The organism is Streptomyces sp. NPDC059142, assembly GCF_042755665.1.
Lineage (GTDB): Bacteria > Actinomycetota > Actinomycetes > Streptomycetales > Streptomycetaceae > Streptomyces.
This window is the reverse complement of sequence record NZ_JBHZDA010000021.1, coordinates 1-51,857: the sequence shown is the minus strand read 5'-3', so window position 1 is coordinate 51,857 and position 51,857 is coordinate 1. Positions and strand designations below refer to the sequence as shown.

Annotated in this window: 24 protein-coding genes and 1 pseudogene; 13 read left to right on the top strand and 12 right to left on the bottom strand. The window is 72.9% G+C overall.

Annotation, left to right across the window (positions count from 1 at the left end; genetic code table 11):
- Positions 1–161 precede the first annotated feature (161 nt).
- Genes ACFXPK_RS11080 through ACFXPK_RS11070 form a run of 3 tightly spaced genes read left to right on the top strand, consistent with a single transcriptional unit; the run spans position 162 to position 4,303 of the window.
- Positions 162–1,010: a DUF6039 family protein gene (locus ACFXPK_RS11080; protein ID WP_385074084.1), complete on the top strand. Its 849-nt coding sequence runs from the start codon at positions 162–164 to the stop codon at positions 1,008–1,010.
- Between the two features lie 49 nt (positions 1,011–1,059).
- A complete protein-coding gene (locus tag ACFXPK_RS11075; RefSeq protein WP_385005849.1) occupies positions 1,060–3,345 on the top strand; it encodes a PfaD family polyunsaturated fatty acid/polyketide biosynthesis protein in 2,286 nt (761 codons plus the stop codon).
- 34 nt (positions 3,346–3,379) lie between these two features.
- Positions 3,380–4,303 carry a DUF6039 family protein gene (locus tag ACFXPK_RS11070; protein ID WP_385005847.1) on the top strand — a complete coding sequence of 308 codons (924 nt, stop codon included), beginning with the start codon at positions 3,380–3,382 and terminating at the stop codon, positions 4,301–4,303.
- A 128-nt stretch (positions 4,304–4,431) separates the two neighbouring features.
- Here the strand turns inward: ACFXPK_RS11070 and ACFXPK_RS11065 are convergent, their stop codons facing one another.
- Positions 4,432–4,794 (bottom strand): VOC family protein, encoded by a 363-nt coding sequence (locus ACFXPK_RS11065; RefSeq protein WP_042163773.1) that lies wholly within the window; start codon positions 4,792–4,794, stop codon positions 4,432–4,434.
- Between the two features lie 161 nt (positions 4,795–4,955).
- Here ACFXPK_RS11065 and ACFXPK_RS11060 point away from each other — a divergent pair, with 161 nt between their 5' ends.
- Positions 4,956–5,666 (top strand): PIG-L deacetylase family protein, encoded by a 711-nt coding sequence (locus ACFXPK_RS11060; protein WP_385005844.1) that lies wholly within the window; start codon positions 4,956–4,958, stop codon positions 5,664–5,666.
- A 36-nt stretch (positions 5,667–5,702) separates the two neighbouring features.
- Here ACFXPK_RS11060 and ACFXPK_RS11055 read toward each other — a convergent pair whose 3' ends face one another.
- Positions 5,703–6,452, bottom strand: a complete 750-nt coding sequence (locus tag ACFXPK_RS11055; protein ID WP_385005840.1) for a class I SAM-dependent methyltransferase — start codon at positions 6,450–6,452, stop codon at positions 5,703–5,705.
- A gap of 76 nt (positions 6,453–6,528) precedes the next feature.
- On the bottom strand, positions 6,529–7,785 hold the full coding sequence (locus ACFXPK_RS11050; protein WP_385074005.1) for an alpha/beta fold hydrolase: 1,257 nt from the start codon (positions 7,783–7,785) through the stop codon (positions 6,529–6,531).
- Positions 7,786–7,914: 129 nt separating this feature from the next.
- On the opposite strand from ACFXPK_RS11050, the gene ACFXPK_RS11045 reads away from it, so the two are divergent.
- From ACFXPK_RS11045 to ACFXPK_RS11020, 6 genes are all read left to right on the top strand, one after another.
- Positions 7,915–8,160 (top strand): phosphopantetheine-binding protein, encoded by a 246-nt coding sequence (locus tag ACFXPK_RS11045; RefSeq protein ID WP_385074002.1) that lies wholly within the window; start codon positions 7,915–7,917, stop codon positions 8,158–8,160.
- Between the two features lie 5 nt (positions 8,161–8,165).
- Positions 8,166–9,743 carry an AMP-binding protein gene (locus tag ACFXPK_RS11040; RefSeq protein WP_385074000.1) on the top strand — a complete coding sequence of 526 codons (1,578 nt, stop codon included), beginning with the start codon at positions 8,166–8,168 and terminating at the stop codon, positions 9,741–9,743.
- A 72-nt stretch (positions 9,744–9,815) separates the two neighbouring features.
- Positions 9,816–32,144: an SDR family NAD(P)-dependent oxidoreductase gene (locus tag ACFXPK_RS11035; RefSeq protein ID WP_385073997.1), complete on the top strand. Its 22,329-nt coding sequence runs from the start codon at positions 9,816–9,818 to the stop codon at positions 32,142–32,144.
- On the top strand, positions 32,141–33,391 hold the full coding sequence (locus tag ACFXPK_RS11030) for a hydroxymethylglutaryl-CoA synthase family protein (RefSeq protein WP_385073994.1): 1,251 nt from the start codon (positions 32,141–32,143) through the stop codon (positions 33,389–33,391). The genes ACFXPK_RS11035 and ACFXPK_RS11030 overlap by 4 nt, the downstream gene beginning before the upstream one ends.
- A 23-nt stretch (positions 33,392–33,414) precedes the next feature.
- Positions 33,415–33,660 carry a phosphopantetheine-binding protein gene (locus tag ACFXPK_RS11025; protein WP_042163787.1) on the top strand — a complete coding sequence of 82 codons (246 nt, stop codon included), beginning with the start codon at positions 33,415–33,417 and terminating at the stop codon, positions 33,658–33,660.
- Positions 33,661–33,671: 11 nt separating this feature from the next.
- On the top strand, positions 33,672–34,883 hold the full coding sequence (locus ACFXPK_RS11020) for a beta-ketoacyl synthase N-terminal-like domain-containing protein (RefSeq protein ID WP_384993923.1): 1,212 nt from the start codon (positions 33,672–33,674) through the stop codon (positions 34,881–34,883).
- On the opposite strand, the gene ACFXPK_RS11015 is transcribed toward ACFXPK_RS11020, so the two are convergent.
- From ACFXPK_RS11015 to ACFXPK_RS10980, 8 genes are all read right to left on the bottom strand, one after another.
- On the bottom strand, positions 34,849–35,595 hold the full coding sequence (locus ACFXPK_RS11015; RefSeq protein WP_384993926.1) for a thioesterase II family protein: 747 nt from the start codon (positions 35,593–35,595) through the stop codon (positions 34,849–34,851). The genes ACFXPK_RS11020 and ACFXPK_RS11015 overlap by 35 nt on opposite strands.
- Positions 35,592–36,029 (bottom strand): hypothetical protein, encoded by a 438-nt coding sequence (locus ACFXPK_RS11010; RefSeq protein WP_385074081.1) that lies wholly within the window; start codon positions 36,027–36,029, stop codon positions 35,592–35,594. The genes ACFXPK_RS11015 and ACFXPK_RS11010 overlap by 4 nt, the downstream gene beginning before the upstream one ends.
- A gap of 60 nt (positions 36,030–36,089) precedes the next feature.
- The gene (gene serA / locus ACFXPK_RS11005; protein ID WP_384993073.1) at positions 36,090–37,682 is read right to left on the bottom strand and encodes a phosphoglycerate dehydrogenase; all 1,593 of its coding nucleotides are present in this window, start codon (positions 37,680–37,682) and stop codon (positions 36,090–36,092) included.
- A 303-nt stretch (positions 37,683–37,985) separates the two neighbouring features.
- Positions 37,986–39,185, bottom strand: a complete 1,200-nt coding sequence (gene ilvC, locus ACFXPK_RS11000) for a ketol-acid reductoisomerase (protein ID WP_384993076.1) — start codon at positions 39,183–39,185, stop codon at positions 37,986–37,988.
- Positions 39,130–39,654, bottom strand: coding sequence for an acetolactate synthase small subunit (gene ilvN / locus ACFXPK_RS10995; protein WP_329822124.1), 525 nt, complete (start codon positions 39,652–39,654; stop codon positions 39,130–39,132). The genes ilvC and ilvN overlap by 56 nt, the downstream gene beginning before the upstream one ends.
- Positions 39,655–39,683: 29 nt before the next feature.
- Positions 39,684–41,555, bottom strand: coding sequence for an acetolactate synthase large subunit (locus ACFXPK_RS10990; protein WP_385073989.1), 1,872 nt, complete (start codon positions 41,553–41,555; stop codon positions 39,684–39,686).
- A 203-nt stretch (positions 41,556–41,758) separates the two neighbouring features.
- Positions 41,759–44,629 carry a putative bifunctional diguanylate cyclase/phosphodiesterase gene (locus ACFXPK_RS10985; RefSeq protein WP_385074078.1) on the bottom strand — a complete coding sequence of 957 codons (2,871 nt, stop codon included), beginning with the start codon at positions 44,627–44,629 and terminating at the stop codon, positions 41,759–41,761.
- A gap of 418 nt (positions 44,630–45,047) precedes the next feature.
- A complete protein-coding gene (locus ACFXPK_RS10980) occupies positions 45,048–46,031 on the bottom strand; it encodes a 2-hydroxyacid dehydrogenase (RefSeq protein ID WP_384993082.1) in 984 nt (327 codons plus the stop codon).
- A gap of 184 nt (positions 46,032–46,215) precedes the next feature.
- Between ACFXPK_RS10980 and ACFXPK_RS10975 the strand changes: the two genes are divergently transcribed.
- From ACFXPK_RS10975 to ACFXPK_RS10965, 3 genes are all read left to right on the top strand, one after another.
- Positions 46,216–47,232, top strand: coding sequence for an aldo/keto reductase (locus tag ACFXPK_RS10975; protein WP_385073986.1), 1,017 nt, complete (start codon positions 46,216–46,218; stop codon positions 47,230–47,232).
- Positions 47,233–47,371: 139 nt separating this feature from the next.
- Positions 47,372–48,547, top strand: coding sequence for a PQQ-dependent sugar dehydrogenase (locus ACFXPK_RS10970; protein ID WP_385073983.1), 1,176 nt, complete (start codon positions 47,372–47,374; stop codon positions 48,545–48,547).
- 57 nt (positions 48,548–48,604) lie between these two features.
- Positions 48,605–48,799, top strand: a complete 195-nt coding sequence (locus tag ACFXPK_RS10965; protein WP_384993090.1) for a DUF6191 domain-containing protein — start codon at positions 48,605–48,607, stop codon at positions 48,797–48,799.
- 10 nt (positions 48,800–48,809) lie between these two features.
- Here the strand turns inward: ACFXPK_RS10965 and ACFXPK_RS10960 are convergent.
- Positions 48,810–51,788 (bottom strand): annotated as a pseudogene (locus ACFXPK_RS10960) (ATP-binding protein); the annotation flags it as partial.
- Positions 51,789–51,857: the final 69 nt, after the last annotated feature.

Genomic DNA, 51,857 nt, shown 5'->3' with positions numbered 1-51,857 from the left:
CAGTGGCGCTTGTGGTGGGGGCGCCGGTGTGCGCGCCCGTGCATTTAGGTCCTTGATTAACCGCCGGATCGCGCCAAAACTGTGCGTCGCCGCTACCGCCCTTCCTCCTAGTGTCGGCACGACAAAGCCGACGAGGAATTGAGGTCGTGGTGAACGACGTTATGAAGCCGGCCAGCCACCAGGTAGACCGCCCCGAAAGTGAACTGCTGCACTCTGGAAATGCGGGTTTCATCATCTCGCGTTACGCCCATTTCAAGCCGGGCCATGAGCAAGAGGGAATCAATTTCGTTTCCGAAGTGCTCAAGCATATGAACAAGGCCGACCTCAACGGCATGACGTTCTTCTTCTTCCAGAAGGCGCTCGGCGACCAGGCCAAGCACCACTGGTTCATCAACATGAAGAGCCCGGCCGACTACGCGGCCAGCCTGGAGATGGTCGACCACGACGAGACCACCAAAATCCTGCTCGAGGACGACGTGGTCGCCGACGACCGCGGCTTCGGCAGCTGGGGCAAAGCCGTGGTGCAGGGCAGCATCACCGAGCAGATCCTGGTGCCCCAGCACGGACTCGACTACGGCGAGGACGAGGCCCACGAGGCCTGGGTGCCCGAGGCCTGGCGGCAGACGCCGGTGCCCCCGGAGGAGCAGCTCAACTCCGCCAACGCCCCACTGATGGTGCACCGCGTCGCCTACGCCCGGTACCCCACCCGCAAGGAGGCGCGGTACTACGCCTTCGCCTGGCAGAGCTACGTCAACGAGCACCTGCGGGGCAAGGTCACCGCGTACCTGTATGAGGAGACCTTCGGCGCGATGGACCGGCTGCACCAGTTGATCCACCTCTCCTCGTACGAGGCGTGGGAGGAACTGCGCAACCTGCCGTACCGCGACCCGGAGTTCCGCAAGCTGCTGGAGCGCCAGATGATCGCCCCGGAGAAGGGCGGCGGCACCGGTGCAGACGCCTTCGTTCCCGGCGGCGTCACCGACACCCTCCTCGTTCCCCGACAGCTCTGACCCCGTGCGCGCGTTGCTCTTCGCCGGGCAGGGTAGCCAACGCCGGGGGATGGGAGCCGACCTCTTCGACGCCTTCCCCGACCACTGCGCTCTCGCCGACGACGTCCTCGGCTACTCGATCCGGGAGCTGTGCCTGGGCGACGACGACAGACTGCGGCTCACCCGCTATGCCCAGCCCGCGCTGTTCACCGTCCACGCGCTCACGTATCTGGCGCAGCGTGCCGAAAGGGGAGAGCCCGACCTGGTCGCCGGGCACAGCCTCGGCGAACTCAACGCGCTGATGGTGGCCGGAGTCCTGGACTTCGCTACGGGACTGCGCCTGGTCGCGGAGCGTGGCCGGCTCATGGGCGAGGCCGACGGCGGCTCCATGGCCGCGGTCGTCGGCGCCGGTCTCGCCGAGGTGGAACGCGTGCTTGCCGACTCGGGCCGGGACGACGTCGAGGTGGCCAACGACAACTCGGCGACGCAGGTGGTGATCTCCGGCGCCCCTGCCGGTGTGTCGGAGGTCTCCCGCCTGCTGAGAGGGGGAAATCCGGCGCTCCGGTGCGTGCCGCTGCCGGTCAGCGCCGCGTTCCACTCCTGGGACATGGCGTCGGCGGCGCAGCGGTTCGCGGACGTGCTGGCCGAGGCGCAGCTGGCGCCCCCGAAGCTGCCGGTGATCGCGAACGTGACGGCCGCGCCGTACCCGCCCGCAGAGCCCGTGGCGGCGCTGCTCGGCCGCCAGATCCGGTCCCGGGTCCGCTGGCGGGAGACGATGGACCGTCTGCTGGACGTCGGGGTCGACGAGGTGTGGGAGATCGGCCGCGGCCGGACGCTCACCGGTTTCTGGCGCGAGGCCGACGCAGCCCGTCGGCAACCCGCCGGAGGGTGGCGACCGAGTCCCCGTACCACTGCGGCACCTGTCGGCCATGCGACGGTCCAGCCGTCGCAGCCCGTCGTTTCCGCGACCCCGCCGGCCGACTCCGTGGCCGCGCATCCCGCGCCGGCGGGGCGGAGAGCCGGCACCGCCCTCGGGTCGGCCCGGTTCCGTGAGGTCTACCGCACCCGCCACGCCTATGTCGCGGGGTCGATGTACCAAGGCATCGCCTCCACCAACATGGTGATCCAAATGGCGCGGGCCGGCTTGTTCGGCTTCTTCGGCACCGGGGGACTGTCTCTCGCCCGGATACGGGAGGCGCTGGACGACATCGGACGACGGCTGCCGTCCGGCGCCGGGTACGGCATGAACCTGCTGCACGACATGACCGACAGCGTGCTGGAACGCGCCACGGTCGAGCTGTACTTGGAGCGCGGTGTGCGGTACGTCGAGGCTGCGGCGTTCACCCGGGTCACCGCGCCGCTGGTGCTGTTCCGGGCCAGGGGCGCACATCTCGACGGGGCCGGCCGGCCGGTGGCGGTCAACCAGGTGCTCGCCAAGGTGTCCCGGCCGGAGGTGGCGCGGCAGTTCCTGGCCCCGCCGCCGCCGGAGCTGCTCGCCCGGCTGCTCGCCGAGGGCGCGTTGACCGGCGAGGAGGCGGCGGTCGCCGCCCGGCTGCCGGTCGCGTCCGACCTCTGCGTGGAGTCCGATTCGGGCGGGCACACCGACGGCGGAGTCGCGCTCGCCCTGATTCCCACCCTGCTGCGGCTGCGGGAGAGCCTCTCCGCGTCGGCGGGCGGGGAACCGGTACGGGTCGGCGCGGCGGGAGGCATCGGCACCCCGGAGGCGGTGGCGGCCTGTTTCCTGCTCGGCGCGGACTTCGTCCTCACCGGCAGCGTCAACCAGTGCAGCCCGCAGGCCGGCACCTCCGACGCGGTGAAGGACCTGCTGGCCGGACTCGACGTGCAGGACGTCACGTACGCCCCCGCCGGTGACCTGTTCGAGATCGGCTCCCGGGTGCAGGTGGTACGGAGGGGCACGATGTTCGCCGCCCGCGCCAACCAGCTCTACGAGCTCTACCGCAGACACCACCGGCTGGAGGACATCGACAGCAGGACGCTCGCCACCCTCGAACGCACCTGCTTCCGCAGGCCGTTGGCTGAGGTGTGGGAGCAGACCGGCCGGTACTACCGGGACACCGGCCGACCGGAGATCGCCCGCGACGCCGAGCGGGACGCGAAACGGCGTATGGCGCTCGTCTTCAAGTGGTACTTCGCCGAATCGTCACGGGCTGCGCTGGACGGCGCGAAGGACAACGCGGCCAACTTCCAGATCCACTGCGGCCCCGCGATGGGCGCCTTCAACCGTCTGGTCGAGGGGACCGCGCTGGAGTCGTGGCGGCGGCGCGACGTAGACGCCGTGGCCGACCTGCTGATGACCGGTGCCGCGGAAGTCCTCGCCGCCGCCCGCGTCCGCTGATTCACCCACCACCCCCGAGTGAAGGGACCCACCGATGAACGCCTTCCCGCCCGCCGCGGCAACCGCCCAGCACCAGGTGCGCACGCCCCCGGACAAGACCCTCGACACCGCCTCGGCCGAAGTCGTGCTGTGGCGCTCCGCGCAGATCCGGGCCGGTCACGGCCCCCGCGCCCGCGCCGCCACCCGGGCCCTGGCGGAGGACTTCAACGAGCGGAACGAGGGCATCGCCACCGCACTCAGCTTCGAGGACGCCTTCGGCACCCGGGGCCGCCTGCACTGGCTGATCCACCTGCGCACCCTGGGGGACTACACCGCGCTGACCCAGCGCGGAGCCGACCGAGGGAGCGGTGTCTTCGGGCGCGACGCCGGCGAGGACGACGGCTGGGAGGAGCTGTTCGAGGCGGGCAGCGTGCGGGAGACCGTCCTGCTGCCGCACCGCTGGGGCATCTTCGGCACCGCCACCGAGGCGATGGCGCAGCAGGAGACGACGCGGCAGGACCTGAACCCGGTCGAGACGGTGGACGGCCGGGCCCGGTTCCAACTGTTGCCGGCCGCGCGGCAGAGCTCGCTGCCCCTCGAGAGCCTGCTGACCAGCGCGTCGTCCGGGCTGCTCATGCACCGCACCGCCCAGGTGCACTACGCGTACCGGGCGGAGGCCCGGGTGCTCGTCCGGACGCTCGCCGAGACGTACAACCTGAACGCCAAGGGCCGGACCACGGTCCTGCTGTTCGAGGAGGCGTTCGGGCAGATGGATCGCCTCCACATGTTCATCCACATGGCGGACATCGAGGCATACCAAGAGCTGATGGCGCTGGACGCGAGCCCGGACCCGAGCGCGCCCCGGGCGTCCTACATCCAGGAGTGGATCTCGCCGGAGCGTGGCGGCGGCACCTGGGACAAGATCGTCATCCAGGACAGCACCAGGGACGGTCTGCTGGTGCCCCGGACGTTCGGCTGAGCGTCAGACACACGCAAGCGTCCCCGCTCCGGGAATCCGGGGCAGGGGACGCGTACGTGGGTGCGCGGGACGGAACCTCATGGGCGGCGGGTCAGGAAACCGCCGGGACCGGTGGGTCCGGACGGCGGTCAGGCCATCGCGGTGATGCAGAAGGGGTAGCCGACCGGGTCGAGCAGGACTGTCCACTTGCCTTCGCCCGGCTGGTCCTCGGGCTTGGTGGCGCCCAGTTCCAGGAGTTCGGCCTCGGCCTTGTTCAGGTCCGTGACGCTGAAGTCGATGTGTACGCGATGGGCCGCGTCCGGCCAGGTCGGGGCTTTGAATCCGTCAATCTTGACGAATCCCATACGCATGCCGTTCTCGCCTGCCAGATATGCCGCCGACTCGCTGGTGAAGATCTTCTGCCAGTCGGTTGCCCGAGCGTAGAAGTCGGCCAGTGATTCCGGGTCGGGACAACTCAAGGTGATGGCTCCGGGCTGAGTGATCGCTGCCATTGATCCACCCTTTCAGGAATGTGGTTGGGGGCCGGGATGCCCGCACGCAGTCTTCCACGAAGGTGCCACGGCGGGAGCCGAACCAACGATCTTCCGGACTACGTCCCACGGCAGCACACTATTGAGCATTCGGCGCCTTTGCCCGGCCGTACCGTCGGATCATGACGGATAACCTGGAACGTATGCCCGAGGACTGGGAGAACGCGCTCGTACTGGCCGCGCACCCCGACGACGTCGAGTTCGGTTCCGCGGGAGCGGTCGCGGTGTGGACCCGCAAGGGACACGCCGTGTCCTACCTGCTGGCCACTCGCGGCGAAGCGGGGATCGACAGCATGCCCCCCGCGCGGGCGGCCGAGGTGCGCGAGGCCGAGCAGCGGCAGGCCGCCGCCCACGTGGGCGTCACTGAAGTGGAGTTCCTCGACCACCCCGATGGCGCGGTGCGCGCCGGCGAGGCGCTGCGGAGCGGCCTAGTGGCCGCGATCCGCAGGCTGCGCCCGCAGCTCGTAGTCGTCTTCAACCACCATGAGCGCACCGGCACCGGACGGTGGAACGCCCCCGACCACCGCGAGTTCGGGCGATGCGCGCTGGACGCCGTCATGGACGCCGGGAACCGGTGGATACTGCCGGACGCGGGTGAGCCGTGGTCGGTGAAGTACCTCGCCGTGGCGAACTCTCCCCAGCCCACCCACGCCGTGGACATCTCCACCGGCCTGGACGCCGCCGTCGCGTCACTCGGAGCTCACGAGACCTACCTCGCGAGCCTGGGATACACCCGGGAAGCTGTGCGGCCCGCCGTCAACGGCCAGGCGCAGGCGACCGGCGCGCGCTTCGGGGGGGTGCCTGCGGTGGCGTTCGAACTGATCCCCTGCTGACCGGGTTTCCCCGGCGCCACCGCGGGCCCGGTCCGGTCAGACCGGCTTCTCCGCGGCGGTCAGCCAGCACGACCACGCCTGCCGGCGCACCCGCTGCGGTTCCGGCAGGGCACGCAGCTGCTCCAGGATCGGCGCGACGACCTCCGCCGCCTGCCCGGGCTCCAGCCGCTGGAGGAACGGCACCTGCCGGTTGGTGATCAGCGCGATGAAGGTGTCGGGGTTCATCCCGCTCTCGTACTCCGGCTCCAGGCCTTGCCGGAGCAGCCGCAGCCCGGCCGCCTCGGCCGCCGCCCGCACCGCGTCGGGCTCGTCGGGGCGGGCCGGCTGCATCGCCTGAACCTGGCGCAAAATAAGCACCAGGTCGTCGGCGTCGGCTACGGGGTCACCGTGGCGTATCACCACCCGGCCGCCGGGCCGCAGCACCCGCGCCGCCTCGGTCAGCGCCGCCGTCATGTCGGCCATCAGGTGCAGCGCGTGCACGTACACGACGTTGTCCTGCGAGGCGTCGTCGAACGGAAGCGCCATCCCGTCGCCGATCAGCAGCTCGCCGTCGAAGCGTTTCGCGGCGACGTCGAGCATCGGCTGGGAGACGTCCACGCCGCGCACCGTGCGCCCCAGAGCGGCCAGGCCGGCCGCCACCACACCGGTTCCCACGCCGACTTCGAGCACCGGGCCGGGGGCGAGATGCGGTGAGATCGTGGCAGCGGTCATGTGTCCGCGCCCCTCACCTCCGCGAGCCGCGTCGTAGTGGGCGGCGAGCTTGTCGAACTTCACGGAACTGGTCATGGCGTCACTTCCTTGCGGAATGGGGTCATGCCCTCGTGGGCGTACGTATGGGACGAACTGGACGTCGGAGGCGGGTTCACGGGCACGGGGCCCAGCGGATCTCCGCCGGTCCCGTGGCGAGGGGCGCACCGCCCGACGGGTCGTCGAGAAAGGCTCCGCAGACCGCCGCCACCACCTCGGGGCGGTCGATCATGGTGTAGTGCGTGGCACCGACGAGCTCACCGTGCCGGCCTGCCAGCAGCGGCATCAGCGCCGCCGGCGGTTCGGGAGCGGCGACCCGGTCGAGGTCCGCGGCCAGGGACAGCAGCGGCGGCAGGCCCGATGCAGGGCCTGGCAGCGGACGTTGCCACAGCTCGGTCAGCTGACGGCTGTAGCGGACCAGCGCGTCCGGATCCCGGAACGGGCGGCGCAGTAGGGACTCCACGCCCGCCGGGGCACGGGCGAGCACCTCGACGGCCGCGCGCCCCTCGTCGGCGGGCAGCGGCTCGGGCACGGCACCGCCGGTGAGCATCCTGAGAGCCCTCTGCGCCCGCCCGGGTCGCGCGGCGACGGAGGCGCACACCGCGCCCAGATCGCGTTCGTAGGCGGAGCAGGCGTCGCCCGCCGCCCTCGGGTACGAGCCGTGCAGCAGCACCAGCGCCCGGACGGAGGAGGGGCGGCTGTGCGCGTACTCCAGCGCGATCTGGGCCCCCGAGCACCACCCGACGACGTCGCACGAGGCCGCCTCTTCGGCGTCCAGTACGGCGTCGATGTCGCTCAAATGGCCGTCGAGCAGCCAGGGTTGTCCCGACGGAGCGGTTTCCCCGGCGTCCCACATCACCAACCGCCGCCCCGGCAGCAGCCGTTCGGCCAGCGGATGCCAGACCTCGTCGGTATGCCCCAGGGCGGTGAGCAGCACCAGCATCGGCCCTCGCCCGCCGACCCGGTAGCGCAGGCGGCGGCCCGCGTGCCGTACCACGCGGCGCTCCAGGGACCGGCCCAGGTGCGCGGCCCGCGCGGCCCGCAGCGCGCCCTGCCGGTCCTGCCGCTGCCGCCATGCCCGCCACGCGCCGGCCGGGACGTGGCCGGCGGCGCGGCCGGGGTCGACGTCGTCGGTGTCCTCGTCCGGCCGGGTTCGGCGCCGCCGGTCCAGCAGCTCGTCCACAGCCGTGAACGCCGCCGGATCCGTCGCCGTGAGCGTCACACCGAACGCGTCGGCCACTGCCTCGGCGGCACCCGTCGGCGGGTCGCCCGCCCGCAGCGGGCGCGTGGCGAAGTAGCCGGGCTCCCGGCGCGTCACCTCCGTGTACGTCCGGTGCACGGCGCACAGGAACGACTCGATGGTCTCGGGCATGGTCCTCCCACTCTCGGCCGCGTTCCGAGCATGATCGGACCTTCTTTGCCATGCCGCTCAGTTGTGAGCAGCACGGGCAGCCCGGCACCGGTTCGCTGACAGGCCCACCGAGGGAGAGGGCATCTGGACATGATCGGGTACGAGACCCTGGAGCAGATACTGCGGGCTCAACTGCCCGCGCTGGCACAGGAGGCGGCGGTTCCCAAGGACCTGCCGCTGGCCACCGTCGGGCTGGACTCGGTCGCGGCGGTGGTGCTGATGGACACCCTGGAGGACATCCTGGGCGTGACCTTCCCCGACCACACCATCACGCCGACCACGTTCCGCACGCCGGGCACGCTGTGGGCGGTCCTCGGGCAGCTGGCGAACGGCTGACCGGGATGCCCGCCGACGGATTGCTGCTCGACCAGTGGTTCGACCGTGGGCGTTCGCTCGCCCCCGGCGGACCGGCACTGCGGGTCGGACAACAGACCCTGACCTACGAGGCGTTGGACCGTGAGGTGTCGGCGCTGGCCGGTCCGCTCGTAGCGGACGGGCGGCGCCGGGTGGGCGTCCTGGCCGCCAAGAGCGTGACGGCGTACGGCGGATTCCTGGCCGCCCTGCGCGCCGGCGCCTGTGCTGTCCCGCTCGCCCCCGACGCGCCGCCGGACCGGCTCACCGCCGTGGCCGCGGCAGCCGGGCTGGACGCGCTGGTGGTGGATGCCACCGGTGCCGCCGCGCTGCCCGCCCTGCTGCCGCTGCTCGGACCGGGCACCCTCGTCACCGCCGACCTGCCCGAACCGCCCTCCCCGGCCGGCCCCTCCGGGACCGGCCCTCAGGTGCGCAGGCCCGGGCCGCCCGGCATCGTCCGGGTGCCCGGACGATGCCCCGACGACCTCGCCTATCTGATGTTCACTTCGGGCAGCACGGGGGTGCCCAAGGGGGTGCCGATACGGCACCGCAACATCAGTGCCTTCGTGCGTACCGCCCTCGAACGCTACGACTTCGGCCCCGGCGACCGGTTCAGCCAGATCTACGAGCTGACCTTCGACCTGTCGATGAGCGAGCTGTTTCTCGCCTGGGGCTCCGGCGGCTGCCTCTGCGCCCTCAACCGGCTTCAGGCGCTGGCACCGGCCCGGCTGGCCGGTCAGCACATCACCGTCTGGCATGCCACCCCCAGCCTGGCGGCCTCGCTGCGCATCACCGGCCGCCTCGACCCCGGTTGCCTGCCGGACCTCCGTACGACGATCTTCTGCGGCGAGCCGCTCACCACCGGCACCGCGCGTGCGTGGCGCACGGCAGCTCCCCACTCCGTCATCGACAACCTGTACGGACCGACCGAGGCCAGCGTCGCCTGTACGGGACATGTCTGGGACGGCGCCGACGACACGCCGGACGACGCCGTCGTGCCGATCGGCGAGCCGTTTCCCGGCGTCCACACCCTCGTCGTCGACGAGGACGGCACACCGGCGAGCAGCGGCGAACTCTGCCTGCGCGGCGCACAGGTGTTCAGCGGCTATCTGGACCCTGCCGAGGACGCGCAGAGGTTCCTTGACCTCGACGGACACCGCTGGTACCGCACCGGCGACCTGGTGCGCCGCGGCCCGGCGGGTATGACCCATCTGGGCCGCTCCGACAGTCAGCTCAAGGTCCAGGGCTACCGGGTCGAGACGGGGGAGGTCGGCGAGGCCCTGCGCGCCGCCGCCCCGGGCGCGGAGGTGGCCGTCCTCACGGTCGCCGGAGACAGCGGCCCGCAGCTCGTCGCCTGTCTGATGGGCGGACCGGCCGTCAACCAGGCCGAGGTCCTGCGCCGGGCCGCCCTACGGCTGCCCGCGTACATGCTGCCGCGCCTGCTGTGGTGGGTGCCGGAGCCCGTCCTCAATGCCAACGGCAAGGTCGATCGTCCCCGTCTGCGCCGGGTCGCCGAACAGCGCCTGGCCTCGATGCAGTTCTCAGCGCGCCGGCCCGCTCAGATCTGAGCGGGCATCGGCGCCGTCGCCAGTGATGCTGGGCCGGTCCGGGCCCTGCCGGATCGTCCACGGGAGGTAGTCATGCTCAGTCCGGGTTCCCGCGTCGAAGCAGAGGTCGCTCTGGAGCCGACCGACTTCGTCGTCCACGAGCACCGGCTCCGCGACGTCTGCCTGCTGCCGGGCAGCGCCCTCTTCGACGTGATCTGGCGGATGCTGGAGGCCCGTGGTCTCGACCCGGCGCGGGCGGTGCTGACCCGGGTGCTGTTCGCCGAACCTGTCACCACCGCGCCGGGCATCGGCCGGGAGCTGCGCGTGGTGTTCGAGGCGGACGACACCGGCCGGGTCGGTGTGCGCGTCACCAGCCGCCCCGTCGGCGAGCTCACACTCGGTGCGCCCTGGGTGGAGAACCTCCGCGCGCAACTCGACTGGTCCGGGCGGGCGCTGCCCGGGCTGGCCCCGGACGTCCGGGACGCGGCCGACGCCACCGGCGACATGGCGCAGGTGTACGGCAGGGCGCGCGCCCAGCAGGTGCACCATGGGCCGCGCATGGCCTGCACCGGTACCGTCCGGCGCGGCCCCGGCGGTCTGCTCGCCGAGATCGACCTCGGCACCGGTGCCGGGAGCGAGGACTTCTACCTGCACCCCGCCCGCCTGGACGCGGCCACGCTGCTGGGGTTCTGTCAGACGCCGCCGGAGGACGACCCATTCGTGCCGATGTTCGTTAGCAGGTTCCGTGCGGTCCGGCCCCTGCGCGGACCGGCCCTGGTCCATGTCCCCGAGGCGGAACGGCTCACCGATTCCGGCGAGTTGCTCAGCAATGACGTCCGCATCTACGACCTGGACGGCGAGCCGATCGCCGAGATCGTGGGCTTCGCGTCCAAGCGGCTGCGACCGGGCGCGGCGGTGTCGGCCCCGGAGGCTCCCGTGCCGGTGGCTCCGGAGCGGGCCCCGGTCCCCGCTGTCTCGTCGGCAGTGGCTCCCGAGGTGGGAGAGCGGCGGGCGACGCCGGTGAGCGGAGCGATGCCCGACCGGGTGCGCGCGGTGGTCGCCGGGCACCTCGGCCGGCCCGCCTCCGACGTGCCCACAGGAGTCGGCTTCTACGAACTCGGCCTCAACTCGGTCGACGTGCTGCGGATCGCGGAGCAGCTGGAGGAAGTGGTCGGCTCGACCCTCTACCCCACAATGCTCTTCGAGCACACGACAGTGGACGCCGTCGCCGCTTTCCTCGTCTCCGAGTACGGGGAGACCTCCTCGTCCGAAGACGTGTCCCCGGATGCGGAGACCGGTTCGGCCGAAGCGGCCCCCGGGACCGGCGACGCCCGGCTGCCGGGTGAGCTCGTCGCCTTCGAACCGGTCTGGACCCCGGCGCCCGCCCCCGTGCCGGGGCACGGGTACGGGGACATCGTGGTGTTCGGCGCGGCGTGGGCCCAGGCATTGCGGGCCGCTCGCCCGGACCGCCGGGTCGTCACGCTGGTGCAGGACGGGCCGGCGCCGGCCGGCGGCTACGTCGTGGACCAGTGGGACCGGGCGGACCTGACCGGCCTGCTGCACCGGATGGCCTCCGACGGGATCGAACCGTCCGTGTTCATCGACGCCACCTGGCCCGCGCCCGCGCCGTACCCCCGGCTGTGGGCACTCGCATCGGCCCTCGTCGACAGCCGCAGACCCGGCCCGCACCGGTTACTGGTGGTGCACGGGCCGAACGCCGACGCCGGGTACCAGGCACTCGGCGCGTTGCTGCGCACCCTCGGCACGGAGGTGCCCGCACTGCGCTGCCGCGTGGTCGCCCTGCCGACCGGCACGCCCGACGCGGCAGTCCTGCTCGCCGAGGCCGACGACCTCACGGACGACGTGGAGGTGCACCACTTGGGCGGCCGGCGGCTGGTGCGCCGCCACCGGCCCGTACCCCTCCCGCCGCCGGAACGGGCGCCGATCCGGCGGGGCGGCTCGTACCTCGTCGCGGGAGCCGGCCGGATCGGTCTGCACGTCGCCAACTGGCTGGCCCGCGAGTACGGGGCCGAGCTCACCCTCGCTGCCCGTCGCCCGGAGCCGCCCGAGACCTCCAGGCTCCTCGCCGAGTGGCGGGAACTCGGTGTGACGGCGCGTTACGTGCGGGCCGAGCTCACCTCGGCGGCCGATGTGGCACGTCTGACGGAGGCCGCCCGGCGCACCCAGGGGCGTCTCGACGGGGTGTTCCAGTGCGCGGGCGCGGTCGAGGACGCGGTGTTCTTCCGCAAGCGGCCGGAACGCGCCGCCGCCGTGCTCGCAGCCAAGATCGACGCGGTCACCCTCCTCGACGAGGCGACCTCGGCCGACGACCTCGGCCTGTTCGTGGCGTTCTCCTCGCTCGCGGCCACTCTGCCCAGCCCCGGCCAGTGCGACTATGCCTACGCCAACGCCGCCCTCGGCGCGCTGATGCGGCGCCGCACCGGGCCGGGCCGCAGTCTCGCCGTGGAGTGGCCGTACTGGTCGGACGGCGGAATGACCGCGCCCGCCGACGCCCTGCGGCACGACCGGCAGACGCACGGACTGGCACCGATGCCCACCGCGGCCGGACTCCGCGCCCTCGGCGGCGCGCTGGCCTCCGGCGCGTCCCATCTGCTGATCGGTTACGGCGAACCAGACCGGATCGCGATCGCGCTCGGCACCGCGACCGAACCCGGGTCCGCCACCACGGCCACATCCGGTACGGCTCCCACGACCGGGACCGCGGCCGGGACCGGCACGGAGCCCGGTGCCCCGTCCGATACCGATCTCGTCCTCGCCCCGGCCGCACCTCCCGCCGAGGCAAGGGGCGGGGTGGACGATGATGCCATCGCCGTGATCGGCATGGCCGGCCGCTACCCGCAGGCCGCCGACGTGGCGGAGTTCTGGCGCAACCTCAGCGCGGGACGCGACTGCATCACCGAGGTACCGGCCGACCGTTGGCCGCACGAGCAGTTCTTCGACCCCCGGCCGAACACACCGGGCCGCACGTACGGCAAATGGGGCGGGTTCCTCGACGGTATCGACCGTTTCGACCGCGCCTTCTTCGGCATCTCCCGCCGCGAGGCCGAGCGGATGGACCCGCAGGAACGGCTGTTCCTGACCACCGCCTGGCAGACGGTCGAGGACGCGGGATACCGGCCCGACCAGCTCACCGACCGCAGCGTCGGGGTGTTCGTCGGAGTGATGTCGTCCCACTTCCAACTGGTGGACGCTGCGCCGGACGAGCCACTGCCTCTTGCCCTGCACTCGTCCGTGGCCAACCGGGTGTCCTACCGGATGGACCTGCGCGGCCCCAGCATGGCGATCGACACTGCCTGTTCGTCGTCGCTGACGGCGATCCACCTTGCCGTGCAGGCCATCCGCTCCGGCGAGTGCACCTGGGCGCTGGCCGGCGGGGTGAATGTCATGCCGCACCCGGAGAAGTACCTGCAACTCGCCGCCGGGCAGTGGCTGTCGCGCGATGGACGGTGTCGCAGCTTCGGCGAGGGCGGCACCGGTTATGTACCCGGCGAAGGGGTGGGCGCACTGCTGCTCAAGCCGCTCGCCGCCGCGCGGGCGGACGGCGATCACGTGTACGGCGTGATCCGCGGCTCCCGCCTCAACCACGGCGGCCGGGCCAGTGGATTCACTGTGCCCAGCCCGGGCGCGCAGACCGACGTGGTGACCGGAGCCCTGACCGCCGCCGGCGTCGACCCGGCCACCGTCAACTACGTCGAGGCGCACGGCACCGGCACCTCGCTCGGCGACCCGATCGAGGTCCAGGGACTGCGCGACGCGTACACGGGTGTGGACACCACCTGCGCCCTCGGCTCGGTCAAGTCGGTCATCGGCCACCTGGAGAGCGCCGCCGGGGTGGCCGCCGTGACCAAGGTGCTGCTCCAACTGCGGCACCACACGCTCGCCCCCACGCTGCACTGCGACGAGGTGAACCCGGCGCTGCGCATCGACGAGAGCCCGTTCCGGCTCCAGCGCACCGCCGAACCGTGGCAGCCGGGAGCGGCCGGAGTCCGGCGGGCGGGCGTCAGCTCGTTCGGCGCCGGCGGCTCCAACGCCCACCTCGTCCTGGAGGAGGCGCCCCCGCCCCGCGCCGCCCCCGTACCAGCCGGGCCCGCCGTACTGGTGCTGTCCGCCGAGGACGAGGAACAACTCGCCCGGGTGGTGGGGGACCTGCTGGCCGTCCTGGAACAGGGCGACGAGCAGGTCCGCCACGCGGTCGCCGGTCTCCTCGGCGTGCAGCCCGACGACGTATCGGCCACGGTGCCCCTGCGCGATCTGGGCCTGGAAGTGGTGGACCTGGAGCTCCTCGCGGCGTCGACCGGGCTTCGCGCCGACGAGCTCGCCCGGCGCACCCTCGACGAACTGGCCCCGGGCGAGGGAGCGGAGCGGCTGCACGACCTCGCCTACACCTCCCAGGTCGGCCGGACCCCGCGGGCCCACCGGCTGGCCGTGGTCTGTGCCGACAGCTCCGCCGCCCGCCGGGCGCTGCGGGCCCACCTCGCGGGCGAGGCCCCGCCACCGGGCGCCTACTGGGGGCGCGAGCCGGGCGCGGACCCGGCCGGTCTCGACGACGCGGTGCGCGAGCGGCAGTGGGACCGGCTCGCCGAAGCCTGGGCGGCCGGGGTCGATGTGCCCTGGCACCGCTGTCACCCGGCCGGCCTGCGACGGGTGCCGCTGCCGCCGTATCCCTTTCGGGGCGAGCGCTGCTGGCCGGGCCTGTGGCGCGCGGAGAACGCGGGGGGAGCGGAGACGGCTGCCGTCGCGGGCACCCCTGCCGCCACACAGGCCACGGCCGTGCCGGGCGTCCGCGCCCGGGCGGGCACCACCGCTGGGAGACAAACGGGTGCCCGGCCCCGCGTCGCTCCCAACACCGCTGCTACGACGGGAGTCACCGCTGTGACGGACACCGCTGCCGCGAACGGTGGAGCGCCGGAGCCGCCGCGGGCGCCGGATCCCGATCCGGACCGGCCCGCGTGCGAGACACGCCTGCTGCCGGACGGAATCCTCCTGGTCACCCTCGGCCGCAGCACCTTCACCGACGAGCTGCTGGACGGCTTCCGGGAAGCCCTGGTGCGGGCAGCCGCCGACGAGGCGGTGTCCTGCGTGGTGATCACCGGGAGCGGCGAGGTGTTCAGCATGGGCGCCACACCAGAGGCGATGGCCCGACTGGCCGCCAAGCAGGGCACGTTCGCCGACGTGTCCTTCCTGCACCAGCTAGTCCTCGCGTGCGACAAGCCGGTCGTCAGCGCCCTCCAGGGCCACGCCAGCGGCGGCGGCCTGGTGTTCGGCCTGTACGCCGACGTGGTGGTGATGGCGCGAGAGGCGAGTTACGGCGTGCCGTTCCTCACCTACGGGTTCACCCCTGGAGCCGGCGCCACCTTCTTCGTGGAGCGCAAGCTCGGTACGGCGGTCGCCGAGCAGTTGTTCTACACCGGACGCACGTTGACCGGTGCGGAACTGCGCGAGCGCGGCGCCTCGGTGGACATCCGTCCGCGTGCCGACGTCCTGCCCACCGCCCTGGGGTACGCCCAGTCCATCGTCCGGCAGTCCCGCACGGCCGCCGCCGAGCTCAAGCGGGAGCTGGCCGGACGCACGCTCGCCGCTCTGTCCGACGTGATCGAACGGGAGTTGCGCATGCATGAGCGAGTGCTGGGCGGCGAGGCCGTCGAACGCGTCCAGAGCCGCCTGGGACGCGAGTCCGCGCCCTCCCCGACCGCCGCGGCGACCGCACCAGCCGCGCAGCCCGTGTCTTCCGTGCCGCCTCACCCGCCCGTCCCCTCCGTGCCGCCGGCACCGCATGTGCAGCCGGTACCGCCGCCGGGAACTTCCGGGTCGGCCGGCGAAGAACTGCGTGACGTCGTCGTCGAGGTGGTGGCCGCTCAGCTCTACCTGGCACCGCACGAGGTCGATCCGCGGCAGACGTTCTCCGACATGGGACTGGACTCGATCGGCGCCGTCGAGGTCACCAACACCCTTGCCTCCCGGCTCGGCGTCCACCTGGAGTCGGTCCTGGTCTACGAGCGGCCGACGGTCCCCGAACTGGCCGATGCCGTGGCCGAGGCCGTACGCAACAAGCAACAGGTGGCCGACGCCGCCGTGGCCCCGCGCGCCGGGGCGTCGGAACCGGCCCGGCCCGCCGAGCCTGTGACGGACGGGCCGGCCCCGTCGCCCGTCGGCACAGCCGCGCCCGCCCCGGCGACGGCACCGCTCGTAATCCCCGTTCCCGCCCCCGTCGTGGCGGCCGTGTCCTCGCCGGAGCCAGGGGCCGCGGTCCCGCTCGTGCTGCGTGGCGTCGGCGCACGCGCCGGGCAGCACGCGGCCCACGCGGCACCCGCCGCGCCGGGCCCGGTCGGTACCGCCGTACCCGCCGCTTTCACCAGGCCCGCGGCGACCGTGGCGCCGGACCCCGCCCCGCCACCGCACGACGCGCACGCCATCGCGGTGATCGGGATGTCCGGCCAGTTCCCACACGCGCCCACCCTGGAAGCATTCTGGGCCGCTCTGGTCGATCGCAGGCAGCACACCGAGGAGGTTCCGGCCGAGCGCTGGGACACCAGCGTCCACTACGACCCGGCGGGGCCCCCCGGCACCACGACCAGCAAGTGGGCGGCGTCGCTGTCCGGCATCGACCGGTTCGACGCGCCGTTCTTCCGTATGTCCCCGCTGGAGGCGGAGGACATGGACCCTGAACAGCGGCTGTTCCTCACCGAGTCGTGGCGCGCGCTGGAGGATGCCGGCTACGCGGTCGGCCCCGACACACCCACGTCCTGCGGTGTCTTCGTGGGCTGCACGCAGAGCGACTACCGGCACCTCCGCCGCGCCGCCGGACGGCACGACACGGCGCACAGTTTCCTCGGCGGCGCCCCGTCGGTGCTGGCGGCCCGCGTCTCGTACTTCCTCAACCTCACCGGCCCCACCGCCGCGGTGGACAGTGCCTGTTCGTCGTCCCTGCTCGCGGTGCACCTGGCCTGCCAGAGCATCCTGAGCGGGGACTGCGAGATGGCGGTCGCGGGCGGGGTCGCGCTGATGCTGGGCCCCGACATCCATGTGCAGACCAGCGCTGCGGGCATCCTGTCGCCGACCGGCCGGAGCGCGCCTTTCGACGCCTCCGCCGACGGCATCGTACTCGGCGAGGGGGTCGGCGCCGTGGTGCTCAAGCCGCTGGCCCGCGCGCTCGCGGACGGCGATCACGTCCACGGCGTCATCCGGGCCGGCGGCGCCAACGGCGACGGCCGCAGCAACGGCATCGCCGCGCCCAGCGGACGCGCCCAGGCCGACCTGCTCACCCGGGTCTGGCGGCGAGCGGGCATCACCCCCGACGAGATCGGTCTGATCGAGGCGCACGGCACCGGCACCCCGCTGGGCGACCCGATCGAGGCGAAGGCGCTCGCGGAGGCGTTCACCCGGACGGGATCGACGACGGCGTCCTGCGCGCTCGGCTCGGTCAAGGGCAACTTCGGCCACACCACCATGGCGGCGGGCATCGCCAGTCTCCTCAAGGTGCTGCTGGCGCTGCGCCACAAACAGTTGCCGCCGACCGCCGGGTTCGCCTCGCCCAACCCCCGGCTCGACCTCGACGACAGCCCGTTCCAAGTGGTCACGGAGGTGCGGGATTGGCCGCCGGGCCCGAGCGGGCAGCGCATCGCCGCGGTCAGCAGCTTCGGCGTGAGCGGCACGAACTGCCACCTGGTCGTCGCTGAGGGCCCGGCCCGGCCGCGGCACCTGGGACCGCGCAGCTTCGTCGTACCGGTCTCGGCCCGTACCCCCAGGGAACTCGGGGAGCAGCTCGGCGCCCTGGCCGAAGCGGCGCCGTCGGCGCCGGAACTCGCTGACGTCGCCTACACCCTGTGCTTCGGACGCCGCCACCATCCGGCGCGCGCCGTCGTCGTCGCGGACAGCCTCGACGACCTCGCCGTCCATCTGCGGGCCGCAGCGAACGGTGCCCCACCGTCCCTGGCGGCGGCCACGCCGGAGCAGCGTCGCCTCGCCGACGAGTACCTCGCAGGCGGCAGCCCCGCGTTCGGGACGCAGTTCCACGGGATCGAGGCCCGCCGCACCCCGCTGCCACCGCATCCGTTGCGCGGCACCCGGTACTGGCCGAAGCCCCCGGCCGCTCCTGCGACCGCTCCCGCCGCGGGCCTCACTTGGTGGGTGGCCCCGGACGCCTGGCAGGTCGCCGACCACCGGATCGGGGACACTCCGGTGCTGCCCGGCACCGGCGCGCTGGCCCTCGCCGCGGTCGCGGCGGGCGACGACGGGACGCTGGAGATGTCCGGAGTGCGGTGGCTCCAGCCGCTGCGCGCCGGTACGGCGCAGGAGGTACGGGTCGAGATGGACGGCTCCCGCTTCAGCCTGCGTTGCGCGGGGACGGACTTCGCCACGGGCACGGTGCGGCCCGCTCCGGCGCCGGCCGCACCGCTCCCGGTCGACGACATAGCCCGGCGCTGCACCGGCCACCGGTCGGGCAAGGACCTCTACACCCGGTTCGCCACCGCCGGACTGCACTACGGCCCGGCCTACCAGGTGGTCGACGAGGTGTGGGTGGGCGACGGCGAGGCGCTCGGCCGGCTGACCGTCGCCGAACGATCCACGTGGAGCAGCGTGGTCGACGTGGCCGCACTGGACGGCGCCGTCCAAGTGGCTTCCGTCCTGGCCGGAGAGGGGGAACTGCTGCTGCCGTTCGCGGCGGCCCGGGTGGTGGTGCGCCCGGCCGACGGGGCGCCGACCTGGGCGCACGTCAGCCGGACCCCGGAGGGCATCACGGTCCGGCTCGCCGGAGCCGACGGCTGGGAGCACGCCCGCATCGAGGGCCTGGTTGCCCGTGAGGCACGCACGGAGCACCCGCGCCCGGCGCGCGCCGGTCAGTACGGCGAGGTGGCGGCCCCGGGGCAGTCCCCCCGTACAGCCCCCGAGGCACCGTCGTCGTCCCGTACAGCCGGTGCGGGGGAGGAGGACGGCGGGCCCGCGGTCTCCGTACTCGTGCCCACGTGGACGTCGGTGGGGGAGGGAGACCTCTCGCCCGCCCAGTCCGGACGTGCCCTGGTTCTCCACACGCCCGGCGCGGAACCGCTGGCCCGGGAGCTCGCCGCCCGGTGCGGCGGCGAACTGCTGCCGCTGGCCGCCGGACCGGACCGGTTGGCACGCCCCGACCTGGACTCCGTTCACGTGGTGGCGACCGGCGACAGCCCGGCCGACCCCGACGAAGACCCTACCCTTGCACAGGTGTTCGACTGTGTACGGGTGCTGGCTCAGGGCCCGGCGGCCCGCCGGCCCTTGAACCTGACGGCGGTCCTCGAAGGGGTGCTGCCCGCCGGCGGACGACCCGTCACGGCTCCCGCGCGGGCGGGCATCCTCGGTGTGCTGCGCGCCGCCGGCGCCGAACACCCCCACTGGCAGGTACGCGGCCTCGACCTCGGCGACGCGGGCGTGGAGGCGCTGCTGCGGGCCCCGGCCGGGCATCCGGCGCCGGCCTGGCGCGACGGCCGCTGGCTCACCCGGGTCTTCCGGCCCCTGACGGCCGCGCCCACCACGGCCCGGCTTCCGCAGGCCGGGACCGCGACCCCGGGCGGCCCCGCAAGCCCCGCCTCGCCCTGGCGCGACCGTGGCGTTCATCTGATCGCGGGTGGCGCGGGTGGCATCGGTTTCGCCCTGAGCCTGTACCTGGCTCGGCACACCTCCGCCGACCTGGTCTGGCTGGGACGCCGACCGGCCGACGCCGAGGTGGCCGCACGGCTGGCGGAGGTCGAGGCGGCCGGCGGCCGGGTCCGGTACGTGCGGGGTGACGTCGCGGAACCCCGCGACGTCCGGGCCGCGCTCGCCGTGGCCCACACCGAGTTCGGCCCGGTCACCTGCGCGGTGCACGCCGCCCTGGAACTGCGGGACCGGACACTGGCGTTCGCCGACGCGGACGACCTGCGGGCCACGCTGCGGCCCAAGGCCCGGGGCGTACGGGTGCTCCACGACGTGCTGCGCGACGAACCCTTGGACCACTTCGTCCTCTTTTCCTCGGCCGCCTCCGCGATCGACTCGCCCGGCCAGGCCGCGTACGCGGCGGCCAGCTCCGTCGAGGACGCCCTCGGGCAGGCGCTGCACGCCGCGGGCCCGGTTCCGGTGACCGTCGTCAACTGGGGCTACTGGGGCAGTGTCGGAGTGGTCGCCGCGCCGGAACGGGCCCGGATCATGGCGGCGGCCGGAGTGGGCTCGGTCGAACCCGCCGACGGATTCGCCGCCCTGGGGCAGATCCTCACCGCCCGCGTGCCACAGGCCCTCGTCGCCCGGGCCACCCCGGAAGCGCTGAGCAGACTCGGAGTGACTGTGCGGGAACCGGCCGAAGACAGCCTCGAATCCCTGGCGGGCGCCCTGCTGGCCGCTGAACTCACCGCCGCCGGAGTGCTGCCCGCACCAGGTGCAGGGTGCTCCGCCACGACGATGGCCGAACGGCTCGGCGTCGTACCCGCCCATCGCCGGCTGTTCGACGCCCTGTTGCCCATTCTCGAACGCGCCGGGGCGGTGCGCTGCGAGGGCGCGGACCTCATCGGCCTCGGCGGCACCGGACCGGCCGGTGCTCCCGCACGGCCGCATGCTTCCGTCGAGGCGCAGGAGCAGCTGCTGCGGCGATGTGTGGCTGCGCTGCCCGAAGTGCTGGCCGGGCGCCGCAACCCGTTGGAGGTGCTGTTCCCCGGCGGTTCGACCGACCTCCTCGCGCGGTTCTACGGCGGCGGCGCGGCCGAACGCGCCGCCAATCAGGAGCTCGCCGCCCGGGTGCGCAGCCAGGTCGACGCCTGCGGGCCCGGTGCACGAGTGCTCGAGATCGGCGCGGGCACCGGCGCCACCACGCGCCACGTGCTGGCCGCACTGGACGGCGCCGCACCGGTCGAGTACGTGTTCACCGACCTGTCGGCCTCGTTCCTGCGGCAGGGCGAACAGGCCCTGCGGGCGCACGCACCGGACGCCGTCACCCTGAGGTACGCCCGTTTCGACGCGGAACGGGAACCCGCCGTCCAGGGCTTCGGAGCCGATCACGACGCGGTGGTTGTCGCCGGTGTGCTGCACGCCACCTCGGACGTCACCGCCGCGCTGCGGCACGCCGCCGAGCTCCTGCGTCCGGGCGGCCTCCTCCTGGTGCACGAGACCACCGGGCGTTCCGACTTCCTGACGCTCACCTTCGGGCTGACCGAAGGCTGGTGGCGCTACCAGGACCCCGAGCTGCGCCAGCCCCACTCGCCGCTGCTCACGCCCGGAACCTGGCACGCGGTTGCCGGGAAGGCAGGTCTCACCGACGTCGAGGTGACCGCGGCAGCGGCCACGGGAGCGGCGGGTCCCTGTCTGCTCACGGCCCGCAGGGAACCGGCCGCCGTGACGCCGGACCAGGTATCCACGGCACCGGACCCGGCCGTCCCCACGCCCGAGGCGGCCCGCCACTACGTGCGCGCGGTGTTCGCCGAAGTGCTCCGGCACGATCCGGAGGACCTCGGCGACCACGCGGCCTTCGACGACTTCGGCATCGACTCACTGGTCAGCCTCACCCTCATCGGCCGGTTCGAGGCCGACCTGGGCGCACTGCCGTCGACGCTGCTGTTCGAGCACCTGACCATCGCAGCTCTCGCCGACCACCTGCGCGCCATGCGGCCGACGGAGCTGGCGGCAGCGACCGGAACGCCCCGCACCGGCCCTGGGACGATCTCCGAGGTCCGCCCTGACACCGGGACGCCTTCTGTGGCCCGTACCGGATCCGGGGCAGCCCTTGTGGCCCGTACCGCAGGGACGGAACCCGCTTCGCACGACGGGGCCGTGCGGCCCGACGACATCGCGATTGTCGGCGTCAGCGGCCGGTACCCCGGCGCGCCGGACCTGGACGCCTTCTGGCGGCTGCTGTCGTCCGGCGGGGACGCCGTCACGGAGGTGCCGGAGGACCGGTTCGACTGGCGGGAGTACTACGACGCCCGGCCCGGCACCCAGAACCGGCTCTACACCGCACGGGGCGGGTTCATCGAGGGTGTCGACCGGTTCGACCCCGGCTTCTTCGGCATCCTGGCCCGCGAGGCGGTGAAGATCGACCCACAGGAACGGTTGTTCCTGGAGACCTGCTGGGACCTGCTGGAACGCACCGGCAACCTCGGCGACCGCGCGACCGGGCGCACCGGGGTCTTCGCCGGTGCCATGTACGGCACCTACGGCCAGCTCGCCGCGACCGCGTGGCCGCAGGGCGAGATGACCGGCGCGCACTCGTCGTACTGGTCGATCGCCAACCGGGTGTCGTACCTGCTGGACCTGTCCGGGCCCAGCTACGCGGTGGACTCCGCCTGCTCGTCCTCGCTCACGGCGCTGCACCTGGCCTGCGAGAGCCTGCGGCGCGGAGAATGCGACACGGCGATCGCCGGCGGCGTCAACGTGATCATCCACCCCGCGCACTTCGTCTCGCTGTGTTCGATGACGATGCTGTCGCCGCACGGTATCTGCCGGGTCTTCGACGCCGAAGCGGACGGATTCGTTCCGGGCGAGGGTGTCGGCGCGGTGCTGCTGAAGCCGCTGAGCCGCGCGATCGCCGACGGCGACGACATCTGGGCGGTGGTCAAGGGCAGCGCAGTCAACGCGGGCGGCCGTACCTCCGGCTACACCGTGCCGAACCCGAACGCCCAGGCGGCGGTCATCACGCAGGCCCTCGAACGGGCCGGCGTCGACCCCGCCACGGTCGACTACGTCGAGGCGCACGGCACCGGCACCGCCCTGGGGGACCCGATCGAGATGGCCGGTCTGCGCAGGGTGTTCGACCGGGTCGCCGTGGGCGCAGCCGATGGTGCCGATGCCCGTGCCGACGCCCGGCCGCTGGCCGTGGGCTCGGTGAAGGCCAACGTCGGCCACCTGGAGGCGGCGGCGGGCATCGCCGGGCTCACGAAGGTGCTGCTCCAACTCCGGCACCGCGCCATCGCTCCCTGTGCCCACCTCCGCGAGATCAACCCCCGCATCGACGTCGGCGACCGGCTGGACCTGCCGAGGGAACTACGGCGCTGGGAGGCGGGGGCGTCGCCCCGGCGGGCCGGTATCAGCTCGTTCGGCGCCGGTGGTGCCAACGCACACGTGGTGATCGAGGAGTACGTGCCCGCACGGCCGGACCCGGTGGGCCCGCCGTCCGGAGACCAGCTGTTCGTGCTGTCGGCACGGTCGCCCGAGCTGCTGGCCCAGTACGCCGGTGACGTCGCCGCCGCCCTCGGGGGGCCGCTGCCGGTGGGCGCCGGACTGCCCGGGCTCGCCCACACCAGCCAGGTCGGGCGGCCCGCCCTGCGGGAACGTCTCGCAGTGCTCTGCGGCAGCGTGCCCGAGCTGGTCACCCGACTGACCTCGGTCGCCCGTGGCGAGAGCGCGCCGGGTGTGTGGCGCGGCAGCGCGGCACCCGGCCGCGAAACGGCTGCTGCCCGCGAGGCCGTTGCGGGCGGGCCCGACGACACGGCCGTCGGCCCGGCTGCCGAACGGTGGGCGGACGCGGCCCGGCGCTGGACCGGGGGCGAACGGGTCGACTGGGCCGCCCTGTGGCCCGTTTCGCCACGCGCGGCCGCCTTCCCGGGGCACCCCCAGCGGCGCCGGCGGATCTGGTGGGAGCCGGCCACGCCGCCGCCCGCAGCCCCCGTGTCGCTGCCCGCGACCGAACCCCTGCCCGAGGGCGCTCCCCTCCCCGCGACCGCTTCCGTCCCTGTAACCGCCCCCGTGCCCCTGAGCGTCCTCGGCGAGACCGTCCGCGGCCACCACGTCGGAGGCCGTCGCATCCTGCCGGGTGCCGCCGTTCCCCAGCTCGTCCACGCGGCTCTTCCCGGACTGTCCGGCGCCGTCCGCTTCGGCGACCTGACCTGGCAGTGGCCCCTGGACCTCGACCGCATAACCGAGGTACGGGTCGTGGCGGGCGCCCACCGGCCGGACGAGCCGGTCCCGTTCACGCTCACCGGCCCCGACGGGGTGGCGTACGCGACCGGCACCGTCGAGCCCCTGCCCGACCCCGCCCTGCCGCCCGGTACTGCGCCCGCCCCCGGCCAGGTCGGCCCGTCCGTGGCGCCCGCCGTCGTCTACGCCCGCCTCAGCGCGGGCGGGGTGCGGCACGACGGTGGCCTCCAGGTGCTCCGGGCCCTCTGGGCCGGACCGGGGGAGTGCCTGGCCGATGTGGCGGCATCGCCCGCGCCCGGCCTGTGGCTGGACCCGGCCGTGCTCGACGGCGCGCTCCAGGCGCTCGCCGTGCTCGACGACGCCAACGGCTACCTGCCCACCTCGTGCGCCGAACTGACCAGCGTTCGTCCGCTCCCGGCCCGCTGCCGGGTGCATGCCCGCGATGTCACCCCGGACGGTGCCACCGGCTTCCGCATCGTCGACCTGGACATCTACGACGGGGAGGAACAGATCCTCGTCCTGCGGGGGTTGCGGCTGACCGCCGTCCGGACCGAGGCGCCCCGTGCCGCCGTCCCCCTGGACGCGTCCGTGCCCGCAGCGGTTCGGAGCGAGGCTCCGGCGCCGTACGGCGGTGTCCGTACGGACCACGCCCCCTCGGCCGGTGCGACGGCCCGGGAGTCCGCGCCCGTCGACATCGAGATCCGCCACCGGCGGCCCCGTTGGCGGCCTGCCGGCCCGCCGGAGCCGGGCCGCCCCCTGCGCCGGGTGCTGCTGCACTGTCCGGAGCCCGCACTGCGCGCCGACCTGGCCGCCGAACTGGACCTGCGCGGCATCGCCTGGGACGTCGACGCCGATGCGGGACCCGGCGCCGTGGACGCCGTCCTCCACGTCTGCCCCGCCTCCGCACCGGACCTCACCACACAACTCAGGGAGGGCTTTGACACCACGCTGCGGCTGGCGACGAGCCACCTGGGGGCCGCCCGTTCCCGGACCCCGCTGCGGATGCTGGTGGCACACCACATCGACGAGCGGACCGGGCAGGCCCGGCCCGCGTACGCCGCCCTCGGCGCCCTGCTGCGCACCATCTCGCTGGAGCACACGGACTTCTCCGGCGTCCAGGCGCAGGTGGAGGGGGCCCCCGCAGAGCTTGCCCGGCTGCTGGTCGAGGAACTGCTCGGTGCCGGTGAGGGCGACGTCCGGCACACGGCCACGCAGCGGTACGTGCGGGAGTTCGAGGATTACGAGCCACCGTCGGCCGCTCAGGCGGCCGACCCGGCCCTCTTCACCGGCCCCGCGCGCACCTACCTGATCACCGGCGGAGCCGGCCGGATCGGCACGACGCTCGCCCGGCACCTCGCCGTGCGCGGCGGCCCGGTCAACCTCGTCCTGTGCGGCCGTCGCGCCGCCGACGCCGCAGTGACGGCGGCCTTGCGGGACCTGTCCGCAACCGGAGCCGAGGTGATCTACCACCAGGCCGACGTCAGTGACCGGCGGCAGGTCGACGCTCTCGTGGCGACGGTCCGTCAGCGGTTCGGCGCCCTGCACGGCGTCGTGCACGCGGCTGGTGTCACCCGCGACTCCCTCGCGGTGCGCAAGACCCCCCAGGAGGTGGCCGAGGTACTGGCCCCCAAGGTCTGGGGCGTCGTACACCTGGACGCGGCCACCCGGGACGAACCGCTCGAATTCCTGGCGCTGTTCTCCTCGGTGGCGGCCACTACGGGCAACCTCGGCCAGGCCGACTACGCCTTCGCCAACGCCTTCCTCGATGCCTTCGCCGACGAACGGGCCGCCCGGCACCGCGCCGGGCGGCGTCCCGGGCGCACGGTGTCCATCGGCTGGCCCCTCTGGTCGGACAGCGGCATGCTGGTCGACGAGGCCAGCCGCACCCTGATGGCGCAGCACACCGGCATGGTGCCGCTGCCCGGGGCGGACGCCCTGCGCTCCTACGACGCCTTCCTCGCGGGAGACGAGACGTGCCCCGGCGTGGTCTCCTACGCGGAGGGCCTCCGGCCGCGCAGCACGCGGCACCACACCTTGGTGCCGGACGTCGCCGGGACCGCCGAGGAGGAGCCGACCGCCGAACGAACCGGGAGCGTCGAGCGGGAACTGCGTTCCGTCGCTGCCGGATTCCTGATGGTGCCGGACGACGACGTGGACACTGGCACCGACCTGATGGAACTGGGCTTCGACTCGATCTCGCTGACCGAACTCATCACCAAGGTCAACGCGCGCTACGGCCTCGACCTCCTGCCCACCGTACTGTTCGAGGCCCCCACCCTGGAGGCGCTCGCCGAGCGCCTGGTCCGCGAGCACCTGACGGTCGGGCGGGTGGAGGACGTCCCGGAAAGGGCGTTGTCCGAAGCATCTGCCGCATCTTCCGCACCTGCCGTGTCTGATGTTCCTGGCGAATCCTCGGTGTCGCCCGTACCCGCCGGCCGGGTGTCCGGCCGCGCCGGGTCCGCGATGCCCGTCGCCATCGTCGGCATGGCCGGCCGGTTCCCCGGCTCCGATGATCTCGCAGCCCTCTGGCGGACGGTGTCGGCCGGTCGGGACCAGGTGGGGCCCGTCCCCGCGGACCGTGCCGAACTGCTCGCCGATCCGCGGATGGCCGGGGTACGCGCCGGATTCCTGGAACGTGTCGCGGAGTTCGACGCGGCAGCCTTCGGCATCTCGCCGCGCGAGGCCGGATACATGGACCCGCAGCAACGCCACTTCCTGGAGGTGACGTGGCAGGCCCTGTACGACGCGGGCCGTCGCCCCGGCGAGCTGGCGGGTTCAGCCACCGGCGTGTTCGTCGGCGTGGCCACGGGCGACTACAACGAGCTGATGACGGCATATGGCGGCGCCCCCGAGGCCCACATGGCCACCGGTGTCGCCCACGCCGTCCTCGCCAACCGGGTCTCTCATCTGCTGGACCTGCACGGCCCCAGCGAGGCGCTGGACACCGCGTGCTCCAGTTCGCTGGTCGCCGTGCACCACGCCGTCCGCGCGCTGCAGAACGGTGACTGCGACCTGGCCATCGCCGGTGGCGTTAACCTGACGCTCAGTCCCGCCCTTTTCGCGACCTTCACCAGGGCCGGGATGCTCAGCCCACGCGGCCGGTGCGCCAGTTTCGACGACTCCGCCGACGGATACGTCCGGGGCGAAGGCGTCGGCGCCGTCGTACTGAAGCCGCTGGACCGCGCACGGGCGGACGGCGACCACGTGCACGCGGTGATCCTGGGCAGCGCGGTCAACCACTGCGGCCGCACGCCGTCCCTGACCGCGCCCAACCCGACGTCCCAGGCGGACGTCGTCGTCGACGCCGTCCGGGCGGCCGGGGTGGACCCGCGCACCATAGGCTTCGTCCAGGCGCACGGCACCGGCACTCCGCTGGGCGATCCCATCGAGATCGAGGGCCTCAAGCAGGCTTACGCCCGGTTGTACGAGGACTGGAACCTGCCCGCCCCGGCCGAGCCGCACGTAGCGGTCGGCTCGGTGAAGGCCAACATCGGTCACCTGGAGGCGGCAGCCGGGATCGTCGGCCTGCTCACCACGGTGCTCGCGATGCGGGGCGGTCTCGTCCCGCCCCAGCCGCACCTGCGCGAGCCGAACCACTACCTGCGCCTGGGCGGCACCCCGCTGACCCTGGCGGACGGAGCCCGGCGCTGGGACCCGGTGACGGACGAGTCCGGGCAGCCGGTGCGCCGCGCCGGAGTCAGCTCGTTCGGCTTCGGCGGGTCCAACGCCCATGTGGTGCTCCAGGTCGAGGGAGCGGCGGAGACCCGGCCACCCTCGACCGGCGGACCGTGGGTCGTGCCGGTGTCGGCGAGGGACGCTCAGGCCCTGGCCGACTACCGCGCGCGGCTGGCCGACTTCCTCGACCGGACGCCGGCCGCCCGCCTCGACCAGGTGGCGTACACCTTGCAGGTCGGTCGGGAGGAACTCCCGCACCGCCTCGCAGTGGTGGTCCGCGACCGCGCCCAGCTCGTCGCCGCGCTGCGCGGCACGAGCCCCGACGGAGTACACCTCGGCGTGGCGACCGCCCGCCCGGACGGTGCTCGCGCGCACGTCACTCCGGAGGAGCTCGCCGCAGCCTGGTGCGACGGCCATGCCGTCGACTGGGCCGGCCGCTGGCCCGCCGTCCCCGGCCGGACACCGCTCCCCGGGCCAGGCTTCAGCCGCGTGAGGCACTGGTTTCCCCGTCCCGCCCAGCCCCTGAAGGGATCGACCGACACCATCACCGAGCCTGACAAGACCTCGGTCGAAGCCGTCGAAACCGTGGCCGTACCTGTGGGGAACCGGAGTGAAACCCGTCAGGCCGCGCCCGCAGCCGTCGCGACCACGTCCGTTGCCGCACGGGCCTCGACCGCTTCCGTGCCGTCGTCACTGTCGTCACTCCGGTCCGCCGAGGACGCGAACGAGTCCGTACAATCCGCCCCGGCACGTCGCGCGGCGCGTGGACAGGTCCGCTTGGCGCCGGTACACCGCGTGGACGCGCCGCGGCCCCCGTCCCCGCGCGTCGGCGCACCCGAGCCGTCGGCCCCGGCGCCCGCACGGGCCGCCGAGGTGACGGCGCAGGGGCTCCGCGAGCGGGTGGCGGTGGCGCTGGGCCTGCCTGCCGAGGAGATCGGCGACCACGACTCGTTGACCAGCCTCGGCCTCGACTCGATCATGCGCGTGGAACTGGTCCGCTGGCTGCACGACAAGCACGGCACTACCCTGCCGACGAGCGAGCTCTATGAGCACGACACGCTCTCCGGCCTGGCGCGCTACCTCGGCACGGTCGGTGCGCCGGACCCCGCCCCGGCTGCTCCGGACTCCGTACGGTCCCGGCCGGAGGCCGAGTCGGCCGCGGTGATGCCCGTACAGCCGGTGTCGGCGCCGCAACCGGTCGCCGCGGACGCCGTACGGCAGCCCATCCAGGAAGCGGCCCTGATGCCGGACCCGGCGACGCCTGTACCGGCCGAGTCGACTCCGGCACCGGCCGCTCCGGATGCGCAATCGGAGGCGGATGCGGAGCCGGACGACCTCGCCGCCGTCGTGCGTCGCGCCGTCGAGCGTGCCGTGCAGAAGGATCTGGGGCCCGACGGCCGGTTCACGGACGGTTCCCTCACCTCTCTCGACATGCTGCGGGCGGTACGCGCACTGGAGAAGGTGCTCGGCACGCTGCCCAAGACGCTGCTGTTCGACCGGCCCGACTGCGTCTCGCTCGCCGACCACCTGGCCGGACGGTTCGGCGCCCCGGCGGTGGCCCGGCTCGGGGAACCCCCCGCCCCCGCCGCCCCTGCCCCGCGGGACATCGCCCACACCGGAGCGGGCGCCAGGGTGGTTGTACCGCGCTCCGAGCTGGCCGACCGCCCCGACCTGCTGCGGCTCGTGCGGGATGTCGAGGAGCAGTACGGGATGGAGACCGGCCTGGCCGGTCTGAGCATCGCTCCGCTGCTGTTCTTCCCGGCCACCCGCGACGGCTACCTGGCGATCGGCCGCCGTGACGACTCCGTGCTGGTGTGGCGGTACACCGGTGCACCGGAGCAGTTCGCCTCGGCGGCCGGTGAGCTGCTGGCACACTGCCGCGACAACGGACTGCGGCTCAACCTGCTGTCCACCGAACCTCTCACGGAGCTGGCCGGCACCCCCATGCTGGCCACCGCGTTCGGGGTCGTGCAACGGCTGCAGAACCTCGACGCGTTCTCGCTCGACGGCGGTCGCCGGAGCAAACTGCGCTATCTGGTGAACCGGTTCCGCCGCGACGGTGACAACCGGGTCGGGGAGTACGTCAGCGGCTCCGACCCGGCGACCGACGAGGCGATCGCCGGTCTGGTCGACCAGTGGTCCGAGGGCAAGCAGATGGTGAACGCGTACGTCGCCGAGGCCCGCGAGCTGATCAGGGCGGGGAAGCTGCCCGACCGACACCGGATCTTCCTGACCTACCGTGACCAACAGCTGCTCAGCGCCATCGTGCTGGCCGCACTGCCCGCCGAGAAGGGGTACCTGCTCGATGTGGAGTTCTATCCGCGGAGCATGCCGCTGGGCGGCCTGGAGTACAGCCTGGTCGAGATCGTGGGGCGGCTCGCCGCGGAGGGGGCCGAGGTGCTCAGCTTCGGCGGCAGCTTCGGCGTCGAGGTGACGACCACGCCCAACCCGGCGGAGGACGTGCGCCAGGCGCTCGCCGAACTGCGCTCGGTCGGGATCTTCGACGAGGGCAACTACCGCTTCAAGAAGAAGTTCGGGCCGGTCGAGGTGCCCCTCTACCTTTGCCAGCCGGCCGCGAACCGTACCGATGCCGTCGACCTGATCACGATGATCGCCAACTCGGAGGACACGGCGGCCACTTCCCCGGAGGGCGTGGACACCGGCACGGCGGGTACCCCCGGTTCGGCCGACCACGAGGCGCCCCCCGGCGCGCCCGTGTCCGACCGCGCCGCGCAGCTGGCCCGGGTCGGGCACAACCCGGTCCTGCTCGACCACGCGGAGGTGGAGTTCGACCTGCTCACCGACTCGTGGTTCGAGCGCACCGACGCCTTCGTCACCGACCGGATGGCCGCCCTGGCTGCCCGGGTCGCGGACCCGGGCAGCGCCCCGGTGGCACCGCCCGCCTGGATGCCGCTGTCGCATGTGTCGTGGACGGCGTCCGGACGGTCCGCCGAGCTGCGGCTGTGCCGCTCCTGGCCCGGCCGACGGGGAGTCGTGCTGCACAACGACCTGTTCCCGACGTGGCAGTTCGCGCTGGCCGAGGCGGGGTTCACAGCGGTCCGGACACCGCGTCCGGACGGCGCGGCGCACACCGGCGACGCCCGGCTCGCCAGGCTGGCAGCCCTGCTGGACGAGTACGGCGCGGACGTGTCGTTCGTCTGTCTGGAGCTGAGCACCAACGCGGCCGGCGGCCTCCCGCTGACCCTCGGCGCACTCAGGGAGGCGGCCCGCACCCTGCATGAGCGCGGCGTGCCGCTGGTGCTGGACGCCACCCGGATGGTGGACAACGCGTGGGCGGCCGGCGAAGCGGCCCGCGTCGACCTCTGGCAGACGGTGCGCGACCAGCTCGACACCGCCGACGCCGTGACGGTGAGCCTGTCGAAGAACTTCGCCGTCGGGCTTGGCGGGCTGGTCGCCACCCGGCGCTCCGACCTGGCCGAGCGGATGGCCGAGGACGAGGACGCCTACGGCCGTCAACTCGGCCGCCAGCAACAGGCCGTGCTCGGTGCGGCGCTCGCCGACACACCGGTGATCGGCGAGCTGGTCCACCGCCGCGGCGAGCAGGTGCGGTCCCTGCACCAGCGGCTGGTCGAGGCCGGTGCGCCGGTGCACGGTGGGCCGGGCGCACACTGCGTGCTGCTCGACCCGCGGCGCGACGACGCGTTCGGCGGCCTCGCGCAGCCCGGGCCCGCCATGCTCGCCTGGCTCTACCGGGCCACCGGGGTCCGGGGCGGCCCGCACCTGGGCGACGACCCGGCCGGTCTGCTGCGCCTCGCGGTGCCGACGGGCCTGTCCGACGCCGACGCCAAGACGCTCACGGACCGGCTCGCCAGCTGCTTCGTCGATCGCTCCGGGGTGGTGGACCTGCACCCGACGGGACCGGTGGACTCGCCGATGGCGTTGGCACGGGCCCGGTTCGAGCCGGCGGACCGGATTCCGGACGACGTACGGGCAGCGGTTGCCGCCGGCTACGCGCCTGCGGGTGACAACCTGGCGGTGCTCAACGCGCACGCCCCGGCCGTCCAGCGGCACCTGGTGGAGCTGGAGACCGCGACCGTCGAGGCGTTCGTGCACGGCACCGGCCCCACCCTGCTGCTGATGCACCCGTTCAACATCGGGGCCGGGATGTTCGCCCGCCAATTCGCCGAACTGGGCGCGGACCACCGGCTGGTGGTCCTGCATCACCCCGGGGTAGGCGCCACCCGCACCCGGGGGCAGATGTCCCTCGACCACATCGTCGACCTCTGCACCGAGGCCCTGGAACGGCTCGGCATCGACGGCCCGCTGCACCTGGCCGGAGCGTCCTGGGGCGCACTGGTGGCCCAGACCTTCGCGCTGAGGCACCCCGGCCGCGTCGCCTCGCTGACCACCATTGGCGGCTCGTACCGGTACGCCAACCGGGTCGGCGAGGTGAACCGGCTCGAGGTCATCGTGGCCGAGGACATGGCCGCCGTGGCGGCGGCCACCGGCGACGAGGCGCGGCTGCCGGACCTCGCGGCGGAACTGCTGCGCTGCGAGAGCATGGACCCCTACGTCGGCCTGTCCTACCTGGACTTGTTCGCCGACGAACCGGATCTGCTGCGCCGACTGCCGGAGCTCGACCTGCCGGCCGCGGTGATCCAGGGACGGCTCGACTGCGTGGTGCCGTTGGACACCGCCCGCAAGCTGGCGGCCGCCATCGCGGGCGCGCGGTACGAGGAACTGGCCGACGCCGGGCACTTCCCCTGCGTGACCCACGCGGACGAGATCAGTCGGCTCTTGCGGGAGGTCGTCGCCGCGTCCGCCGACCGAGAGCCCCACACCACTCTCCGCCCCTCCGACGCCTCCGGCACACCGCGTTCCACCGACGCCCACCGGCACCCAGAGGAGACCGCATGACCACCGCACCGCGCCCCGTCACCGTGGGCGTCGAGGCGCTCGACGTCTACGGCGGCAGCGCCTGGATCAGCGCCGACGACCTGGCCGCGGGCCGGGGCCTGGACCGCGGCCGCGTCAAGAACCTGATGCTGACGGGACGTTCGGTCGCGCTGCCCTTCGAGGACCCGGTCACCCACGCGGTGAACGCCGCCAAGGGCCTGGTCGACGGTCTCGACCCGGAGGCGCGCGACGCGATCGAGGTCGTGCTGGTGGCGACCGAGTCCGGCGTGGACTACAGCAAGTCGATCGCCTCGTACGTCCACCGATACCTCGAACTGCCCTCGCACTGCCGGCTCCTGGAGGTCAAGCAGGCGTGCTACGCCGCCACCGCGGCCCTGCAGCTCGCCGTCGGCTATCTCGCCTCGGGCGCCTCACCGGACGCACGGGTGCTGCTGATCGCCACCGACGTGGGCCTCGCCGACGAGCGTGCCGAGTACGCCGAACTGGCCACCGGCAGCGGCGCGGTCGCGATGCTGCTCAGCGAGCACCCCGACATCCTCGAACTGGATCTCGGAGCGTTCGGCCTGCACAGCTTCGAGACGATGGACACCGCCCGGCCCGGTCCCGACATCGAGGTCGCCGACGCCGACCAGTCCCTTGTGGCCTACCTGGAGTGCACGGTCCGCAGCTTCGCCGACTACCGAACCCGGGTCGCCGACGTGACGTTGGACGGCACGTTCGACCACCTGGTCTTCCACACACCATTCGCCGGCATGGTGCGGGCCGCGCACCGCCGGGCGATGCGCGAGTTCACCGGGTTCGGCTCGGCCGCGATCGCCACCGACTTCACCCGCAGGGTCGAGCCGGGCCTCACCTACCCGGCGCAGGTCGGCAATCTCTTCTCCGGGTCTCTCTACCTGGCGCTGGCAAGCCTGGTGGACCAGTTGCCCGGAGCGACGGATCGGGCCCGGGTGGGCCTGTTCTCCTACGGGTCGGGGTGCTCCTCGGAGTTCTTCAGCGGCACCGTGCGCGAGGAGTCCAGGCAGGCCATGGCGGCCCGGAAGATCGGGCCGCGGCTGGCCGCCCGTCGCCGCCTCGGCTTCGCCGAGTACACCGAGCTGCTGCCGGAGAGCCGGGCCTGTCTGCTGCCCCGCGCACACCTGGCCGTCGGCGCCCACACCGATTGGCGCCCCGACTCCCCCGGCGGGCCGCCCCTGCTCGCTCTCCAGGGCGTGGAGAACTACCACCGTCACTACGACTGGATCTGAACCGGAAGGACGTCAACGACACCATGGAACACACCGACGGAGCGGTGCTGGCCGCCATCCGCCACCACGCGACCGCGATCCTGCCGGACCTCGCGCCCGCCGACATCGTGCCCACCCGGACGCTCGCTGAGCTCGGCCTCAACAGCGTGGACCGCAGCGAGGTGGTCACCAACGTGATGGACGACCTGGACGTGCTCGTCCCGATCACCGAGTTCCGCCAGGCCATGCCGGTCGGCGACCTGGTCGCCCTGTTCGAGCGGTACCGGTGACGCCGGCCGGCATGCGGGCGGCGGTCACCGGACTCGGCGTGCTGTCGCCGCTGGGGCCCGACGCGGACCGGTTCACCGCCGCGCTCCGCGCGGGCCGCACCGCGATCGCCCGGACCGGGGCGAACGACGCTCTGCCGTACCGGGCCGCGCTGTCCGACGACGCGCTGAGCGAGGCACTCGCGGCGGCGTCCCTCCCGCTCGGGGCGCTGAGCCGCACGTCCCGAACCGTCCGCGCGTCGCTGGCCGTAGCGGGTCAGGCATGGCGGGCGGCCGGACTGCACCGGCGCGACCTCGACCCGCGGCGGCTCGCCGTGGTGGTCGGGGGCAACAACCTGAACGGCGCCCAGAGCGCCGCCGCCGCGGGACGCCTGGGACGGGACCCGCTGCTGGTCCCGCCCCGGCTGGCTCTCCAGTACCAAGACACCGACCATGTGGCGACACTCAGCGCGGCGTTCGGCATCAGGGGGGAGGGGCTAACCGTGGGCGGAGCATCGGCCGGTGGCAACCTCGCTCTGATCCAGGGCGCCCGGCTGATCGCGTGGGGGGTCGCCGACGCCTGCCTGGTCGTCGGTGCGCTGGCCGAACCCGCACCGGCCGAACTGCGCAGTTTCCTGAACCTGGGCGCCATGGTGCCCACCGAGGGCAGCGGGCCCGGCGGTCCCTTCGACCGCTCGCACCGCGGGTTCGTGCACGGGCCCGCGGCAGCCGCGATGGTGCTGGAGAGAGCGGACGCGGCGATGCGCGACGGAGCCGACGTACTGGCTGAACTGGCGGGGCACGCCGCCGCGCTGGACGCGAACAGCCAGCCCGATCCGACCGTCGACGGGGAGGCCGACGCCATGGCCCGGGCCCTGGCGGACGCCGGCATCGCCCCGGCCGACGTGGACCTGGTCAGTACGCACGGCACGGGTTCCCCGCTGGGCGACCGGGTCGAGGCCGACGCCATCGCCCGGGTGTTCGCCCACGCCTCGCCCTGGGCCAATGCGGTCAAGGGACTGGCCGGGCACGCGCTCACCGCGGCCGGCCTGGTGTCCGCTGTCGCCGCCGTGGTGCAACTGCGCGGCGGCTTCGCGCACCCCGACCCGTGGCTGCGCGCACCGATCGACGGTGCCCCCAGGCTGGTCGGGGACACCGCCGTCGCCACCCCGCTGCGCTGGGTGGTGTCGAACGCCTTCGGCTTCGGGGGGTTCAACTCCGCCTTGGTGTGGCGGGCTGCTCGATGAGGCGCCCCGTCGCGTCCAGCAGGGTACGGCGCAGGGACTCGGGCAGCCCTTTCAAGTAGAAGTGGTCTCCGGGGAAGACGTGCAGGCTGAAGCCCCCGGCCGTGAGATCGGCCCAGCGTGCCATCTGCGCCGGGTCGACCTCCGGGTCGGCGTCGCCGGTGAGGGCCGTCACCGGGCACGCCAGGGGCGGCGTCGACGTCGGCTGGTACGTCTCCACCAGCCGGAAGTCGGCCCGCAGCGACGGAAGGAACAGGTTCGCCAGGTCCGGCGAGTCGAGCACCGCCGACGGTGTGCCACCGAGCCCCGTCAGCACCTCCAGGAACTCGCGGTCGCCGAGCAGATGACGTACTCCCGTCCCCCCGGGCACCCGCCGGCCGGAGACGAACACCATGCCCGGCGCCGGGCGCAGCCGCTGCGCCGCCTCATAGGCCACCATCGCGCCCATGCTGTGCCCGAACAGCGCGTAGGGCCTGTCCAGCAACGGCTCCAGCGCGGGCACCAGGTCCTCGACAAGATCCGACATACGGGTGTACGGCGTTTCGTGGTATCGCCGTTCCCGGCCGGGCAGCACGATCGGGACCACGTCGATGTCCGGCGCCAGCATCCGGCGCCACGGCAGGAAGAGCGTGCTTCCCCCGCCGGCATGCGCGAAGCAGAACAACCGGACGGGGGCGTGCGGATCTCGTGTGCCGACGGTCCAGTCCACGGTCATCGGGACCCTCCTGCTTCTCGTACCACCAGGTGGCCGTAGGAGCCGCCCGAGCCGACGGCGTTCACCAGGGCCCGCCGTGGCGTGCCGGACCGTTCCCAGCCGATGGCCCTCCGGGGCACGTACACCGGCCCGTCCGCCCAGTCCACCAGTGGATTCGGCCGGTCGGAGACCAGGGTCGGCGCGATCCGGCCGTGCCGCAGTTGCATCAGAACTTTCATCAGCTGCCCGAGCCCGGCCGCCGCCTCGGCGTGCCCGATGTTCGGCTTGACCGTGCCCATGGGGACCGGGACTCCGCGGCCGACCAGCAGCTCGGCGAAGGCCGAGACCTCCGTCGCGTCCGCGAGGCTCGCGCCCGCCGCGGAGCTCTCCACGTAGGACAGCGCCGCCGGATCCAGCCCGGCTGTCCGCAGCATTTCCCCCAGCGACGCGGTCAGTTGCGCCGGGCCGGGGGGGCCCCCCCCGGGCCCCTTCGGTCGGGATCAGAACGGGGAGCGTCAGTCCGTGAGGTTCACCGAACGGGCCGAGACCGCGCCGATCTCGGCGGCGATCTCCGTGAGCACGGCCTGCGGGACCGTGTCGTCGACGGTGAGGACGACCAGCGCCTCGCCGCCCTCCTCCGCGCGGGAGACCTGCATGCCCGCGATGTTCAGTCCGGCCTCGCCGAGGATCCGGCCGACCGTGCCGACGACGCCGGGGCGGTCCTCGTACCGCAGGACGACCATGTGCTCGGCCAGCGCCAGGTCCACGTCGTACTCACCGATGGCGACGATCTTCAGCAGGTGCTTGGGACCGGCCAGCGTGCCGGAGACCGAGACCTCCTCGCCGCCCGCGAGCGTGCCGCGCACCGTCACCACGTTGCGGTGGTTCGGGGACTCGCTGGAGGTGGTGAGACGGACCTCGACACCGCGCTCCTGCGCGAACAGCGGCGCGTTCACGTACGAGACCGTCTCCGCGACGACATCCTCGAACACGCCCTTGAGCGCGGAGAGTTCGAGCACCTTCACATCGTGCTGGGTGATCTCGCCGTAGACCTCGACGTCGAGCCGGGCCGCGACCTCGCCCGCGAGGGCGGTGAAGATCCGGCCGAGCTTCTCGGCGAGCGGCAGCCCCGGGCGTACGTCCTCGGCGATGACCCCGCCCTGGACGTTGACCGCGTCCGGGACCAGCTCACCGGCGAGCGCGAGCCGTACGGAACGCGCGACCGCGACGCCCGCCTTCTCCTGCGCCTCGTCGGTGGAGGCGCCGAGGTGGGGCGTACAGACGACCTGGTCGAACTCGAAGAGCGGGGAGTCCGTGCAGGGCTCCTTCGCGTACACGTCGAGACCGGCGCCGGCGACCCGGCCCTCCTTGAGGGCGGAGGCGAGCGCCGCCTCGTCGACGATCCCGCCGCGCGCGGCGTTGACGATCCGGACCGACGGCTTGACCTTGTGCAGCGCCTCGTCGCCGATGAGACCGATCGTCTCGGGGGTCTTGGGCAGGTGCACGGTGATGAAGTCCGACACCTCCAGGAGCTCGTCCAGCGTCAGCAGCTTGACGCCCATCTGCGCGGCGCGGGCCGGCTGCACATAGGGGTCGTACGCGACGATCTTCATGCCGAAGGCGGACATGCGCTGTGCGACGAGCACGCCGATCCGGCCCAGACCGACGACACCGAGGGTCTTCTCGCTCAGCTCGACGCCCGTGTACTTGGAGCGCTTCCACTCACCGTTCTTGAGCGCGGTGTTGGCCTGCGGGATGTGGCGCGCGGTGGCCACCAGCAGACCGCAGGCCAGCTCGGCGGCGGTGACGATGTTCGACGTCGGCGCGTTGACGACCATCACGCCGGCCTTCGTGGCGGCGGAGACGTCGACGTTGTCCAGGCCGACACCGGCGCGGGCGACGACCCTCAGCTTCCTGGCCGCGGCCACGGCCTCCGCGTCGACCTTGGTCGCGGAGCGGACGAGGATCGCGTCCACGTCGGCGATGGCAGGAAGCAGCTCCGCGCGGTCGGCGCCGTTGCAGTGCCGGATCTCGAAATCCGGACCGAGCGCGTCGACGGTGGCGGGCGAAAGCTCTTCAGCGATGAGTACGACAGGTTTCGAGCTCACGTGAGTCCTCACAAGTCCCATTGCGGACGGCCGTCCCGACGGCCGCATGCGGTGGAGGGGTCCTAGGGCGGAGCGCGCCCTAACCGCGTGAAAGACGCACGACGCTGTGGGCCTGACGCGTATGTGTTGAGCAGTGTAGTGCTGCCATGGGCTGCGTTTCCGCCCGTACGGCAGGATCACTCGAACGTGCGGCCAGGCGGCGGTGCGCCGTGCGTCGACGAGGGGCGGGCGGCCCCGGCCCGGCCCTCTCCCCCGGTGTGTCCGGAGGAGAGGGAGCCGGTCCGGGGCCGCCCGCCCACGGTGTTACGCGTCCTCGTCGTCGACCCAGCTCATGAGCTTGCGCAGCTCGGCGCCGGTCGTCGCCAGCAGGCTGTCGCTGTCGGCCTTCTTGTACTCGTTGTACTTCTTCAGACCGCCGTGGTACTCGTCCATCCAGTTCTTGGCGAACGTACCGTCCTGGATCTCAGCCAGGATCTTCTTCATCTCGACCTTGGTCTGGTCGGTGATGACGCGCGGGCCGCTGACGTAGTCGCCCCACTCGGCGGTCTCGGAGACCGACCAGCGCATCTTCTCCAGGCCGCCCTCGTACATGAGGTCCACGATCAGCTTCAGCTCGTGGAGGCACTCGAAGTACGCGATCTCCGGCTGGTAGCCGGCCTCGGTCAGCGTCTCGAAGCCCGCCTTGACCAGCGCGGCGGTACCGCCGCAGAGCACGGCCTGCTCACCGAACAGGTCGGTCTCGGTCTCCTCGGTGAAGGTCGTCTTGATGACGCCGGCGCGGGTGCCGCCGATGCCCTTCGCGTAGGAGAGGGCCAGCGCGAACGCCGAACCCGAGAAGTCCTGCTCGACGGCGGCGATGCACGGAACGCCGCGGCCCTCCTCGTACTGGCGGCGCACCAGGTGGCCCGGGCCCTTGGGGGCGACCATCGCGACATCGACATTGGCCGGCGGCTTGATGAAGCCGTAGCGGATGTTGAGGCCGTGGCCGAAGAACAGCGCGTCGCCGTCCTTCAGGTGGTCCTTGACGGACTCCTCGTACACCTGGGCCTGGATCGGGTCCGGCACCAGGATCATGATGACGTCGGCCTCGGCGGCGGCCTCGGCGGGCGTCACGACCCGCAGACCCTGCTCCTCGGCCTTGGCCTTGGACTTGGAGCCCTCGTGCAGGCCGACCCGGACGTCGACACCCGAGTCACGGAGCGACAGCGCGTGGGCGTGGCCCTGGCTGCCGTAACCGATGACCGCGACCTTGCGGTTCTGGATGATGGACAGGTCGGCATCGTCGTCGTAGAACAGCTCGGCCACTGGGTCTTCTCCTTGGTGTGCACTTCTGTGAAATGTCGCAGCTTCCGTCCCACCGTACGGCGGGTGGGCGAAGCCGGTCTCCCGGTCTCGGTATTCGAACCGGACCGGGCGGGGTCCTGTTCGCCTCTCGTGGCGAGGGGCGTCAGGCGCTGCGGTCCAGGGCCCGCAGGCTGCGGTCCGTGATGGACCGCGCGCCACGCCCTATGGCGATCGTCCCGGACTGCACCAGCTCCTTGACGCCGAACTGCTCCAGCATCTTGAGCATGGCGTCGAGCTTGTCACTCGATCCGGTGGCCTCGATCGTGACCGCGTCGGGTGACACGTCGACGGTCTTGGCGCGGAAGAGCTGGACGATCTCGACGATCTGGGAGCGGGTCTCGTTGTCGGCGCGGACCTTCACCAGGACGAGCTCGCGCTGGATCGCAGCGCCGGGCTCGAGTTCGACGATCTTCAGGACGTTCACCAGCTTGTTGAGCTGCTTCGTCACCTGCTCCAGGGGCAGTTCCTCGACATTGACCACAATGGTGATGCGGGAGATGTCGGGGTGTTCGGTGACACCGACGGCGAGCGAGTCGATGTTGAAACCGCGGCGGGAGAACAGCGCGGCGATCCGGGCGAGGATGCCGGGGGTGTTCTCCACCAGAACGGAGAGCGTGTGCCTGGTCATGTGTCGGTCTCTTCTCTCGTTCTCGCGGCTCAGTCGTCGGCGCTGTCGCCGAAGTCGGGGCGGATGCCCCGGGCGGCCATGACCTCGTCGTTGGAGGTGCCGGCGGCGACCATCGGCCACACCTGGGCGTCCTCGTGGACGATGAAGTCGACCACGACGGGGCGGTCGTTGATGGCGTTGGCCTTGGCGATGACCGCGTCGAGATCGTCCGGGGACTCGCAGCGCAGGGCGACACAGCCCATGGCCTCGGACAGCTTGACGAAGTCCGGGACGCGGGTGCCGCCGCTGGGGCCGCCGCCGTTGTCCGCCCCCGCGTGCAGGACGGTGTTGGAGTAGCGCTGGTTGTAGAAGAGGGTCTGCCACTGGCGGACCATCCCGAGCGCCCCGTTGTTGATGATCGCGACCTTGATCGGGATGTTGTTGAGCGCGCAGGTCGTGAGTTCCTGGTTGGTCATCTGGAAGCAGCCGTCGCCGTCGATCGCCCAGACGGTACGGTCCGGCTGCCCGGCCTTGGCGCCCATGGCCGCCGGGACGGCGTATCCCATGGTCCCGGCGCCGCCGGAGTTCAGCCAGGTGGCGGGCTTCTCGTACTCGATGAAGTGCGCGGCCCACATCTGGTGCTGGCCGACGCCCGCGGCGAAGATCGTGTCCTCCGGCGCGAGCTGCCCGACGCGCTGGATGACCTGCTGCGGCGAGAGGGAGCCGTCGCCGGGCTGCTCGTAGCCGAGGGGGTAGGTCGCGCGCCAGCGGTCGAGGTCGCGCCACCACGCGGCGTACTTGCCCTGGGCGGCACCGCCGACATGGCCTTCGGTGTGCTCCGCCTGGACGGCCTGGACGAGGTCGGCCAGGACCTCGCGGGCGTCCCCGACGATCGGCACGTCCGCGATGCGGTTCTTGCCGATCTCGGCGGGGTCGATGTCCGCGTGGACGATCTTGGCGTACGGCGCGAAGCTGTCCAGCTTGCCGGTGACGCGGTCGTCGAAGCGGGCGCCGAGGGCGACGATCAGGTCGGCCTTCTGGAGCGCGGTGACGGCGGTGACCGAACCGTGCATGCCCGGCATCCCCACGTGCAGCGGGTGGCTGTCGGGGAAGGCGCCCAGCGCCATCAGGGTGGTGGTGACGGGGGCGCCGGTCAGCTCGGCGAGGACCTTCAGCTCCGCGGTGGCGCCGGCCTTGATGACGCCGCCGCCGACGTACAGGACGGGGCGCTCGGCCTGGGTGATCAGCCGGGCGGCCTCGCGGATCTGCTTGGCGTGCGGCTTGGTCACCGGACGGTAGCCCGGCAGGTCCTGGGTGGGCGGCCAGGAGAAGGACGTACGGGCCTGGAGGGCGTCCTTGGCGATGTCGACCAGGACGGGGCCCGGCCGGCCCGTGGAGGCGATGTGGAACGCCTCGGCGATGGTCCGCGGGATGTCCTCGGCCTTGGTGACGAGGAAGTTGTGCTTGGTGATCGGCATCGTGATGCCGCAGATGTCCGCCTCCTGGAAGGCGTCCGTGCCGATGGCCTTGCTCGCCACCTGGCCGGTGATCGCGACGAGCGGCACCGAGTCCATGTGCGCGTCGGCGATCGGGGTGACCAGGTTGGTGGCGCCGGGCCCCGAGGTGGCCATGCAGACGCCGACCTTGCCGGTGGCCTGGGCGTAGCCGGTCGCGGCGTGGCCCGCGCCCTGCTCGTGGCGGACGAGGACGTGCCGGACGCGGGTGGAGTCCATCATCGGGTCGTACGCGGGGAGGATGGCGCCCCCGGGGATGCCGAATACGATCTCGGCGCCCACCTCTTCAAGAGACCGGATGAGCGACTGCGCGCCCGTGACGTGCTCGACTGAGGCGGAGGACGGTCCGCCGTTACGGGCCCGCGGCTGCGGATGGTGGGCCCCGGTGGCCTGCTCGGTCATCGGCATTCTCTTCTCGAAGCTGAGGGTTTTTGCGAGGTTTGTGGTGTGCCGGTGCAACAAAAAACCCCTCGTGCCGTGAGGCAGGCGAGGGGAGCGCGTCGGTGCGGTCTGCAGAGCGGGAAGGGGGCTCTGCGTCAGCCGACGCGCTGTCCAAGTACGAGAATTCGGGTGCGCATGGAAATGACCCTCCCTCCGGCGCGCCCCGGCTGTCAAGTGGGTGGGACGGGAGTCTCAGTATTTGAGCGGACCGGGGGCCGGGGAATCCGGTCGGAGACGGGCTGCCGGGGCCGCCGTACGGGCAGTGCGCCACCGGTGCCGGCGAGGACGGGCAGCGCGTTGGTGCTGGGCATGGGGTAGGAACCGGCCACCAGGGCGCGGCGCAGCCGGTACTCGTCGAGCGGCCCGGAGAAGGCCATGCCCTGGCCGTGGGTGCACCCCATGGCGCGCAGGGCGGTCACCTGTTCGGGGAGGTCCACCCCCTCGGCGACGGACTGCATGCCCAGGTCGCAGGCGATCCGCAGCAGCCCGGCGGTGATCTTGTGGAGCCGGCCGGACTCGACGACGCCCTCGACCAGACCGCGGTCCAGTTTCAGTACGTCGACGGGGAGGCGGCGCAGCGCGTTCATCGCCGCGTACCCGCTGCCGAAGCCGTCGAGCGCGATCCTGACGCCGAGGCGGCGCAGTGCGACGAGGCGGTGCTCCAGCTCGTCCAGGGAGGCGCGCGGGTCGTTGTCGGACAGCTCGATCATCAGGGCCCCGGAGGGCAGGTCGTGGCGCATCAGCAGGGCTTCCACGGAGCTGAGCGGGAGGGACTTGTCGAGGAGCTTGCGGGCCGGGATCCGTACGGAGACGGGCGCGGAGTAGCCCATCCCGGCGCGTTCGGCGGCCTGCTTGACGGCTTCTTCGAGGAGCCAGTGGCCCAGCTCCGAGGTGCGGTCGCCGTCGTCGGAGCCGCGCAGGAACTCGGCGGGGGTGAAGAGGATGCCCTGGGCGGAGCGCCAGCGGGCCTGGGCGGCGACGGCGGAGACCCGGCCCGAGGTGAGGTGCACCACGGGCTGGTGGAGCAGGGTGAACTCGCCGTCGTGCAGCGCGGTGCGCAGTCTGGCGGCCAGCTCGGTCCTGCGGACCACGTCGGCCTGCATCTGGGGCGCGTACATCTCGACGCGGTTCTTGCCGCCCGCCTTGGCGCGGTACATGGCGAGGTCCGCGTTGCGCATGAGGTCGGTGGGGGTTATGCCGGGCTCGGCGAAGGCGACGCCGATGGAGGCGGCGACACGGACGTCGTTGCCGTCGATCTTGTAGGGCTGGGAGAGCTTGAGGCGCAGCCGGTCGGCGATCTCGTGGACCTGGTACTCCCGGGCCGTCTGGTCGCCGGAGCCGTCGCCGAGGACGATGGCGGCGAACTCGTCGCCGCCGAGCCGGGCGGCGGTGTCGCCCGCCCGGACGGAGTCCTGGAGCCGGTGGGCGGCGAGGATCAGGAGTTCGTCCCCCACCTGATGCCCCAGGCGGTCGTTGACGCCCTTGAAGCCGTCGAGGTCGATGAAGAGCACCGCCGTGCCGGGGTCGGTCGTACGGCGGCCGGAGAGGGCCTGCCTGACCCGCTGGGTGAAGAGCGCCCGGTTGGGCAGGTCGGTGAGCGGGTCGTGCTCGGCGTTGTGCTGGAGCTGTGCCTGGAGGCGGACCCGTTCGGTGACGTCCCGGCTGTTGAAGATCAGTCCGCCCTGGTGGCGGTTGACGGTGGACTCCACGTTGAGCCAGTCGCCGGTACCGGAGCGGAAGCGGCACTCGATGCGGGTCGTGGGCTCGTCGGCGGGAGGGGCGGCCAGGAAGCGCCGTACTTCGTGGACGACCCGGCCGAGGTCGTCGGGGTGGATGATCGAGGCGAGTTCGGCGCCGACGAGATCCTCGGCCTCGCGCCCGTAGACGCCGGTGGCGGCGGGGCTCACGTAGCGGAGTATCCCGGAGGGCGCGGCGATCATGATGACATCGCTGGACCCCTGGACCAGGGAGCGGAAGTGGCTCTCCTTGTGGGCCAGTTCATGGGTGAGGGCGATGTTGTCGACGAGCATGATGCCCTGCCGGACCACCAGGGCGAGCACGACCGTGCAGCCGGTGAGGACGACCACACGGTCGACCTTGCGGCCCTCGGTGACGTTGTACAGGATCCCCAGCGTGCACACGGCCGCGGCGAGATACGGCGTGAGCGCGGCCAGGGAGCCCGCGATCGGCGTGGAGTGCCGGGTGTGGCGGTCCTCGCGGGGCGTGGCGGGGGTGCTGGGCTCGGGGAGGCGCCGGACGCCCCAGGGCGCGTACGCGAGGAGCAGCGACCCGGCGAACCAGCCGGCGTCCAGGAGCTGTCCCGAGCGGTAGGTCTCGCGCAGCAGCGGTGAGGTGAACAGAGCGTCGCAGAGCACCGTCAGGGCGAGCGCGGCGATCGCGGTGTTGACCGCGGAGCGGCTGCCCGCGGCCTTACGGAAGTGCAGGGCGAGCACCATGCTGACGAGGACGATGTCCAGCAGCGGGTAGGCGAGCGAGAGCGCGGCCTGGGTGACGCTCTCGCCCTGGAACTGCGCGGTGCGGGCGAGGGCGAGGCTCCAGGAGAGCGTGAGCAGCGAGCCGCCGATCAGCCAGGAGTCCAGCGCGAGGCAGACCCAGCCGGCCTTGCTGACCGGCCGTTTGGCGAGGACGAGCAGGCCGACGATGGCGGGGGGCGCGAAGCAGAGGAAGAAGAGGTCCGCGAGGCTGGGGCTGGGTACGGGCTCTTCGAGGATCACCTCGTACCAGCCCCAGACCGCGTTGCCCGCCGAGGCCATCGCGGAGGAGAAGGAGAACAGCAGCCACGCGGGCCGGAAGCGGCTGGTGTGGCCGCGTGCGTAGAAGAAGCAGGAGACCGCGGCGATCAGAGCCGCGAGGCTCAGTCCGAAGTCACCCATGATCAGGGCGAGTTTCTCCGAACCCCAGCCCACCGCGGCGCCGGCCGCGTAACCGGCACAGATCAGGGCGAGGAGGAGCTGGGCGACCAGCCCCTTGCTCCCGCCGGAGATCTGGCGCCCGCTCACGAACACGCCCTCGGCGCTCACCGGATGGCCCCGGATGACGTCACCGTCTCCGTCACCGCCGGCAGGCGCGGATCGCGCGCCGCGGTGTCCGGAGGTCGTCGCCGCCGACACCCCTGCCGCGTCGGATCGTTCGTCCATTGGCCGTACATAGCCCGTCGCCCCCCTCGGATTCCTGTCACTCCGCTGCCCCGTCCCACGCGCGGCACAGCCCCCAGATCGGGACGATACACCAGACTCGTCACTCAGGGCCATAGTTCTTCTACTCTCCGTGACGACCAGCGGAGTTGTCGGTATCGAGGGTGTCCGGACGGGTGCGGAGCGTGGTGGCGGGGCGTGCGCGCGGCGGCGCGCACGGCGGCGCCGGGGGGCTCCGCGGACGGGCCGGGACGGCGCCACGGGCGCCGGCGGGGGCGGTGCGGACGGAGCCGCGGGCGGGGGGTCAGGCGGCGGGTGATCCGGTCGGTCCTTCCGTCGGTCCGGTCGGTCCTTCCGTCGTCAGGACGACGTTCCGCACCTCTTCCCCGGCGGCGAACCGGGTGAGCTGGCCGGCCAGCAGGCGCTTGGCGCGCGGCAGGAAGGCCGAGGTGGGTCCGCCGACGTGGGGGCTGATGAGGACACCCGGAGCATGCCAGAGCGGATGCCCCGCGGGCAGCGGTTCCGGGTCGGTCACATCGAGCGCGGCTTCGATCCGGCCACTCTCCAGCTCCGCGAGGAGCGCCTTGGTGTCGACGACGGCGCCGCGCGCGACGTTCACCAGCAGGGCGCCGTCCTTCATACGCGCCAGGAACTCGGCTCCCACCAGGCCCTTCGTCCCCTCGGTGAGCGGCGTGGAGAGAATCACGACATCCGCGTCGGGCAGCAGCGCGGGCAGTTCCGTGAACGCGTGCACCGCCCCGCGCTCCGTGGTGCGTGCGGAGCGCGCGACGCGCACCACCCGCGCGCACTCGAACGGAGTGAGCCGGTCCTCGATGGCCGCGCCGATCGAGCCGTAGCCGACGATCAGGACCGACCGGTCGGCGAGCGCCGGCCGGAACCCGGAACGCCACTCCTCGCGGTCCTGGCCCCGTACGAAGCCGGGGACGCCGCGCAGGGAGGCGAGCGTGAGGGTGAGGGCGAGTTCGGCCGTGCTGGCCTCGTGGACGCCCTTGGCGTTGCACAGCCGCACCCCGGCGGGCAGCGTGCCGAGGGCGGGCGCGACATGGTCGATCCCGGCGGAGAGCGTCTGGACGACGCGTACGGACGTCATCGCGGCGAGCGGCCGTATCGACACCTCCGGGGGCCGCATGTACGGCACGACGTAGAAGGCGCAGTCGGCGGGGTCGGCGGGGAACGCGTCCTCACCGTCCCAGTGGAGGTACCGGGGTCCCTCCGGGAGTCCTTCGATCGTCTCGGCCGGAATCGGGAGCCATACGTCAGGAGTCATGGTCAGGAGGCTATGCGACGCCCCCCGGAACGGGGCCCGGGGCGGGGCCCGGAGAGGATCTTCGGACGGGTACTGGAGACGGGACCGGCAGATCGGTGGGGTTAGGGTCTCTCGTTCGGATCGGGCCCAGCGGGATCGGCACGGGAGGCCCTGGCCTGAAGGCGGCACGAGGAGGGGTACGGCGTTGGAGCGCAGGACGATCGGTGCGGCGGCGCTCGAAGTGGGTGCGGTGGGGCTCGGCTGCATGCCGATGCACTGGGCCTACACCACCTCCCAGCAGCACGGCGAGCGCGCGTTGCGCACGGTGCACGCGGCGCTGGACGCCGGGACGAGCCTGCTCGACACGGCCGACATGTACGGCCCGTTCACCAATGAGCTGCTGCTGGGCCGGGTGCTCGGGCGGCGGCGGGCGGACGCCTTCGTCTCCACCAAGTGCGGGCTGCTCGTGGGCGACCAGCACCTCGTGGCCAACGGCCGCCCGGCGTACGTACGGCGGGCCTGCGACGCCTCGCTGCGGCGGCTCCAGACCGATGTGATCGACCTCTACCAGCTCCACCGCGCCGATCCGGAGATACCCGTCGAGGAGACCTGGGGGGCGATGGCCGAGCTGGTCGGGGCGGGGAAGGTACGGGCGCTGGGGCTGTGCGCGGTGGACGCGCGGGCGGTCGGCGCGGGGGCCCGGGCGGCGCGCCGCGGCCCCGGCGGGCGGCCGTACGCGGAAACGATCCGCCAGTTGGAGCGCGTGCAGCAGGTGTTCCCGGTGAGCGCGGTGGAGGCGGAGCTGTCGGTGTGGTCTCCCGAGGCGCTGGACCGGCTGCTGCCGTGGTGCGAGTCGCGGGGTGTCGGCTTCCTGGCGGCGATGCCGCTGGGCAACGGGTTCCTGACGGGGACGCTCACCCCGGGGCAGGGGTTCGAGCCGGACGACCCGCGCGCCCGGCATCCGCGGTTCACGGCGGAGATGATGGCCGCGAACCAGCCGCTGGTGGTGGGGCTCAGGCGGGTGGCGCGGCGGTACGGGGCCACGCCCGCGCAGGTGGCGCTGGCGTGGGTGCTGGGGCGGGGGCGCCATGTGGTGCCGGTGCCGGGGACCAAGCGGGAGGCGTGGGCGGTGGAGAACGCGCGGGCGGCGGAACTGGCGCTGACGGCGCGCGACATGGCCGAAATCGCGGCCCTGCCGCCGGTGCGCGCCTCCTGGGAGTAGCCCCGTACCGGCGTACGCGTCCCCCCGTGGGCCCGCATACGGGTCCGGGTCGGCGGAATCGGTTCCCGAGTCGGGGAACCTTCACGGGGCACGCGGTGTAAGAACAGGTAGAGCCGCAGCCGTCGAAGGGACCGGGACCGTGAAGCGTTCAGCAGGGACGGCCGTGGGGGCCGCCGTCGCCCTTCTCCTGGCGACGGGGTGCTCCTCCGACGAGGGGGTGGGCCCCGCGTTCGAACGCGGCCCCTCGTCGTCGGCGGCGTCCGCCCCGGCCTCGGGGAAGGCGTCGGAGGAGGCGGCGCCCAGCGCGTCCCCCGCGCCCGCGAAGGGCACGGTCGAGGTGGTCTCGACGCTCACCGAGGGGCTCGCCTCGCCGTGGGGGCTCGCGGCGCTGCCGGACGGCGATCTGCTGGTCTCCTCACGCGACGAGGGGACGATCACCCGGATCGACGCGGAGACGGGCCGGAAGACCCCGATCGGTTCGGTGCCCGGGGTCGCCCCGGCCGGGGAGGGCGGGCTGCTGGGGATCGCGGTCTCCCCCGGCTACGCCTCGGACCAGTTGGTCTACGCGTACTTCACCACCGCGGGGGACAACCGGGTCGCGCGGATGTTCCACGACACCAAGAAGCCCGCCGGGCAGCAGTTGGGCGCGCCCGACACGGTGCTGCGGGGCATCCCCAAGGGCACCATCCACAACGGCGGCCGGATCGCCTTCGGACCGGACAAGATGCTGTACGTGGGCACCGGCGAGACGGGGGACACCGGGCTCGCCCAGGACAAGGAGTCACTGGCCGGGAAGATCCTGCGGATGACACCGGACGGTCAGCCGGTGCACGGGAATCCCGAGGCGGATTCACTGGTCTATTCGCTGGGTCACCGCAATGTGCAGGGCCTGGCCTGGGATTCCGACAAGCGGCTGTGGGCCGCGGAATTCGGGCAGAACACCTGGGATGAGCTGAATCTGATCGAGCCGGGGAAGAATTACGGCTGGCCGGTCGCCGAGGGAAAGGCCGGGAAGCCGGGGTACGTGGACCCGGTGGAGCAGTGGAGTACGGACGAGGCGTCGCCCAGCGGAATCGCGTACGTGGCGGGCTCGGTCTGGATGGCGGGGCTGCGCGGTGAGCGGCTCTGGCGGATTCCGCTGGCGGGGCGGGAATCCTCGGCCGACCCGCAGGCGTTTCTCAAGGGGGACCACGGCCGTCTGCGGACGGTACTGGCCGCCGGGGGCAACCGGATGTGGCTCGTGACCAGCGAGACCGACACCCGGGGCACGCCGGGACCGGGCGACGACCGGATCCTTCTGCTGGAGGTCTCGTAGTTCCGCGGCGTCGCGTATCACGTCGCGTATCGGGAGGGTGGGAATACCGTGTTCAACATGATCGAGGAGATCTTCGCCCCGGGCCGCAAACACACGCACGAGGAACAGAAACGACTGGAACTGAGCAGGGTGGATGTCGATGACAACGACCCCGGTCGGGGGCCCATAGACCTCTCCTCGGGAAAGGTCACGATACGGGTTCCCGACGATTCCGCGGGAGCATCCGCGACGGCGGCGGACGACGCGCGATAGCGCGCCGTATTCAGGCCGCCAGGTCGGGGAAGAGGCGCAGCCGGTGCGCGAGCGCCGCCGCTTCCGTCCTTCCCGAGACCCCCAGTTTCGCCAGGATGTTGGAGACGTGGACGCTGGCGGTCTTCGGGGATATGTACAGCTCCTCCGCGATCCTGCGGTTGCTGTGCCCGGCCGAGACCAGCCGCAGGACGTCCTGCTCGCGGCGGGTGAGCCCCAGTTCGCGCAGCGGATCGTCGGCGGCCCGCCGGTCTCCCCCGCCGGTCCGGCCCTCCGGTGCCCGGCCCGAGGCCCGTCCCGTACCACCGTCGGCCGAGGCGCCGAGGCCGATCCTGGCCCGCCCGGCGAGCTGGGTGACCGCCTCGGCCAGCGGGCGCGCGCCGAGCTCCGCCGCAGTGGTGTGCGCCTGGTCGAGCAGGGCCGCCGCGTCGGTGCGGCCGGCGCCCGCGTCGAGCAGCGCCGCCGCCCACCGCAGCCGGGTGAGCGCCAGCTCGTAGGGGCGCTCCACGGCGCCGAACGCCTGGACCGCGCGCGCCCAGAGCGCCGGGCCGTCCGTGCCGTCCGCGCGCGCCAGTTCGGCCTCCAGCAGCAGCCCGTACGCCGCCCAGACGGGGACCAGGGTCGGCAGCCGCTTGGCATGGGTGCGGACCGTGGCCAGCACCTCCGCGCGGCCCGCCTCGGCGCCGGGGAGCCCTCGGGCGTCCGCCTCGATCGCCGCCGCCGTACAGAGCAGCGGCAGCGCGTACCGATGGGTGCCGATCGGGAAGCCGTCCGTGGCGGTCCGCGCGAACTCGGCCCGCGCCTCGGCCAGTGCGCCGCGCCGGGCGGCCATGGCCATCGACAGCCGGACCGGGGTGATGACGTGCTGCGGCTGGAGGTCATGGGTGCCCATGACGGCGCGGTTCAGCTCAACTTGGCGCCGCGCCTCCTCGAAGTCGCCTCTGAACAGGGCGAGTTCGGCGCGTCGTACGGCGAGCAGGGCGCGCGCCTTGTGGGAGCGGGCCAGCTCCACCGTCTCGTCGAGGACGGTGTCCGCCTCCGTCCAGCGGCCCAGGGAGAAGAGGGACTGGGCCAGATTCGTGCGGACCCACGCCTCCGTGTCGGTGAGTCCGCGCCGGTGGCTGAAGGCGATGCCCTCGCGGGCGGTGGTCACCGCCTCCTCCGAGCGGCCCATGCTCTCCAGCGTGGACGGCAGGTTGTTGCCGGCACGGCCCAGGATGGCGACGGCGCCCAGCTCGGTGGCCCGGTCGCGGGCCGCGTAGATCTCGGCGATGCCCTCCTCGACGCCGCCCGCGTCGGCGGTGAGCCAGCCCCGGGTGATCCGGGCGTGCAGTTCGGTGTGTTCGGCGCCGACGAGCCGGGCGTACTCCACGGCCCGGTCGGCGGTGGCCAGGCTCTCCGGCCCCGGCCGGTGCAGGGCGCCCCAGGAGGCGACGTTGGCGAGGACCTCCGCGTGCACGGCGGACGGCTGGAGTCCGCGTACCAGCTCCTGGGCGTTGGCCAGCTCGCGCCAGCCGTCGCTCCGGGTGAGGTCCTGGACGAGCCGGGAGCGCTGGATCCAGAACCAGGCGGCGCGCAGCGGGTCCTTCCCCTCCGACTCGCCCTCCAGGAAGCGCATGGCCTTCTTGGCTATCGCCAGGGCGCGTTCGCGCTCGCCGCTGGAGCGCGCGGCGACCGTCGCCTCGGCCATGAGGTCGAGATAGCGCAGCGGTGACGACTCGGCGGGGCCGCCGCAGGGCGGGTAGACCTCGATGTCGTCCGGTGGCCGCAGGGTGGCCCGCACCTCCCTCGGGGCGTCGTCCCACAGCTCCATGGCCCGTTCGAGCAGGCTCAGTTGTTCGGCGTGCGCGTACCGCTCGCGGGCCTCCACGGAGGCGAGGAGTACGGCGGGCAGCGCCTTCGCCGGGTCGTGCGCGTGGTACCAGTGGCTGGCGAGGCGGGTCGCCCGCTCGTCGGCCCTGACGAGCGAGGGGCCGGCCTCCAGCACCTCCGCGTATCTGCGGTTGAGCCGGGAGCGCTCGCCGGGCAGCAGGTCGTCGCTGACCGCCTCGCGGACGAGGGAGTGGCGGAAGCGGTATCCGTCGCCGTCCGCCGTCGGCAGCAGGATGCTGGCGCCGACGGCGGCCCGCAGCGCCTCGATCAGCTCGTCCTCGGGGAGCCCGGCGACGGCCAGCAGCAGCCGGTACTCGACGGTGGTGCCGCCCTCGGCGACGATCCTGGCGACGCGCTGGGAGTCCTCGGGCAGCGTCTCGACCCGTACGAGCAGCAGATCGCGCAGGGAGTCGCTGAGTCCGGTACGGCAGCCGGAGCCGATGGAGCAGGCCAGCTCCTCCACGAAGAAGGCGTTTCCGTCGGAGCGTTCGAAGATCTGCTCCAGCAGGTCGGGGTCCGGCTCGGCGGCGAGGATGCCGGTGAGCTGGCCGCGCACCTCGGCGCGGTTGAAGCGGGGCAGTTCGATCCTGCGGACGGAGCGCAGCCGGTCCAGCTCGGCGAGGAGGGGGCGCAGCGGGTGGCGGCGGTGCAGGTCGTCGGCGCGGTAGGTGCCGATCACGACGAGCCGGCCGCGGCGCAGGGAGCGGAAGAGATAGGCGAGCAGATGGCGGGTGGAGGTGTCCGCCCAGTGCAGGTCCTCCAGGATGAGCACGATCGTACGGTCGGCGGCCAGCCGCTCCAGCAGGCGTGCGGTCAGCTCGAAGAGGCGGGCGGTGCCGTCCTCGCCCAGCGCGTCCCGGTCGGAGTGGCCCAGCTCGGGCAGGATCCTCGCCAGCTCGTCCTGCTGGCCCTCGGCCGCGGCCATCAGCTCGTCGGGCAGCCGGCGGCGCAGCGAGCGCAGGGCGGTCGAGAAGGGCGCGAACGGGAGTCCGTCCGCGCCGATCTCGACGCATCCGCCGATCGCGACGACGGCCTGCTCGCCGCAGGCCGCCCGGTGCAGCTCCTCGATGAGACGGGTCTTGCCGACGCCGGCCTCGCCGCCGACGAGCACGGCCTGGGGCGGGGCCCGGGGGGGGGGGGGGGGCGCGGTGTTGTGGGGGGGGGGCTCGGGCGGGCGGGCGGCGGAAAA

Bases quoted from the DNA above. Each gene is read 5' to 3' on its own strand.
- ACFXPK_RS11030 (WP_385073994.1), top strand. From the start codon at position 32,141: ATGACCACCGCACCGCGCCCCGTCACCGTGGGCGTCGAGGCGCTCGAC.
- ilvN (WP_329822124.1), bottom strand. From the start codon at position 39,654: ATGACCAGGCACACGCTCTCCGTTCTGGTGGAGAACACCCCCGGCATC.
- ACFXPK_RS11035 (WP_385073997.1), top strand. From the start codon at position 9,816: ATGCTCAGTCCGGGTTCCCGCGTCGAAGCAGAGGTCGCTCTGGAGCCG.
- ACFXPK_RS11060 (WP_385005844.1), top strand. From the start codon at position 4,956: ATGACGGATAACCTGGAACGTATGCCCGAGGACTGGGAGAACGCGCTC.
- ACFXPK_RS10990 (WP_385073989.1), bottom strand. From the start codon at position 41,555: ATGCCGATGACCGAGCAGGCCACCGGGGCCCACCATCCGCAGCCGCGG.
- ACFXPK_RS11075 (WP_385005849.1), top strand. From the start codon at position 1,060: ATGGGAGCCGACCTCTTCGACGCCTTCCCCGACCACTGCGCTCTCGCC.
- ACFXPK_RS11050 (WP_385074005.1), bottom strand. From the start codon at position 7,785: ATGCCCGAGACCATCGAGTCGTTCCTGTGCGCCGTGCACCGGACGTAC.
- ACFXPK_RS11045 (WP_385074002.1), top strand. From the start codon at position 7,915: ATGATCGGGTACGAGACCCTGGAGCAGATACTGCGGGCTCAACTGCCC.
- ACFXPK_RS11025 (WP_042163787.1), top strand. From the start codon at position 33,415: ATGGAACACACCGACGGAGCGGTGCTGGCCGCCATCCGCCACCACGCG.
- ACFXPK_RS11070 (WP_385005847.1), top strand. From the start codon at position 3,380: ATGAACGCCTTCCCGCCCGCCGCGGCAACCGCCCAGCACCAGGTGCGC.
- ACFXPK_RS11055 (WP_385005840.1), bottom strand. From the start codon at position 6,452: ATGACCAGTTCCGTGAAGTTCGACAAGCTCGCCGCCCACTACGACGCG.
- ACFXPK_RS11040 (WP_385074000.1), top strand. From the start codon at position 8,166: ATGCCCGCCGACGGATTGCTGCTCGACCAGTGGTTCGACCGTGGGCGT.
- ACFXPK_RS11065 (WP_042163773.1), bottom strand. From the start codon at position 4,794: ATGGCAGCGATCACTCAGCCCGGAGCCATCACCTTGAGTTGTCCCGAC.
- ACFXPK_RS10965 (WP_384993090.1), top strand. From the start codon at position 48,605: ATGATCGAGGAGATCTTCGCCCCGGGCCGCAAACACACGCACGAGGAA.
- ACFXPK_RS10980 (WP_384993082.1), bottom strand. From the start codon at position 46,031: ATGACTCCTGACGTATGGCTCCCGATTCCGGCCGAGACGATCGAAGGA.
- ACFXPK_RS11015 (WP_384993926.1), bottom strand. From the start codon at position 35,595: ATGACCGTGGACTGGACCGTCGGCACACGAGATCCGCACGCCCCCGTC.
- ACFXPK_RS11020 (WP_384993923.1), top strand. From the start codon at position 33,672: ATGCGGGCGGCGGTCACCGGACTCGGCGTGCTGTCGCCGCTGGGGCCC.
- ACFXPK_RS11080 (WP_385074084.1), top strand. From the start codon at position 162: ATGAAGCCGGCCAGCCACCAGGTAGACCGCCCCGAAAGTGAACTGCTG.